Genomic DNA, 57,671 nt, shown 5'->3' on the forward strand with positions numbered 1-57,671 from the left:
CCGTGGTGCGTGTGTGGCAGGCCAATATCGGCAAGACCATCATCGCCCACGTGCCGATTACCGACGGCGCTGTGCAGGAAACCGGCGACTTCGAACTGGACGGCGTGACCTTTCCGGCCGCCGAAGTGCAGCTGGAATTCATGGACCCGGCGGCAGAAGAAGAGGGCGGCGGCGGCTCGATGTTTCCCACCGGCAACCTGGTCGATGACCTGGAAGTGCCCGGTGTCGGCACCTTCAAGGCCACGCTGATCAACGCCGGCATCCCGACGATTTTCATCAACGCCGAAGACCTCGGCTACACCGGCACCGAGCTGCAAGGCGCGATCAACGGCGACCCCAAGGCTTTGGCCATGTTCGAGACCGTGCGGGCCTATGGCGCGTTGCGCATGGGCCTGATCAAACACCTGGACGAAGCCGCCCAGCGCCAGCACACCCCGAAGGTCGCATTTGTGGCCAAGCCTGCGGATTACGTGGCGTCCAGCGGCAAGGCGATCAAGGCTGGCGATGTGGATTTGCTGGTGCGCGCCCTGTCCATGGGCAAGCTGCACCACGCCATGATGGGCACGGCTGCCGTGGCGATTGGCACGGCAGCGGCGATTTCCGGGACGTTGGTCAACCTCGCCGCAGGCGGCATTGAACGTAATGCGGTGCGCTTCGGGCATCCGTCCGGCACGTTGCGCGTGGGGGCTGAAGCCACCCAGGTGAACGGTGAGTGGGTGGTGAAGAAAGCCATCATGAGCCGCAGTGCACGGGTGTTGATGGAAGGTTTCGTCCGCGTACCCGGCGACTCTTTCTAAAGTCCAACACCAATCCCTTGTGGGAGGGGCGGTGCGACGATTCGACTTGCCCTTGATAGCGGTGCGTCAGTCGACACATTCATCACTGACCCATCGCCATCGGGGGCAAGTCGAATCGTCGCACCGCCCCCCCACAGTCATAAGCAGGCATTCAGACCTGCGAAACGATCAACCCTGACCCTGAGGATGCAACAACCCTAACTCACTTTGGAGATCTGCCATGAGCACCAACGTCGACCAGAACAACCGCCCCGACTACGACCAGGTTCTGCAGGACATCGCCGACTACGTCCTCACCTACCGGATCGACTCCCCAGCGGCCCTCGACACTGCCCGCAACTGCCTGATGGACACCCTCGGTTGCGGCCTCCTGGCGCTGCGTTTTCCCGAGTGCACCAAGCACCTGGGGCCGATCGTCGAGGGCACGGTGGTGCCGTTCGGTGCGCGGGTGCCGGGCACGTCGTTGCGCCTGGATCCGGTCAAGGCCGCCTGGGACATTGGCTGCATCGTGCGTTGGCTCGACTACAACGACACCTGGCTCGCCGCTGAATGGGGCCACCCTTCGGATAACCTCGGTGGCATTCTGGCCGTGGCCGATCACCTGTCGCAAAAACGTGTGGCCAATGGAGATGCGCCGCTGACCGTGCGTGCGGTGTTGGAAGCGATGATCATGGCCCACGAAATTCAGGGCGTTATTGCGCTGGAAAACTCGTTCAACCGTGTCGGCCTCGACCATGTGCTGCTGGTCAAAGTCGCCTCGACGGCGGTCACTGCCAAGCTGATGGGCGCCACCCGTGAGCAACTGCTGGCGGCCTTGTCCCACGCGTTTGTGGATGGGCAAGCGCTGCGCACTTACCGCCATGCGCCGAATGCCGGCTCGCGCAAATCCTGGGCGGCGGGTGATGCATCAAGCCGTGGCGTGCGCCTGGCGGATATCGCGCTGCGTGGCGAGATGGGCATTCCTGGTGTCTTGAGCGCGCCGCAGTGGGGCTTTTACGACGTGTTGTTCAGCCACACCAACAAGGACCTGGCGCTCAAGCCCGAGGACAAGCGCGCGTTCAGCCTTTCCCAGGCATACGGCACCTATGTGATGGAAAACGTGCTGTTCAAGATCAGCTTCCCCGCCGAGTTCCATGCGCAAACAGCCTGCGAAGCGGCGGTGACCTTGCATCCTCAGGTCAAACATCGACTGCATGAGATCGAGCGCATCGTTATCACTACCCATGAGTCGGCGATCCGCATCATTTCCAAGGTGGGTCAGTTGGCCAATGCCGCTGATCGCGACCACTGCCTGCAATACATGACCGCCGTGCCTCTGGCGTTCGGCAATCTGGTGGCCGAGCAGTACGAAGATGAATTCCATGCAGCCCACCCGATCATTGATGAGCTGCGCGACAAGATGGTCATTGTCGAAGACCCACGCTACAGCCGCGAATACCTGGAGGCCGACAAACGTTCCATCGCCAATGCAGTGCAGGTGTTCTTCAAGGATGGCTCCAGCACCCAGCAGATGGCGGTGGAATATCCCATCGGCCATCGTCGCCGTCGCGTGGATGGCATTCCGTTGCTGGAAGACAAGTTCAAGGCCAACCTGGCGACGCGGTTTACCGCGCAACGCAGCGCCGAGATCTTTGCGTTGTGCAAGGACCAGGCGAAGCTTGAGGCCACAGCTGTAAACCGCTTCATGGACCTGTTCGTGATCTAGCAGGCGACGCAAAACTAAAAATGTGGGAGGGCGGCGCGACGATTCGACTTGCCCCCTCCCACATTTGAATTGCGTTCATTCGAACCGCAGGATCACCCGGCGATTGTGCTTACTCTTCTTCTCGATCTTTTCGCAGAACACCCGGCCGATTTCCTCAGTGTTGATCACGTGGGTGCCGCCGCACGGCTGGATGTCGATCCCGGCAATTTCAATCACCCGTACCGAACCTTGGATCACAGGGGGGGCGACCGCCTGGGTGCGGGTGATCTGCAGCAGGGTGGAGTATTCCGTGGCAGCCATCGACAGGGTTTTCACCGGGTGAGCCTGTTCGATCAGCGCGTTGAGGTCGCGGGTGATGCTGTCTTTGTCGAGGGTCATTTCCGGCAGGTCGAAATCCAGGCGACCTTTGTCGGCACTGATGCTGCAGCCCGTTACCGGTGCATCGATGAGCGAGCACAACAAATGCAGGCAGGTGTGCATTTTCATGTGCTGGTAGCGCCGTGCCCAATCCAGCCCGGCATCCACCTGTACTCCGGCAACCAGTTGCTCGGGGCAGTGTTCAACCTGGTGCCAGATGATCGAGCGCAGTACTTGGTCGCGTACGGTGCCGATCACTTCGACCCGCGTACCATCGGGTAAGGTCAAGTGGCCGGTATCGCCCGGCTGTCCGCCGCCGGTGGGGTAGAACAGTGTGTGCTCCAGGGCAATGCCGTGTTCGCTTACGGCAATCACCCGGGCGCTGAATGCGTTCTGGTAGGGCGCGCTGTCATACAGCGCCAGGGTTTCCATGGAGTGCACGGACATGTTCAACCTCCGACGATCAGTGGGCTGGCTTGCAACAGGTGGCGCACCATTGCACTCAAGCCAGGGGGGGAAAGCAGGGTTATTTCAAATTCCGGGCCGCAGATTTTCAGGTTCAGCGGCAGGCGCGGCAGTTGATTGCCGGCTTCGACCCGGTGCAGACGAAATTGGAGGTGATGACGCTCCTTCACTGTCGGCTCCAGCATCAGCCCAGGCAAAGGGTGGAAGTCGGCGTCCAGCACCGTCACCTTGTGGCTGGCGTTGACCTCGCCGACCACGTGCAAGCGCTCCTCCAGGGCGAAGGCGCCAAGGTAGCTGCTGTGGTCCGATTCATCGTTTTTCTGCAGTTGGATCTGGTTGACCACCTTGACCTTGGTCCCGGCGGGCACGTCCTGGGTGATCACGCAGGACGGGCTGATAAACACGTTATCGCCAATTAACACATACCCCAGCACCCGGGCACCGGAGCCGACTTCGACGTTGTTGCCCAGGCGTGGATGGCGCTTGCCGTCCGGGTTGTTGGCAATGCCCCGAGCGCCGAGGGTCACGCCGCAGAGGATGTAGCAGTCGTTGCCGATCTCGCAGGTTTCACCGATGACCGTGCCGTAGCCGTGGTCCAGCACAAAGCGCCGGCCGATGCGCGCCGCCGGGTGTATCTCGGCGCCGGACAGCACTTTGCCCTGGTTGCTGAGCTTGAGGGCGATGCGCGAGAACACGCCGTTGGTCTGGTCGGGGAAATTCCACACAAGGTGCGCAAGCCGGTAATACAGCACCGCCTTGAACGAGGCATAGGATTCCAGAATCAGCTCGCCGCGACCGCGTGAAGCCGGGTCGCGGTAGGCATAGGCGATCAGGTCTTCGGCCACCGATTGGGCGGCGCTCTGGATCAGCGGCGCCAGGTGCGGTTCCAACTGTTTCATTTGCGCAGGCGTCAGGGTCTTGATGAGTTGGGTGAGCAACTCATCATGCAGGTGTTGCATGTCGATAAAGCCGCCCATGGAGGAACCCCCGCATTCTGGCTGGTTGGAAAACCGGTTATTCGAAGCTGGGCAGGTAGCTGTCGGCATTGTCGTAGACCATGGTCAACACCACCGTTTCGGGCGGCAGTTCGAGGGCAAGCCTGGCGACGGCCACCATGTTGGCGGCGGAGGAGAGGCCCAGGCTGATGGCGTCGGTGCGCATGATGCGTTTCATCATGTCGATGCAGTCTTGGCGCGAAACCTTGAGCATGCCGTCAATCACATCGAGGTTGAGGATGCTCGGGATCAGCCCAATCGACAGGCCCTGGATATGGTGCGGCGCGTGTTGGTTTTTCAGCAGGTCACATTCTTCCGGTTCCACGCCCATTACGCGTAGTGCCGGCCAGGCGGCTTTGAGGGTTTCGCCGATACCGGTGATATGGCCACCGGTGCCGATGCCGCTGACGAAGTAGTCCACGCGGCGATCACCAAAGGCGCGGAGGATTTCCGGCGCGGTGGTGTCGCGGTGAGTCTGCGGGTTGGCGCCGTTACGTTGCTGGTTGAGCATCACGTAGTTGGGGTTTTCCAGCTGCAACTCCATGCATTTTTCACCGTGGGAATTGTTGCCCAGGCGGCTGTCCGACAGCACCACCTTGGCGCCGTACAGGCGCAGCAGCTTCTGTTTTTCAGGGCTGTAGTTGTCGGGAATCACCAGCACCACCTTGTAGCCCAGCACGTTACCGGCCATCACCAGGCCGATGCCGGTGTTGCCGCCACTGGGCTCGATGATGGTTTGCCCGGAATCGCGCATCAGCACGCCCCGGCGCTCGGCGTCGAGGATCATGCCGAGGGCGATGCGCGCCTTGTGGCTGCCGCCGGGGTTGAGGGATTCGAGCTTGGCGTAGACCTCGATGCCGAGGTCTTCGGAAAACTGCGCCAGACGCACGATGGGCGTGTGGCCGATGGCATCGAGGATCGAGTTATGCAACATCAGTCAGTCCTCAACTCAGTACAAGGGCATGTCGGGTTCGACGTCGCGAACCCAGTGCTTCATGCCGCCTTGCAGGACTTTGGTGTTGGCAAAACCTGCCGCGAGCAGCGTACTGGCCGCTTGCTCGGCGCGGGTGCCGGCGTAGCAGATAAGGTAATGAGTGTTGTCGCGGCTGAGGCGGTCGAGTTGACCGTCCAGCTCGGCGAGGGGGATGTGCACCACCCCCGGTAACTTGCACACCTCCAGTTCGCTTGCGTCGCGCACGTCCAGCAGCACGTCGGCGCTGCGCGGGTGTTCGAGCAATTGCTTGAGAACGCGCGGCTTGATGTAGCGCTCTTCGGCGAGTGACGGTGCGCTGGGCATGGTGTCGGCGCATACGGCTGGCGCGACCGTTTCACTGTGGCGCAGTTCGGAGCAGCACGGGCAGTCGGCGCGGCGTTTGAAACGGATTTCACTGAATTTCATCGCCAGCGCATCGAAGCGCATCAAGCGCCCGGACAGCGGTTCGCCAATGCCGATCAACAGCTTGATGGCCTCGGTGGCCTGGATCATCCCAACCACGCCGGGCAGTACGCCAATCACGCCACCGGCGCTGCAATTGGGTGCCAGCTCTGCGGGCGGTGCGCTGGGGAACAGGCAGCGGTAGCACGGCCCGCCCTTGTAGTTGAGGACGCTGATCTGCCCGTCGAAACGGTAGATGGCGCCATACACCAAGGGTTTTCCAAGCTGTACGCAGGCGTCATTGACCAGGTAGCGGGTGTCGAAATTGTCGGTGCCGTCGATCACCAGGTCATAGGCGCTCACCAACTCCAGGGCGTTGTCGGCATTCAGGGCGGTGTCGTGGGCGTTGATCTGGATATGACTGTTGAGGTCTTGCAGGCGTTGCTTGGCGGATTCGACCTTGGGCATGCCGAGGGTGCTGTTGCCGTGGACGATTTGGCGTTGCAGGTTGCTGCTTTCCACCACATCGAAATCCACCAGGCCCAGAGTGCCGACACCGGCCGCCGCCAGGTACAGGCTGATGGGGGAGCCCAGGCCACCGGTGCCGATGATCAAGACCTTGGCTTTTTTCAGGTTCAACTGGCCTTCGCGGCCGACGCCCGGCAGGGTGATGTGGCGCACGTAGCGCTGTACTTCCTCGTTGCTCAGAGTGTCGAGGTCTATGCCGCCGGACGTGGCGAGCAGCACTTCGATTTTGGCTTGTTCCGGCAAGGGTTCGTCGGCACCGATCAGCTCTTCTTCGGCGGTAAACAGGAAGTGTTCCTTGAGCTGGTTGTTCTTCTCGTGAAACAGGTGCGCACGCAACTGCGGGTGGCTGGTGCAGAGGTTTTCAATGACTTCGCGCAATGTCGATCCGGTGCTCTCAAGGGTCGATTCCGGCAGCTTGGCCACGCGAACCAGAATATCGGGGAAAGAGACAGCGTTCATGGACAACTCCGTGTGCAGGTCGTTGAAGGGTTGAAGGGCGAAATGTTTGCCATCCCAGGCAAATAGCTTGGAACCGAGGGCCTGGCCCTGGCGAACATCCACCACCAGATAGCTCACGGGGTAGATCGGCTCGCCCAGGAACAGCGCCTTGTCCTGGTCCTCGTCGCTGAAATACGCGCCGACGTCCGGGTGGGAGTGGTAGATCACCACCACGGGGTTGTCGCTGCGAAATGCCTTGTTCAGCAGCAGGGTGTCGGCCACCGAGAAGGTGTAGCCGCTGGCCGCGCTGCGCGGGTACATCTCGGGGTTCTTGTGGTGCAATTCATTTTGGATATTGCTGCCCAGGTACACGCTGCCGTCGGCAAAGACGTAGCCACAGCATTCCTCGGGATAGCTGCGGCTGGCGTGGGCGTAGATCTGTTCCAGGGCGGTGGGGCGGAGGACTTCCATGTTTCTCTCGCGTTGGTTGTGGGTCAATTTTTCTTGGCCATGAGTTTTTCAATCGGCAACTTGGTGATCGCAAAGCCAGCCAGCAGGATGGCCGAATACAGCATCAGGTCGCGTGAAATCGCCACGCCTTCGTACCAGGCGCCGATGATCACCGCGAACACCGGGAAGATGATGAACACGAACGACAGGATGATCGGGCTCAAGCGCTTGAGCAGCATGAAGTACACGATGAACCCGCCCACCGAGGCCACCAGTCCGAGGTAGAACAGGGCACTCCAGGAGCGCAGGGTGATGTCTTCAAAGGTGGGTGTTTCAAACCACAGCCCGGCGACGAACAGCATCAGCCCGGCGATGCCGATGGGCAGGGTGTTGTAGGTGATCACGCTGATGGCGCTGCCTTTCTGCTTGGTAATCACGTAGCACAAGGCATGCATGATCGCGGCGGTCAGAATCGCCAGCACGCCGAAGAACTCGGCGTGGTCCAGATGCAATCCCTGGCTCCTGATGATCATGTAGAGGCTGCCGAAGCCGATGCCGATGCCGACCACTTGGGAAAAGTAGATGCGCTCGCGCAGAAATAGCGCGGAGAAAATCAGGATGAATACCGGCATGCAACTGAAGAGCAGGGCGGTCAGGCCGGACGAGACATGCATCTCGCCATAGTTGAGCAAGTAGTAGGGAACGCTGAAGTAGGAAAGGGTCACGAACACGAAGAACCAGCGGCTTTCGCGGGGAAACAGGATCGGCTCGCGCCGCACCATGGCAAAACACAGGAACAGCGGGAACGCGATCAGGAAACGCAGGCCGGCAGAGGTCAGTGGCGGCACGCTTTCCACGGCAATTTTGATGCCCAGCCAGGTCGTGCCCCAACTCAGGCACACGATCAGGAACATCACACTGGTGATCAGCCCGGCCAACCACTGTTTTTGGGTGTTGGTTTTGGCGGTGTTTTCTATAGCGGCGGACATTGGCATCGTTTATTGCTTCCCTGAGCCGGAATTGAACTCTATATTGAACTTGTAATGAGTTATTAAATTCGGCGATTGAACCCGTAAAAGCACACTATTAGGGCGAAAGATGGCTGTCAAAACAAATATTGACATGGTGTCAATTATGCGTGAGGGCTTGTCCAACGGTCAGGGCGTGAAGTACAAGCGCCTGTCCGATGTCATGGAACGGGGCATCCTCGAAGGCTTGATTGAGCCGGGACGAAAACTGCCGCCCCATCGGGTGCTTTCCGACAATCTGGGTGTGACCATCGGCACCATCAGCCGGGCCTACGGTGAGTTGGAGCGCCTTGGCTTGGTGGTTGCGCGAGTCGGTGACGGAACATTCGTGCGCAAGCGTGGGATGGAGCGCCAGCGCGATGAAGGCTTTCGCAACGTCAGCGAGGAGCCGCGCCAGTACTTCGATATGAGCCGCAACATGCATATTCCCGGGCAGGAGACGGCGTTCCTGGCCCAGAGCTTCCAAACCTTATCGACCAACGCCAAGTTCCTTCAGGACATCAGCGCCTATACCCCGGACGCTGGCCTTCCGCGCTACCGCGAAGCGGGTGCGCAATGGCTGGTGCAGAGGGATTTTCATCCGATTCCCGAGCAGGTCATCTGCGTCAATGGCGGCCAGCACGGCCTGCTCTGCGCGATGATGGCTTTGCTGCGGGCCGGCGATACGGTGGTGACCGAGCAACTGACGTATCCAGGCTTGATCACCGCGGCGCGCATGCTTGGCATCCGCCTGATCGGCCTGGAGATGGATGACGAGGGCGTGTTGCCGAATGCGCTGGACGAAGTCTGTCGAAACCACCGGATTTCGGCGCTGTACTGCACGCCGACGATCCAGAACCCCACCACCGCCGTGTTATCGGTGGCGCGCCGCGAAGCGCTGGTTAAGGTGTGTCGCGAGCACAATCTGCTGATCCTTGAAGACGAAGCTCATGGAGTATTAGTAGAAGACCGGCCACCGCCCCTCAGCCATTTCGCTCCCGAGCGCACGATTTTGATCAGCAGCCTGAGCAAAGCCGTTTCCGCCGGGCTGCGCGTGGGCTATGTGCATGCGCCGCCGGCGTTGGTCAGCCGTATTTCCGCGGCCTTACGTTCTACGTGCTGGATGGCTACGCCGGTGACCTTGGAACTGGCCACGCAATGGATCGAAAATGGCACGGCCGAGTACCTGCTGCGCCAACAGATCAACGAGATCAGCCGGCGTAAAGCCTTGGTGAGTGACCTGCTGGAAGGCCTGGCATACCGCACCCATCTCAATAGCCCGCACTTCTGGATTGAAGTGCCGGAGCCGTGGCGTGCGTCGGAAATCGAGGCGGAGCTCAAGCAGAACAATTACTTGATCGCCACCGCCGAAGCATTTGCCGTAGGGCAGACGGCGGTCCCGCAGTTTATTCGGGCGAGTATCTGCAATACCTCGGGAGATGATCAGTTGTTGCGAGCGGGGTTTGATGCGTTGGCGACGGCGTTGGGGCAGGGTGGGGGCAGGTTCCATCTGTAGAGTTGAATGTACGCCGACCCAAATGTGGAAGGGGGCCTGCCCCCGATGGCGGTGGATCAGTCAATTAATCTGTCAACTGACACGTCGCCATCGGGAGCAAGCCCCCTCCCACAGGTTATTTGAACCTGCGCTCCACACCTTTCTCCACCAGAATCTTCGCCGAAATCTCCTCCACCGAAAAATGCGTGGAATTGATGTGCGCAATATTTTCGCGACGGAACAGATTTTCCACTTCGCGCACTTCGAACTCGCACTGGGCATAGCTTGAATAGCGGCTATTGGGCTTGCGCTCGTTGCGGATGGCGGTGAGTCGGTCCGGGTCGATGGTCAGGCCGAACAGCTTGTGGGAATGAGCGCGCAGGGCGGCCGGAAGTGTCAGGTGCTCCATGTCGTCTTCGGTCAGCGGGTAGTTGGCCGCGCGGATGCCGAATTGCATGGCCATGTACAGACAGGTGGGCGTTTTGCCGCAGCGCGACACGCCCACCAGGATCAGGTCGGCTTTGTCGTAGTAATGCGTGCGGGCGCCATCGTCGTTGTCGAGGGCGAAGTTCACCGCCTCGATACGCTCCATATAGTTGGAGTTATGCCCAATGGAATGGGACTTTCCTACGGAGTAGGAGGAGTGTTCGCTCAGCTCCTGCTCCAACGGCGCCAGGAAGGTCGAGAAGATGTCGATCATGAAACCATTCGACGTTGCGAGAATCTCACGGATGTCTTGATTGACGATGGTGTCGAAAATGATCGGCCGAAAGCCGTCTTTTTCAGCCGCAAGATTGATTTGTTGTACCATGGCCCGCGCTTTATCCACGCTGTCGATATAGGGCCGCGTGAATTTGGCGAAGGTATTGTTTTCGAACTGCGCGAGCAGGCTCTGACCCAATGTTTCGGCTGTAATGCCGGTGCCGTCGGAGATAAAGAAAGCAGATCGTTTCATTTGAGCCCTGGGCCTTAAGCTGATGGCGAATCTTGGATATGATAGGCGCGATTTTGCCGTCCCGCAGTGGGCCGCATTCTCACTTATTTTCCAGGTCCAGGCCACAAGCGCGGGCGTTAGCTCCTACTGAGCCGCCGGCGTCCTGAGCTTTTCCAACACAGAAAGTGGAGAGATCACCTTGGTAGAGTACGTAGTTTCCCTCGATAAGCTCGGCGTCCATGATGTAGAGCACGTGGGGGGCAAGAACGCATCCCTCGGCGAGATGATCAGTAATCTTGCAGGCGCTGGTGTCTCGGTGCCCGGTGGTTTCGCCACCACGGCCCAGGCTTACCGCGATTTCCTCGAACTGAGCGGCCTGAACGCTCAGATCCACGCCGCGCTGGACGCCCTGGACGTCGATGACGTCAATGCCCTGGCCAAGACCGGCAGCCAGATCCGCCAATGGATCATGGACGCCGAGTTCCCCGAGAAGCTCAACGAAGAAATCCGCACCGCCTTCGCCACATTGTCGGCCGGCAACCCGGACATGGCTGTCGCCGTGCGCTCCTCGGCCACCGCCGAAGACTTGCCCGACGCCTCCTTCGCCGGTCAGCAAGAAACCTTCCTTAATATTCGTGGCGTGGAAAACGTGATCCGCGCCGCCAAGGAAGTGTTTGCCTCTCTCTTTAACGATCGCGCCATTTCCTACCGCGTACACCAAGGTTTCGACCACAAGCTGGTGGCTTTGTCTGCCGGTGTGCAGCGCATGGTGCGTTCGGAAACCGGCACCGCCGGCGTGATGTTCACCCTGGATACCGAGTCGGGCTTCCGTGACGTGGTGTTTATCACCGGCGCCTACGGCCTGGGCGAAACCGTCGTTCAGGGCGCGGTCAACCCGGATGAATTCTACGTACACAAGCACACCCTTGAAGCTGGCCGTCCCGCCATCCTGCGCCGCAACCTGGGCAGCAAAGCCATCAAGATGATCTACGGCGACGAGGCCAAGGCCGGTCGTTCGGTGAAAACCGTTGATGTGGACAAGGCCGAGCGTGCACGTTTCTGCCTGTCCGACGCGGAAGTCAGCGAGTTGGCCAAGCAAGCGATGATCATCGAAAAGCACTACAAGTGCCCGATGGACATCGAATGGGCCAAAGACGGCGACGATGGCAAGCTGTACATCGTGCAGGCCCGTCCGGAAACCGTGAAGAGCCGCACTTCGGCCAACGTCATGGAGCGCTACCTGCTCAAGGAAACCGGCACCGTGCTGGTGGAAGGCCGTGCCATCGGCCAGCGCATCGGCGCCGGCAAGGTGCGGATCATCAAGGACGTGTCCGAGATGGACAAGGTCCAGCCAGGCGACGTACTGGTCTCCGACATGACCGACCCGGACTGGGAACCGGTGATGAAGCGTGCCAGCGCTATCGTCACCAACCGTGGCGGGCGTACCTGCCACGCGGCGATCATCGCTCGTGAGCTGGGCATTCCGGCAGTTGTAGGTTGCGGCAACGCCACCCAGCTGCTGAAGGATGGCCAAGGCGTGACCGTGTCCTGTGCTGAAGGCGACACCGGTTTCATCTTCGAAGGCGAGCTGGGCTTTGACATCAAGCAAAACTCCATCGACGCCATGCCGGACCTGCCGTTCAAGATCATGATGAACGTCGGCAACCCGGACCGTGCCTTCGACTTCGCGCAGTTGCCGAACGCCGGTGTGGGCTTGGCCCGCCTGGAGTTCATCATCAACCGTATGATTGGCGTGCACCCCAAGGCGCTGTTGAACTACGACGGCCTGCCGCTGGATATCAAGGAAAGCGTCGACAAGCGCATCGCCGGTTACAACGACCCGGTGGGCTTCTACGTCGAGAAGCTGGTGGAAGGCATCAGCACCCTGGCGGCGGCGTTCTACCCGAAAAAGGTCATCGTGCGCCTGTCGGACTTCAAGTCCAACGAATACGCGAACCTGATCGGCGGCAAGCTCTACGAGCCGGAAGAAGAAAACCCAATGCTGGGTTTCCGTGGCGCCTCGCGTTACATCAGCGAAGCGTTCCGTGATTGCTTCGAGCTGGAATGCCGCGCGCTGAAACGTGTACGTAATGAGATGGGGCTGACCAACGTCGAGATCATGGTGCCGTTCGTCCGAACCCTGGGCGAAGCGAGCCAGGTCGTGGACCTGCTGGCTGAAAACGGTTTGTCCCGTGGTGAAAACGGTCTGCGCGTCATCATGATGTGCGAACTGCCGTCCAACGCCATCCTGGCCGAAGAGTTCCTGGAGTTCTTCGACGGTTTCTCCATCGGTTCCAACGACCTGACCCAACTGACCTTGGGCCTGGACCGCGATTCCGGGATCATCGCTCACCTGTTCGACGAGCGTAACCCTGCGGTTAAGAAGCTGCTGTCCAATGCTATCCAGGCCTGTAACAAGGCCGGCAAGTACATCGGCATCTGCGGCCAAGGCCCTTCCGACCACCCTGACCTGGCCCGCTGGCTGATGGAACAGGGCATCGAAAGTGTCTCGCTGAACCCCGACTCAGTGCTGGAAACCTGGTTCTTCCTGGCGGAAGGCCAAGCGTCCGCCTAAAGTCGCTACGTCAAAAGTGCCGGTCACTCGTTGTGGGTGACCGGCATTCTTATCTGTGCAGGGCGGATCTCCTTCCGGACGCCGCCCTTTTTTGTGCAAGAGCATTATGCAAAGCAGCAGCAATCTGTTTCCCGTCGCCCTGATCAGCGCTGAGCGTCGTGGCGACCTGAGTGAAGATGTATATCGCCTCAAGCCCGGTAATAGCCCCGACGGCACCGTTGAGCTGGCAGTTACCCGTTTGGGCCTTGCCGATGTCCCGGAAAACCGGGGCATCCCGGTTATTTTGTTGCACGGCAGTTTTTCTAATCGGCGTTTCTGGTATTCGCCTAAAGGCATCGGCTTGGGTGCTTTCCTGGCGCGCCAGGGCTTCGATGTGTGGATACCGGAAATGCGCGGCCATGGTTTGTCCAAGCGCAATCATGACTACGCCAAAAATCGGGTCGCCGACTACGCGCGCTATGATTTGCCGGCTATCGGCGCGTTTGTGAGAGAGCAAAGTGCGCAGATCCCCCATTGGATCGGGCACTCCCTGGGCGGCACGGCCTTGGCGGCGGCGCTGGGTGGTGAGCACCTTGGCGCGCCGGCAGTGGCTTCCGTGGCCTTGTTTGGTTGCCAGGTCAGTCGCACCCACTGGCCATTGAAGCTTCCTCCGGTGGAGTGGACCGGTCGATTGCTTCTGAAACGCTTCGGGGAATTGTCCGGCTCGCGCCTCAAGCGCGGTCCGGAGGATGAGCCCGCAGGCGTGCTGATCGAAGCCATGCGTTGGAATGGCCTGTTTGGACGCTTTGGCGAGGGTAAGCAGGACTGGTGGAAAGGCCTGGCAACCGTCGATGTGCCGCTGTTGGCCGTCAGTGCTGCCGGTGATCAACAGGACCCTGATTGGGCATGTCGCAAGTTGTTCGAGCAAATCGGTTCTGAGCATCGGCAATACCTTTGCCTGGGCCGCCAGCAAGGTTTTACCGAGGATTTCGGGCATGTGGAAATGCTGGTGAGCAAGGCCGCACAGGCCGAAGTGTGGCCGCTGGTGGCGCAATGGTTAAAAGATCCGCTCACACCGTTGCTTGGCGCCCCGGTCGATACAGTGGCGACGGTTTGACGCAGCGCTCTGCCAAGGGCGTTTCGCTTGTGCGAGGTTGCGGCTAAGATATGACGCGCTGAACGCTTCTGGTCATATTCAGTCGCGCAGTGGCTCTTGCGTTGCGGCGAGGCGAAAGGGATGTTCCCCGTCCGCTTCGGCCGGTACTTCTTTGAAAGACACTTCTCTGGCAGAAAGGAATTTTTCGATGAACCATTACGTGACCCCCGACCTGTGCGACGCCTACCCGGATCTGGTGCAGGTGGTCGAGCCGATGTTCAGTAATTTTGGCGGCCGAGATTCCTTTGGCGGCGAGATTGTCACCATCAAGTGCTTCGAAGATAACTCGCTGGTGAAGGAGCAAGCCGACCAGCCGGGCGCCGGCAAGGTGCTCGTGGTCGACGGGGGCGGTTCCCTGCGGCGCGCGTTGTTGGGCGACATGATTGCCGAGAAAGCTGCAAAAAACGGCTGGGAAGGGTTGGTGATCTACGGTTGCATCCGTGATGTCGATGTCATCGCGCAGACCGATCTTGGCGTCCAGGCCCTGGCCAGCCACCCGATGAAGACCGACAAGCGCGGCATCGGTGACTTGAATGTGGTGGTCACATTTGCCGGCGTGACCTTTCGTCCGGGTGAGTACATCTATGCGGATAATAATGGCGTGATTGTGTCGCCAAGCCCGCTGAAAATGCCTGAATAAACCGCAATAACCGACGGGGTGAGGATGTTCGAGGAAGAAAACGCGCAATGGGGGCTGGTGCATGCCCTGGTGCTGGACGGTAAAGGCGGTGCGCGTTCGATTGCCCGGACTGAGCTCGACGACTTGCAACTGCAGCCCCAGGAAAGCCTGTGGCTGCATTGGGATCGCAGCCATCCGCAGACCCAGACCTGGCTGCGTAAATCCAGTGGCCTGAGCGAATTTGCCTGCGACCTGCTGCTGGAGGAGAACACCCGCCCGCGCTTGTTGCCGCTGCCAGAGGGCGAGCTCCTCTTGTTCCTGCGCGGGGTTAACCTCAATCCGGGTGCAGAGCCCGAAGACATGGTGTCGGTGCGTATCTTCGCCGCCGCCAGCCGCGTGATTTCCTTGCGCCTGCGCCCGCTGCGCGCTACCGATGAATTGCTTGTGCAACTGGCGGAGGGAAAAGGGCCAAGAACTGCGTCTGAACTCATCCTTTATATGGCGCAGTACCTGACCAATAAAGTGCAGGATCTGGTCACGGACCTCTCTGAAGTCGTGGATTCCGAGGAAGAAAAACTCGATACCGACGAACGGTATACTCCGGAGCACGGCAGCGTGTTGCAGATCCGTCGACGAGCGGCAGGGCTCAAGCGATTCCTCGCGCCGCAGCGGGACATTTTTGCTCAACTGACGCGGATCAAATTGCCATGGTTTTGCGATGACGATGCCGACTATTGGAACGAATTGAACAACAGCCTGACCCGCTATCTGGAAGAGCTCGAATTGACCCGCGAGCGCGTGGGGCTTGTGCTGGAGGCCGAAGACCGGCGCTTGAGCGTGCGCATGAACCGCACGATGTATCGCTTTGGGATCATCACTGGAATCTTCCTGCCCATGAGCTTCTTGACCGGCTTACTGGGTATAAATGTGGGAGGCATACCTTTCTCTCAGAGCCCCTATGGCTTCATCATTGCGTGCCTGTTGATGGTGTCGGTGGCCCTCGGACAATGGTGGCTATTTCGGCGGTTACGCTGGGTTTGAGCTGAATATCACCTGAATGTAGGAAGGGTCCTATGTGACCCCAGGAATTTTCCCCTCGTCTTTAAAACACTTGCGAGAGGTCTTTATGCACGATCCGTTCGAACAGTCTTTACGTGACATGCTCAATGCCTCGCCGTCCAACCGTGACGACGATGCCTGCCTGGGCCGCGTGTTGAAAACCGCTAACCGCCAGGTGGGCGCGGGTGACCTGTTCGGTCTGCTCGGCCGCTGGGTGCCGGCGTTGATGATGGCCTTGAACAACGGTTCGGCCCATGTTTCACCGGTTTCCCGTCGTAAACCTCTTGCTCGCACTGCTGATAAGGCTGATTGAATATGGAACTTGATCTCTGGACCCAGAGCCTGGTCACTGCAATGACCGCATTGTGGACCAAGGTGGCGAACTTCATTCCCAACCTGTTTGGTGCTCTGGTCCTGGTATTGCTGGGCTTTGTCGTGGCCAAGCTGCTCGATACCCTGCTGTCCAAATTGCTCGCTAAACTCGGGCTTGATCGCCTGATGGCAGGCACTGGCCTGACCAAGCTGCTGGGGCGTGCCGGGCTGCAAGTGCCGATCTCCACGTTGATCGGTAAGATCGTCTATTGGTTCGTTTTGCTGATTTTTCTGGTTTCTGCGGCTCAATCCCTTGGACTTGAGCGAGTTTCAGCTACGCTCGACATGCTGGCGCTGTATTTACCGAAAGTTTTCGGCGGCGCGCTGGTACTGCTGGTAGGTGTTCTGCTGGCGCAACTGGCCAATGGGCTGGTGCGCGGCGCTGCCGAAGGCGTGGGGCTGGACTATGCTGCTGGCCTTGGGCGAATTGCCCAAGGACTTGTGATCATCATCAGTATTTCGGTCGCGATCAGCCAGTTGGAGGTCAAGACTGACCTTCTCAACCACGTAATTGTGATCGTTTTGATTACCGTTGGTCTGGCCGTTGCGCTGGCCATGGGTTTGGGAAGCCGGGAAATTGCGGGTCAGATTCTTGCGGGAATCTATGTGCGCGAGCTGTATCAAGTTGGGCAACAGGTGCGTGTAGGCGAGGTCGAAGGGCAAATCGAGGAGATCGGCACGGTCAAGACGACGGTGCTGACCGATGACGGTGACCTGGTGTCGTTGTCCAATCGGATTCTCCTGGAGCAGCAGGTCAGTAGCCGCTAATCCGGTAAACCCTGCTAATGTACGCCGCCGCAAGCTCGGCTGACCGGGCTGTAGCGGACATTGACCTGACTGTCGGCACGACTTGTTTTGAATAAAGCCCAAACGCTGTCCACGCGCTATGACCCCCGTGAGCTCTCTGATGAGGAGTTGGTCGCGCGCTCGCACACGGAGCTGTTTCACGTCACTCGCGCGTACGAAGAATTGATGCGCAGATATCAACGCACTCTGTTCAACGTTTGTTCAAGGTATTTAGGGAACGATAGAGATGCGGACGATGTCTGTCAGGAAGTGATGCTCAAGGTGTTGTACGGCCTGAAGAACTTTGAGGGTAAATCGAAGTTCAAGACCTGGCTCTACAGCATCACGTACAACGAGTGCATCACGCAGTATCGGAAGGAACGGCGAAAGCGTCGCTTGATGGACGCTTTGAGTCTGGACCCCCTTGAGGAGGCGACTGAAGAGAAGTCGCCGGCACCCGAGGAAAAGGGCGGACTCGATCGCTGGCTGGTGTATGTGAACCCGATTGACCGGGAAATTCTGGTGCTGCGATTTGTCGCAGAGCTCGAGTTCCAGGAAATCGCTGACATCATGCACATGGGTTTGAGTGCTACAAAAATGCGTTACAAACGTGCTCTAGATAAATTACGTGAGAAATTTGCGGGCGAGACTGAAACTTAGTGCGTGGCAAATATCTCTTACGTGTAGGCAAGTTCTGTTAGACTTGTCGCCGAGTTGTCCCCCGGTTTGTGGGACTGCTTTACAATCACCAGATGGGGATTTAACGGATGAAACTGAAAAACACCTTGGGCTTGGCCATTGGTTCTCTTATTGCCGCAACTTCTTTCGGCGTTCTGGCACAAGGCCAAGGCGCAGTTGAAGGCGAGCTGTTCTACAAGAAGCAGTACAACGATAGCGTCAAGCACATCGAAGACGGCTTCAATCCTGGCGCTCGCATCGGTTACTTCCTGACCGACGACCTGTCCTTGAACTTGTCCTACGACAAAACCAACCACACCCGTTCGAACGACGGTACTGGTAGCCAGAAGATCAAAGGCGATACCGGCAGCCTGGTTGCCCAGTATCACTTCGGTCAAGCTGGTGTTGACAGCCTGCGTCCATACGTTGAAGGCGGTTTCGGCCACCAGAGCCGTGGCAACGTACAAGCTGACGGCCACAGCGGTCGCGATCAGACCACTTTCGCTACCGTCGGTACTGGCGTGAAGTACTACTTCACCAACAACCTGTACGCTCGTGCCGGTGTTGAAGCTGACTACGGTCTGGACAACGGCAAGTGGGACTACTCCGCACTGGTCGGCCTGGGCGTAAACTTCGGCGGTAACGCTGGCGCAGCTGCTCCAGCTCCTACTCCAGCACCAGCTCCAGAGCCAACTCCAGAGCCAGAAGCTCCAGTTGCTCAGGTTGTTCGTGTTGAGCTGGACGTTAAGTTCGACTTCGACAAATCCGTTGTTAAGCCTAACAGCTACGGCGACGTGAAAAACCTGGCCGACTTCATGGCTCAGTACCCAGCTACCAACGTAGAAGTTGCTGGTCACACTGACTCCGTAGGTCCAGACGCTTACAACCAGAAGCTGTCCCAGCGTCGTGCTGACGCTGTTAAGCAAGTCCTGGTTAAAGACGGCGTTGCTCCTAGCCGTGTAACTGCTGTTGGTTACGGCGAATCCCGCCCAGTTGCTGACAACGCAACTGAAGCAGGTCGTGCTGTTAACCGTCGCGTAGAAGCGTCGGTTGAAGCTCAAGCTCAGTAATTACTGAGTAGAAAAAAGCCCGGCTCAGGCCGGGCTTTTTTTCGCCTGGAATTTGCCTCAGGCACTGGCCGCTGCCGTGGTGTAGGCCACTTGGTCGGTGGCGGCAACACTGCCAATCACCAGGATTGCAGGGCTCTTCAAGGCAAAGGAATGAGCATCCTCGTGCATGCGTGACAGCTCACTACGGCATTCGCGCTGCTGGGGCAGTGATGCATTTTCGATCATCGCCACTGGCATATCAGCTGCCATCCCGCCGCCGAGCAATTGCTGGCGAATCTCCTCCAGCTTGGCCACCCCCATGTACACCACCAATGTCGTTCCACCTTCTGCCAGCGCGCGCCAATTAACGCTGCTGTCGTCTTGAGTGTGGGCCGTGACCAACGTCACGCCGCGGCTGACACCGCGCAATGTCAGAGGAATCGCGCAGTTCGTCGCACCCGCCAGCCCTGCGGTGATCCCGTTGACCAACTCCACCTCGACGCCACGCTCGCGCAGCCACATGGCCTCTTCACCACCGCGTCCGAAAATGCACGGATCGCCACCTTTGAGCCGCACCACGCACTTGCCTTGGCGGGCGTAACGCAGCATCAGGCGATGGATAAAATCCTGCGGGGTTGAGCGGCAGCCACCGCGTTTACCCACGGTAATCACACGAGCCTCGGCGCAGTGCTCCAGTACGGCCGGGTTGACCAAATCATCGATCAACACTACATCGGCTTCGTTCATTGCCCGTACGGCTTTGAGGGTCAACAGTTCTGGGTCGCCGGGGCCTGCGCCCACCAGCCAGACTTTTGCGTTCATGTGTTTTTCCTCGTCTAGAGCTGACGTCAGCTATGAAAGAGTGAATACAGAAGAATCAGATTGATCAGCATCGAGACCAGGCCCAAGGTGCGCCAAACCTTCAAAGGTTCGCGCTCAAGGAGGGGCCTCGGACGGATGCTCAGCTCTTGGCGGTCAGCCTGCTCCAGCACCAGCAGCCATTCCTCGGCAGTCTCGTAGCGATGCGTCGGCTGCGCTGCCACAGCGCGTTCCAGGCTCAGAGGGAGCCAGTCCGGGAGGTCCGGACGATAGCGGCTGGCGGTGATGGATTGGGCAAATCTAGGTCGTTGGAAAGCTTCGATTTCACCGTATGGGTAGTGCCCGGTCAGCAGGAAATACAGCGTCACACCAACGCTATATAAATCCTGTTGTGCTGTAGGACGGTCGCCATTGAACGCCTCAGGCGCGATAAAGCTCGGAGTGCCGGGCAGCACATGGGCGCGATCCTCTGACAGGCCCGAGCAATACGCCAGACCGAAATCCAATACTCGCAATTCTCCGTCGTCCCCCAGCAGCAGGTTTTCCGGCTTGATATCGCGGTGCAGGATCTGCCGTCGATGCAGCATGCCCACCGCGCGCAGCAAACGCTCGGCGACGGACTGCCATTGCGCCAGGGGCAGTGGGCCCTGGCGCTGAAAGAGCTCGGCGAGGGTCATACCGGGATATTCACGCATCACGTAGTACAAATGCTGACGCCCGCTGGCCGTATGGACTTCCGGAAACGCCCGCCCGGCAACCCGTCGCAGAAACCATTCTTCCGACAACAATGCCTGACCGCCGTCGCTGTCATTATCGCGGCTCAGGGGCAGCGTTTTCAGCAGCCAGGGTTGCTGCTGGGCATCGCGTACCCGGTACAACAATGACTGCCTGCTGTGTGCCAAGACGGCGTCGACCTGCCAACCTTCAAAGTGTTGCCCGGCTTTGAGCGGCGGTGGCAAGGGCCATTGCTGCAGCTGCACCAAGGCGTCACCGAGCGTGGCCTCGCCGACCGTGTCGACACGCACCAGCAGGGCGCTGGCATTGTCCTGGCTACCCGCCAGGTGCGCGGCGTTGATCAGGGTGCTTACCGCCAGGTCGAGGTCGGTTTGTTCACGCAGGATCGCGCTGATACTGTGATCGGCCAGGGTTGCCCACACGCCATCGCTGAGCAGCAGAAAACACTCACCCTCGCGCAATTGACCGTCGAGAAAATCCAGGACCAGATGTTGATCCAGGCCAAGGGCACGCTTGAGAACATGCTGCATGCCCGGCTGTTCCCACACATGGTCTTCGCTGATGCGCTGCAACTCGCCGTCCAGCCAGCGATATGCCCGGCAATCGCCGACATGGGCCAGGGTGAAGCGCTGGCCGCGAAAGACCAAGGCGCTGAGGGTGGTCAGCAACGGTTGACCTCCCCCATTGGCCTGCAGCCAGCGGTTCTGTGCGAGTAGCAACCGCTCCAGTGCCTGTGCCACGCCCCAGGTTTGCGGCGTGGCGTAGTAATCCAGGGCCAGGGCCTGCAGAGTTGAGCGGGCGGCCAGGCCACCGTCTGCACACTGGCTCACGCCGTCGGCCATGGCGCACAGATAGCCTTTGCTCGCCGCCAGTTCCGCAGCGGGGGTAACCACCCGCAGCGCATCCTGGTTTTCCGCCCGTGGGCCGATGGCACTGGCGTGGGCGATGCTCAGTTGCAGGCTCATCAGACGCGCGCGGCGGTCACAGCGGCCGAACCCCAAGTAGTTCTCCAGCGGCGCTTGACGCCATGCAGACCGAACCAGGCCAATACGCCCAGGCTCGCGAACAACCACAAGGCCAATTGATAGCTTCCGGTGCTCTGCTTGATCGCACCCATGCCCGCCGCCAGGGCGAAACCGCCGATGCCGCCGGCCATGCCAATCAGGCCGGTCATCACGCCGATCTCACGGCGAAAACGCTGTGGTACCAGTTGGAACACAGCGCCATTGCCTGCGCCCAAACCGAGCATGGTGCAGACGAAAAGCGCCAGCGCCGCGTAGGAACTGGGCAGGTTGAAACCGACTGCCGCGATGCAAATTGCTGCGACGCTGTACATGCCGAGCAGTGTGCGGATCCCGCCGAAACGGTCGGCCAAGGCGCCGCCCAGTGGGCGCATCAGGCTGCCACCGAACACGCAGGCGGCGGTGTAGTAGCCGGCGGTCATGGGGCTCAGGCCGTATTGATCGTTGAAATAGCCGGGCAGGGCGCTGGCCAGGCCGATAAAACCACCGAAGGTCACGCTGTAGAAAAACATGAACCACCAACTGTCGCGGTCGCCCAGAGCCTTGAAGTAATCAGCCATGGACTTGGCTTTAGGGCGTTCAGGCGCATTTTTCGCGAGCCAGGCGAACACGATCAGGGTCAGGATCAGCGGAATCAGTGCGAAGCCGAACACGTTGCTCCAGCCAAAGGCCGCCGCCAGTACCGGGGCCAACAATGCAGCGAACACTGTGCCCGAATTACCGGCGCCGGCGATGCCCATGGCCTTGCCCTGGTGTTCGGCTGGATACCACTGGGACGCTAACGGCAGCGCCACTGCAAAGGATGCGCCGGCCATACCGAGGAACAGCCCTAGCAACAAGGCTTGTTCGTAGCTGTGAACCCCCAGTTTCCAGGCGCCGAACAACGCGACGATCACAATCACCTGGCCAATCAGCCCGGCTGTCTTTGGCGATAGCTTGTCCGCCAGCATGCCCATCAGGAAGCGCAACACAGCGCCCGCAAGGATCGGTGTCGCCACCATCAAGCCGCGTTGTTGAGTGGTCAGGTGCAAGTCGGCGGAAATCTGTACCGCCAGCGGGCCCAACAAATACCAGACCATGAAGCTCAGATCGAAATACAGGAACGCGGCAAACAGGGTCGGGGTGTGCCCGGATTTCCAGAAGCTTGATTTCATCACGCACCTCAACGGTTGGGAGTCTTGTAAGAAGGCCTGGTGATGGAGCTGCCGGCTGAGGCCGCCCCACCGGCCCCGTGCTGCTGGGGCCAAAACGAAAAAACGCCGCCATCGGGTTCGCGAGGGCAAACCGGATGTGCGACGTCTTTGTCGTGGAGGGGCAACCGCCGTTGGTTACCTGTGATGATTGTTTAGCAAGTCCCGCGCCACATCAGCCGAGCAGTTCACTCATGGCGATGATTTGCTCTGCCACTTGGATCAGTTTCTGTTGGCGGCTCATGGCTTGGCGGCGCATCAGTGTGTAGGCCTCTTCCTCATTACAGGCCTTCATTTTCATCAGCATGCCCTTGGCCAGTTCGATGCGCTTGCGCTCGGCCAACTGCTGGTCCCGCGCCTGAAGCTGGGCGCGCAAGGCCTGGTCGCTTTCAAAGCGGGCCATGGCCACGTCAAGGATCGGTTGCAGGCGCTGGGCCTGGATGCCCTCGACGATATAGGCACTGACACCGGACTTGATGGCCTGGCGCATCACGTTCGGGTCGTGCTCGTCGGTAAACATCACGATAGGCCGGGGCTGGTCGCGGGTGACGAGCACCACTTGCTCCATCACATCGCGGCCCGGTGACTCGGTATCGATCAGAATCACATCCGGGCGCACTGTTTCGACGCGTGCCGGCAAGTCGATGGTCAGGCCGGACTCATCGATCACCTCGAAGCCAGCTTCGATCAGCGCCGTACGCAGGCGCCCGACCTTGCGCGGGGTGTCATTGATCAACAGGATTCGCAGCATAGAAGTGCTCCTGTCAGCGCAAGGCTTGGCGGTTGGCGTGGTCGGCGATGGCATGCAATCGGAAACTGCGGGCGTAGCCGACGGGGTCCGAGCCGTCCCACACCTTGCCGTCGATCAGTTGGCTGCTGCGCATGTCCTGGCGTTGCGCATTGATGCCCAGCGCGTCTGCCGCCTGGCGATAAAGCGCCAGTTGCTGGACCTGGCGCGCAACGCCCAGGTAATCAGGGTCTTCGCGCAGCAGGCCCCAGCGTCGAAACTGGGTCATGAACCACATGCCATCGCAGAGATATGGCAGGTTCACTTCGCCATCGGCGAAAAAGCGCAGGGCATGGGGATCCTGCCAGTGGTTGCCCAGGCCATCGTCATAAATGCCCAGCAGGCGGGGTTCGATGCAGTCGAGAGGCGCGTCAAGGTACTCGCGGCCGCTGAGCAACTGCGCGGTGGAACGTCGGTTTTCGATACTTTCTTCAATAAAGCGGCTGGCTTCGAGGATAGCCATGACCAATACGCGGGCGGTGTTGGGGTATTGGTCGACGAAGGCCTGTGTGCAGCCGAGCACCTTTTCTGGATGGTTCGGCCAGATCGCTTGGGTGGTTGCCAGTGTAAAGCCCTGGTTTTGCGCGACTGCGCTGGCACTCCAGGGTTCTCCGACGCAAAAGCCATCAATCCGACCAGCTTGCAGGTGCGCAACCATTTGCGGGGGCGGTACCACGACGCTGTCCACATCCTGTAACGGATGAATGCCCTGACTTGCGAGCCAGTAGTACAACCACATGGCGTGGGTACCTGTGGGAAAGGTCTGGGCGAAGGTCAGTTTTGTTCGGCTTTGGTGCACGTGACGATCCAATGCCTCAGGAGTGACCACCCCTTGTCGTTGCAGGGCGTGGGACAGGTTGATGCTTTGACCGTTCTGGTTCAATCCCATCAGCACGGCCATGTCGGTGGGTGCGACGCCGCCGATGCCCAGGTGAACGGCATAGATCAACCCGTACAGGCTGTGGGCGGCGTCCAGTTCACCGCTGACCAGTTTGTCCCGCAGGTTGGCCCACGAGGATTGGCGCTTGAGGTTTAGCGTCAGGCCATAAGGTTGAGCGAAGCCCTGGGTTGCCGCCACCACCAGGGAGGCGCAGTCGCTCAAAGCCATGAAGCCCAGGTCGAGGCTGCTCTTTTCCGGAGCATCACTGCCGTTGACCCAGGCCAGTGGGTCTCTTGTCGGGCTGCTGCCAACCGAATCGTTCATCAACACCTACCTTTTCTTTCAAAAAAAAGCGCCGTTCCCTCAGATGGCGATGCAAGGCCATTGCGGGTAACGACGCCTTTGTCCGTAAGCTCGCTCCGCCGTTGGAGTGCGCTCTGATACCGAGTGCAAAGCAAGGCACATGCCACGGGCCTGGAAGCGCTGTCGGCCGTCACCTTTCCATCAAGATTGAAAATGGACGGCCTCTCAGTATGGCCGCCTCTCAGTGCCAGGCCGCCCAGGAAACCTACGGTGTACGCTGACTTCCCCTTAACGACTCCCTGCCTCTGGCTACTGCTTGCCGCGCTGATGCTGGGAGGTGCCGATGCCCATGGCGAAACCTATCAGGCGCAGGACGAGAGCCTGCATACCGTCTTTACTGCCTTGTCCGTGCCTATGGGCCTGCCCATTGTCGTGAGCAGTGAAGTAGCGCGCACACGCATCAGTGAAGTCATTGACCTCGATACCCCTCAACACGCCCTGGAGACGCTTGCATTGCAATACGGCTTGATCTGGTACGGCGACGGGCAGGCGCTCTACCTCTATGACGTCAGCGAAGCAAAAAGCTCGACCGTGACGTTGTTGCATATATCCGTCGACAGGTTTCGTGCCCTCATGCGCCGCTCTGGGGTTGATGAAACGCGCTACCCCCTTAGGATCAGCGGAGCTCGGACATTCTCCGTGTCGGGTCCGCCTAATTATGTCGATCAGGTGTTGCAACTGGCCCAATTGATGGACCTTGAACGTGCTGATTTGCGCGTGGGTACCCAGGCGTTTGCTGTCGTCCAGGTACTCAACACCCATGTTGCTGACCGGGTGTACTCCATGGGCCCGGAAAAGGTCTCGGTGCCGGGGATCGCGTCGCTGATCGACACCCTTCTGGCGTCTGAGGAGGACGGACCGCTGGCCGACAAGAGTCTGGCGGTGATCCCCTATTTGGATACCAACAGCCTGCTGATCAAGGGCGAACCTGAGCAATTGGGATTCATCGAGCGATTGATCGCCGAGTTGGACACACCCAAGCGGTCTGTCGAAGTCTCGCTCTGGATGGTGGACGTAGAGCGTGACGACCTGAAAAAACTGGAGCCTGCCTGGGATAAGGAGGCGAAGGGTCAGGCCACGCGAATCCTGGAACCGATTGACGATAACCGCTTGATGGCGCAAATCGCCACGCTGGAGCATCGGCGGCGAGCGAAAGTGATGACGTTACCGGTGATTCTCACCCAAGAGAACGTGCCAGCGGTATTTCAGGATAACCACACCTTCTACCTGCCCGCTCCCGGACAGGATCATGCTGATTGGAAGCCTGTGCATTACGGCTCCCAAGTCAGCGTGTTGCCGCGTTTTGCCGAAGCGAATCAGATCGAGATGCTTCTCCACGTTGAGGATGGTCGCCAGATGAGCCAGGCCGGTCGGCGCGGCAAACCGAGCGCGGTCGGGCGGGTTAGTATCAGTAGCGTGGTGCAAGTGCCGCAGGGCAAGCGCCTGTGGTTGGGGCCGTTTAGCCGTGAGGCCAATGAGCAGGGACGAAACGCCGTATCAAATGGCTCGGCCAAGGTTCGTCTGTTTGTGATTCAGTCCCGGGCCGTGGGTAGCGAGAAGGCCTTACCGGCAGGCGTTGGTGCGCCACCGTTGACTGCGGCGCAATACGAACGTGTGCAACGTGCGTTTGTGCACCCGGGTCGCGATATCTCTCCGTGAAAAAGGTGCTAACCCGTGCATATGGAAATTCTTCTACAGGAACAACTGGTCAGTTTCAGGCGCCTTTCAGCCTTTGCGCCTGGGAAGGTGCTGCCATTGGCGCCTGGAATCAACCACTGCGTGGAGGTTCGGGTTAACGGCCGGCTATTGGCGTTGGGGGAGTTGGTGCAGTTGGAGGATCGCCTGGGGATTGAATTGCACGAGGTCTATCGAAAAGGGGCATCTGACAGTTGTAAATGAACGGTCTTACAGGGTGATGCTGAAAAGCGGCGGCTGTATGGGTTTTTTCCTAGCGTGGGCTGCAAGGCGGTTTTTTATAGTCATGACGTGGGCACAAGAGCCAGTACTGGAAATAAGGAATGAGTCGGATGCCGAGGTGGATATGGCCGTCGTGAATGATGGGTTGACTGCGACTTCCCTGTATTTCTCCCAGTGGATACTGCATGGCGATGGTCGTCTAAGCGGTAAAGTCAGCGATGTTCAGTTGCCGCCCAAGGAGCTGCATGTTTTGCGGTTGCTGCTTGCCTCTGGCGGTGTCCTGATGACCAAGGATCATTTGCTTGAACTGGCCTGGCCACAAGGGGAGGTCGCGGAGGAGTCACTGACCCGTTGCATTTACTCGCTGCGCAAGCATCTTGGAGCCGACAAGGGGTTTATCAAGACCATCTACGGTCGTGGGTATCGCTTCACCTGTCCCGTGAACGTTGAGCGGCATGGGGCTGGGCATACGGATGCCGCGCAGCACCTGTGTTCGGCCTGTGGCCAGCTCAGGCGTGGCTAAGCTGTGGCGCAGGCTGCTGTTGCTCGGCCTATTGATCAGTGCAAACCAGGCGTTTGCCTACTGCTGGGAGGAAACCGCCAGTCGCTACGGTATCGAGCCTGAATTGCTGCAGGCTATCGCTGCCGTGGAGTCGGGGTTTCGTGCAGATGCGATCAACCACGCAAACCAGAATGGTACGCGTGACATCGGCCTGATGCAGATCAACAGTATCCATTTGCCCCGCTTGCTCAAGCTGGGCATTACCGAGGAACGGCTGTTGAGTGAGCCGTGCCTCTCAGTGGAAGTAGGCGCTTCCATACTGGCCGATTTCATTCAGCGCTTTGGCTACAACTGGACGGCGGTAGGTTCCTACAATGTTGGCGCCGGCTCAGGCCCTCAGCGCGACGCATTGCGCATGCGCTATGCAGAGAAAATTTGGGCACGCTATGAGTTGCTCGTACAGCAGCGCTATTGATGTTTGGGTAGCACGCCTCGCGTGCACCCCGTCACCCCGGCTATAATCGCCGCCACCTTTCGCCGCCATCCGAGTCTAGCCCGCCCATGTATACCCTGGCCCGCCAGCTGTTGTTCAAACTCTCCCCGGAAACCTCCCACGATCTGTCCCTGGACCTGATCGGCGCCGGTGGCCGCCTGGGGCTCAACGGCCTGGTATGCAAGGCACCCGCAAAAATGCCGGTATCAGTGATGGGGCTCGACTTCCCCAACCCGGTCGGACTGGCCGCTGGCCTGGACAAGAACGGCGCGGCCATCGATGGCTTCGCGCAACTGGGTTTCGGTTTTGTCGAGATCGGCACCGTGACGCCACGGCCGCAGCCCGGTAACCCCAAGCCGCGGATCTTCCGCCTGCCTGAAGCCGAGGCGATCATCAACCGCATGGGTTTCAACAACCTCGGCGTCGATCACCTGCTGTCGCGGGTTGAGGCTGCGAAGTACAAGGGCATCCTCGGCATCAATATCGGCAAGAATTTTGATACACCGGTTGAGCGAGCGGTGGACGATTACCTGATCTGCTTGGACAAGGTCTACGCCCACGCCAGCTATGTCACCGTCAACGTCAGCTCGCCGAACACACCGGGCTTGCGCAGCCTGCAGTTCGGTGACTCCCTCAAGCAATTGCTCGAAGCCCTACGCCAGCGCCAGGAAGATTTGGCAGTGCGCCATGGCAAGCGCGTGCCGCTGGCCATCAAGATCGCCCCGGACATGAGTGACGAGGAAACCGTGCTGGTGGCCCAAGCCCTGGTGGATTCGGGTATGGACGCAGTGATCGCTACCAACACCACCCTAAGCCGTGTCGGCGTCGAAGGGTTGGCCCATGGCGACGAAGCCGGTGGCCTGTCAGGTGCGCCGGTGCGGGACAAGAGCACCCATATCGTCAAGGTGTTGGCTGCTGAGTTGGCCGGGCGTTTGCCGATCATTGCAGTGGGCGGTATCACCGAAGGCAAGCACGCTGCCGAGAAGATCGCTGCCGGCGCGAGCCTGGTGCAGTTGTACTCCGGGTTTATCTACAAAGGCCCGGCACTTATTCGTCAATCGGTGGATGCGATCGCAGCATTGCGTTGAAGGATCGCCCAATAAAAAGGGCTCCTTAAAAGGAGCCCCTGGGCCGAAGCCCGCCGCCTTGAGAGGGCGTGCGTGGTTAAGTCGTCATCTATTCGTGGTGGTGTCGGAATTAAGTGCCCTTGATTAGCCGACGGCGTGAAGTTCGTTGAGTCTGTGGATTCCCGCAGTGCCAGTCATACCGTCCCAGTTGTCGCCTCGTCCTTCTCGCCAGCCGTTGATCCAGGCTTGGCGTACCGACGGTAGAGTAAATGGGCAAAGCTCACGGGATTTGCCATGAACGCCATATTGATATCCGCGTAAAAAAGCTCTTTCCAACGGATCACGCTTAAGTCTTCTCATAGGGTGTTTCCCTCACTTGTTGACTGTCTTGATATCCTTCGGCCTCGTCTGAGGCCGGGCAGAGTTTTTCTGCCGTTGGTGGGCTCGCTGCCGGCGTGGCGAGCCTAGGTGTTGGCGTCGTTACGGCGCCAACCTGTGTTGAGTTCTAACCAATAGGTCACACGGATTCAATGATCGTTTTGTCATAAGCACGTAACGATTACGATGCTATAGCCATAAGCTGGGATGGCTTTTCGCCCCTTTTTTGAGGCAAAGCCAGCTATGATGCACCCTGCAAAGAGGACGGGTTTAATCCTTTAGTGAGAATGCTGGCCCGTTGCGGTCGGTTACTATTCGACGAAGGGTCGGAATATTTCTTTTTGTTGCTTAAAAAAATCACTCTGCCCCGTCAATAAAGGCTCAAGGGCCCGTCAGACGGGGTGGGACGGCACATTCGTGCCACGCGAGCACTCTTCGAGAAAAGTGCTTGATTGAAAACCGAACCGGCGATGCGTCGCCCGTTCATTTATTGCTGAAAAGCCTGGAATGCCCCATGTCGGACCGTTTTGAACTCTTCCTCACTTGCCCCAAGGGCCTCGAAGGCCTGCTGATCGAGGAAGCCGTCGGGCTTGGCCTTGAGGAAGCCCGCGAGCACACCTCGGCCGTGCGCGGCATGGCCGACATGGAAACCGCCTATCGCCTGTGCCTCTGGTCGCGCCTGGCCAACCGCGTGTTGCTGGTGCTCAAGCGCTTCCCGATGAAGGATGCCGAAGATCTCTACCACGGCGTGCTGGACATCGAATGGGCCGACCACATGGTCTCCGACGGCACCCTGGCGGTGGAGTTCAGCGGTCACGGTTCGGGCATCGACAACACCCACTTCGGCGCGCTGAAGGTCAAGGACGCGATCGTCGACAAGCTGCGTACCCCGACCGGCGAACGCCCGTCCATCGACAAGATCAACCCTGACCTGCGCATTCACCTGCGCCTGGACCGTGGCGAAGCAATCCTGTCCCTCGATCTTTCCGGCCACAGCCTGCACCAGCGCGGCTACCGCCTGCAGCAGGGCGCGGCGCCGTTGAAGGAAAACCTGGCGGCGGCGATCCTGATTCGTGCCGGCTGGCCGCGTATTGCTGCCGAAGGCGGCGCGCTGACTGACCCGATGTGCGGTGTGGGGACCTTCCTGGTCGAAGGCGCGATGATTGCCGCCGACATGGCCCCCAACCTCAACCGCGAACTGTGGGGCTTCACCACCTGGCTTGGCCACGTGCCGGCGCTGTGGAAGAAACTTCATACAGAAGCCACTGAACGTGCCGCCATCGGCATGAACAAAACCCCGCTGTGGGTGCGTGGCTACGAGGCTGACCCCCGTCTGATCCAGCCCGCGCGCAACAACATCGAGCGTGCTGGTCTGAGCCATTGGATCAAGGTGTACCAGGGCGAAGTCGGCACCTTCGAGCCGCGCCCGGACCAGAACCAGAAAGGCCTGGTGATCTGCAACCCGCCCTACGGCGAACGTCTGGGTGACGAAGCCAGCCTCTTGTACCTCTACCAGAACCTCGGCGAGCGTCTGCGCCAGGCCTGCATGGGCTGGGAAGCCGCGGTGTTCACCGGCGCACCGGACCTGGGCAAGCGCATGGGCATTCGCAGCCACAAGCAGTATTCGTTCTGGAACGGCGCGTTGCCGTGCAAATTGCTGCTGATCAAGGTCAACCCGGATCAGTTCGTTACCGGCGAGCGTCGTACCCCGGAACAGCGCCAGGCTGAACGTGAGCAGGCTGTTTACGACCAAGCCCCGGTCGAGCCACAAGAGCGCCAGTACAACAAGAACGGCAACCCGATCAAGCCAGCCCCGGCCCCTGTGGTCGAGCAGGCGCGCCTGAGCGAAGGCGGGCAGATGTTCGCCAACCGCCTGCAGAAGAACCTCAAGCTGCTGGGCAAGTGGGCCAAGCGTGAAGGGGTGGATTGCTATCGCGTGTACGACGCCGATATGCCCGAATACTCCATGGCCATCGACCTGTACCACGATTGGGTGCATGTGCAGGAATATGCCGCGCCGAAGTCCATTGACCCGGAAAAAGCTTCCGCACGTATGTTCGATGCGCTGGCGGCGATCCCTCAGGCGCTGAACATCGACAAGAGCCGCGTGGTGGTCAAGCGTCGTGAGCGCCAGAGCGGCACCAAGCAGTACGAGCGCCAGAGCGCCCAAGGCAAGTTCACCGAAGTCAGTGAAGGCGGCGTGAAGCTGCTGGTCAACCTCACCGATTATCTCGACACCGGCCTGTTCCTAGACCATCGCCCGATGCGCATGCGTATCCAGAAGGAAGCGGCCGGCAAGCGTTTCCTTAACCTGTATTGCTACACCGCCACCGCCAGTGTGCATGCAGCCAAGGGTGGCGCGCGCAGCACCACCAGCGTTGACCTGTCCAAGACCTATCTGGACTGGGCGCGTCGCAACTTCTCCCTCAACGGGTTCTCCGACAAGAACCGCCTGGAGCAGGGTGACGTGATGGCCTGGCTGGAGGCCAGCCGCGATGAGTTCGACATGATCTTCATCGACCCGCCGACCTTCTCCAACTCCAAGCGCATGGAAGGCATTTTCGACGTGCAGCGTGACCACGTGCAGTTGCTGGACCTGGCGATGGCACGCCTGGCACCGGGTGGTGTGCTGTATTTCTCGAACAACTTCCGCAAGTTCGCGCTGGAGGAAAACCTCAGCGAGCGCTACACGGTCGAGGAAATCAGCGACAAGACCATCGATCCGGATTTTGCGCGCAACGCCAAGATCCATCGGGCCTGGAAAATCACCGCTCGCGGTTAACCAACAGCCTGAAGCCGCAAGCCTGGTTTAATCCGGTCTTGCGGCTTTTTTACGCTGGTCAAACTCTGGGCCGATAGCTATAACTTAAGGCCTAGCCAAAGTGACACCCCCGCACGCTGGCGTTGTGAGTGTTGCTTATGCCGATGCAAGCCGTTCGCCCGAAAATCCTAGGCTTTATCAGTGAGCAGGCGTCGGCTTGGCTGGTGGCATTGGTGGTGTTTCTGGCGGGCTGTACCCTGACGCTCATCGTCGCCTGGGCGTCCTTCGATCTCTATCAACAACAGGTGCGCCAGCGTTTCCAGTTGCTGGTCAACGAGCGGTATACCCGCCTGCAGGAACGCTTCGAAGATCAGGAACAGCGCTTGAACAGCCTGCGGCGGTTCTTCGTCAATTCCGACGACGTGTCCCGTGAAGAATTCGATGGTTTCGCCCAGCCTTTGCTATTGCGCACCCGGGCCTACGCCTGGGCGCCGCGCGTGTCTCGCGATCAACGCAGCCAGTTCGAACAAGAGGTGTCCCGCCAGCGTGGTACGCCCTTTGTCATCCGTGAGTTAAATAGCGCCGGAGAACTGGCCCCGGCGCCCGAGCGTGATGAATACGTGCCGGTGCTCTACAGCCAGACTCAAAGTTTGCTGGGCTCGCCATTGGGTTTTGATCTGCTGGCCCAGCCCCTGCGGCGCTCAGCCCTTGAACGCGCACAAAAAAGCGGCAAGCTGGCGGTTTCCCAGCCCATGCAACTGGTAGGCGTTGAGCCTGCTTATGCCACTGGGGTATTGCTGGTGGCGCCGGTCAGTCACCTGTCCACTTCCGAGCAGTCCCAGCATGAGCCCTTTGGCTACGTGATGGCCGTGATCAGCATGCGCCAGTTAGTAGCTGACGGCTTGCCCAAGCCGGAACGTGACAACCTGGTGATGCAGATCGTCGATACCTCCGACCTACAGAAACGTGTGCTCTACGAATCGAGCAATAGCGTGGCAAACGGCGACCTGATCGGTGCGCGCCGTCTTACCTTGGGGGACCACGTTTATGCCCTGACCCTGCGTCCGAGCCAGGTGTTCGACCAGACTAACCATTCTTCGTTGATCACGATCCTGACGATGGGCGGGTTGCTCAGCCTGTTGCTCAGCGCCTTGCTCTATGTGCTGGTGAGCCAACGCCAGCGCGCCGTGAAGCTGGTGGAACAGCGTACCGTGCAGTTGCGCCTGCGTGAGCAGGAGTTACGCGGTGCCCATGGCCAACTGCGCAGCGTGCTGAATGCGGCGACCCAGGTCGCCATCATTGCCACCGACTTACGCGGCGTCATCAACACCTTCAATGCCGGTGCCGAACAAATGCTCGGGTTCTCAGCCGAGCAGGTGGTGGGTAAGTTGACCCTGGAAAGCTTGCACTTGGCGTCGGAACTGGAAGCCCGTGCAGCTAGCCTGAGCGTGGCCTTGGGCAAGCGAATCCCTGCCAGTCAGGCGATGCTGGTCGAGAGCCCGGATAACCTGCACGAAGCCCGGGAATGGACCTTGGTGCGCGAGGATCGCAGCCAGTTGACTGTGAACATGCTGGCCACTGTGTTGCTGGATGATCACGGTTTGTGGATCGGGCACTTGGCGATTTACCTGGACATTACCGAGCAAAAACGCGCTTACGAAGCATTGGCGGCCCGTGACCGCCTGCTCAAGAAACTCAGCGCCCATGTGCCCGGCGGTATCTTCCAGTTCACCCTGGAACCCCGCGAAAACTGGCGGTTCATCTATGCCAGCGATGGTATGCGCGACATTTATGAAATCGAAACCGGTGTGTTGCAGCAGGACGCGAAGAAAGTTTTCGAGCGTATCCACCCGCTGGACGTGGAGCGGGTACGAGCCTCGATTCGCCTGTCGGCGTTGCAGTTGAGCCATTGGCGCGAAGAGTACCGGGTGCAGTTGCCACAACGGGGTCTGCGCTGGATTCGCGGCGAAGCCACACCGGAAGAGTTACCGGGTGGCGGTACGCTGTGGCATGGCTACGTGTCGGACATTTCCGATTTGAAGCGGGTTGAAGAGGAGCTACGCGCACTGTCCATCACTGATTCCCTGACCGGAATTCACAATCGACGCTATTTTCAGGACCGACTCAGGGCCGAGATGGTGAGGCTCAATCGGACCAGCGGGGCATTGTCGGTGATCATGCTCGATATCGATCACTTCAAGCGCATCAACGACAAGCATGGTCACGCGGTCGGCGACGCGGTGTTACAGGAGTTGTGCAAACGCATCGGCCAACGCTTGCGTCGTTCCGATGTCTTCTGTCGGCTGGGTGGCGAGGAATTCATGGTGCTCTGCCCCAACACCGGTGGCGAACAGGCCTACAGCCTGGCGATGGAATTGTGGCAGTCGCTGCGCAACGAGCCTATGGACGCGGTGGGCATCGTCACTGCCAGCTTTGGTGTGGCCAGTTGGCGGATCGACGAAGGTATTGATGGGTTGTTGCTGCGCGCCGACTCGGCCGTTTATGTAGCCAAGCAGGCGGGCAGGGATCGGGTAGAGGCGACGCCGCTGTGTTGAGTGACCTTTGTGGTGAGCGGGCAAGCCGCTCACCACAGGCTCCAGTTCAGCGTCAGAGTACTGGGGCTGAAGCCGCCAATTTAGGTTGGCGATACAGGTCCAGCAGCACCTGATCCAGCACCGACGAAGCGCCCCATGGCTTCGGATCGTTGAGAATCGCCACCACCGCCCAGGTATTGCCGTTGTTGTCGCGGCTGAACCCGGCAATGGCGCGTACGGTGTTCAAGGTGCCGGTCTTGACGTGGGCTTCGCCGCGCATCGCAGTGGTCTTCAGGCGTTTGCGCATGGTGCCGTCGGTGCCGGCAATCGGCATCGAACTGATGTATTCGGCAGCGTAGGGGCTTTTCCAGGCGGCTTGCAGCATCGCGGCCATCTCGCGGGCGCTGACCCGTTCGGCACGGGACAGCCCGGAGCCGTTCTCCATCACCAGATGGGGTGCAGTGATACCTTTTTTCGCCAGCCACTGACGCACTACACGTTGCGCGGCCTTGGCGTCGTCGCCGTCGGCATCGTTGCGAAACTGCGCGCCCAGGCTCAGGAACAACTGCTGCGCCATGGTGTTGTTACTGTATTTGTTGATGTCGCGGATGATTTCCGCCAGGTCCGGCGAGAATGCGCGGGCCAACACCTTGGCATCCTTGGGCACGGGCGCCTGGATATCACGGCCCTGGATGCTGCCGCCCAACTCCTGCCAGATTGCCCGCACGGCGCCGGCGGTATAGGTGGCATGGTCGAGCAGCGACAGGTACGTCTGGGAGCTGCAGCCGTCGCCCAGTTGGCCACTGACGGTGACCGTCACGCTGCCATCGGCGGCAGTGACCGGGTTGTAGCGCACGTCGCCGGTGCATTGCTTGGCGTTGGAAACCTTGACCTGATTGTCGATGCGAATACTGGCGATCGGCGGCTCCACCGATACGATCACACGGCCTGAGTCGTTGCGGGTCACAAAGCGCAGGGCCTTGAGGTTGACCAGCAGGGCGTCGGGCTTAACCAAGAAGGGCTTGTTCTCGTCGTTGCCGTCGTCATTGAATTCCGGCAGTTGTGGCGGGATAAAGAAGCCACGGTCCAACACTAGGTCGCCAGTGACTTGCTGTACGCCATTGGCGCGCAGGTCGCGCATCAACAGCCAGAGTTTTTCCATATTCAGCTTGGGATCACCGCCGCCCTTGAGGTAAAGGTTGCCATGCAACACGCCGCCGCTGAGGGTGCCGTCGGTGTAGAACTCGGTTTTCCACTGGTGGTTGGGGCCGAGCATTTCCAAGGCGGCGTAGGTGGTAACCAGCTTCATGGTGGACGCGGGGTTTACCGAGACGTCAGCGTTGAAGACGGTGGGGGTGCCAGGGCCGTTCAGGGGGATCATCACCAGTGACAGCGCGGTGTTTTGCAGCTTGGCTTTGGCCAGGGCCTGCTGAACATTCGGGGGGAGGGTGTTATTGACTGGGGCAGCTGTGGCGCTGAGGGCCAGTGGCAAGAGGAGACCGGCTAGCAAGAGTGAACGTAAAGATTTGATCATAAGAAATGAAACCCTACTGCTGAGGAGGGTGAAAAAGGCGAGGGGTAAATAGGAAAAATCCCTCATTGGTCATGAAAGTGTCGGCATTATGCCCCAAGGTGGGCGCGCTTGTGGCTGAACCATAGCTGGAAATCAGCGTTTTTTTTACAGGCAAAGTGCCGCCTGTCCCAGAGAGTCGGGCAATCGTCGCCTTAAACTGCTAAAGTGCCGCCCGTTATTACTTATGAGGATTGTTCCAATGGCGACTAACCGTTCCCAGCGTCTGCGCAAAAAACTGTGCGTTGATGAATTTCAAGAGCTGGGTTTCGAACTGAACCTGGACTTCAACGAAGGCCTGAGTGAAGAAGCTATCGACGCTTTCCTCGAAGCATTCATCAAAGAAGCCATGGAAGCCAACGGTCTGGGCTATGTCGGCGGCGATGACTTCGGTCTGGTTTGCCTGCAGAAGCGTGGCTCGGTCTCCGAAGAGCAGCGCGCTGCTGTTGAAGCCTGGCTGAAAACCCGTTCCGAGCTGACCAAGGCTGAAGTCAGCCCGTTGCTGGACGTGTGGTATCCGGAAAAGCCGATCAACGCGGCTAAGTGATACTGAAAAAAACGGCGACCTGAGGGTCGCCGTTTTTTTATGCCTTGCGCCAGTTCAGAATCAGCAGCGTCAATACCCCCGCCACAATCCCCCAGAACGCCGACCCGATGGAAAACAACGTCAAGCCTGACGCGGTGACCATAAAGGTGATCAGCGCCGCTTCCCGTTCCTTCGGCTCATTCATGGCGATACTCAAGCCGTTGATGATCGAGCCAAACAACGCCAATGCCGCAATCGACAGCACCAGCTCCTTGGGCAATGCTGCGAACAATGCCGCCAACGTGGCGCCGAACACGCCAGCAATCCCGTAGAAAACCCCGCACCACACGGCCGCGGTGTAGCGTTTGTTGCGGTCTTCGTGGGCATGGGGCCCGGTGCAGATGGCTGCGCTGATCGCCGCCAGGTTGATGCCATGGGAGCCAAAAGGTGCCAGTACCAGCGAGGCCAGGCCGGTGGCTGTGATCAGTGGTGATGCCGGCACGTTATAGCCGTCGGCGCGCAACACGGCGACGCCGGGCATGTTTTGCGAAGTCATTGCCACCACAAACAGCGGAATGCCGATGCTGATCGTCGCGGCCAGTGAGAAGTGCGGCGTGGTCCAGACCGGCGTCGCGACTTCCAGGTGAAAGCCGCTGAAATCCAACAGCCCCATGACCCCGGACAGCGCGGTGCCGATCACCAGCGCGGCCAGAACCGCATAACGTGGCGACAGACGCTTAATGATCAGATACGTGAAGAACATCCCCAGCACCAGGCCGGTGCGATGCTGCGCGGCAACGAAAATCTCGCTGCCGATCTTGAACAGGATCCCTGCCAATAAGGCCGCCGCCAGTGAGGCAGGAATGCGTTTGACCAGTTTTTCAAAGCTGCCGGTCAGCCCGCAGATCGTCACCAGCACCGCACAGGTGATATAGGCACCGATGGCTTCGCCATAACTCACGCCGCCCAGGCTGGTGATCAACAGCGCCGCGCCAGGCGTGGACCAGGCAATGGTGATCGGTGTGCGATAGCGCAGGGACAGGCCGATGCTGCACACCGCCATGCCGATGGAAATTGCCCAGATCCATGAGGAAATCTGCGCGGTGGTCAAGCCGGCGGCTTGCCCGGCTTGGAACATCAGCACCAGGGAACTGGTGTAGCCGGTCATCATCGCAATGAAACCCGCGACGATGGCCGATGGAGAAGTGTCGGCCAGCGGGCGCAAAGGCGCTTGAGTGGCTTCGGTCATGGAGAGGTGTTCCTTTTACCTGGGTATTTGCCGGTGACGGCGCAGATTCAAGCCTAAACTCAAACGTAACTACTCATTGCAATACAGCCGCCGGCGCAATCAGCCGTACAGTGTGTTGGCGCATTGGGTTGTGTACAATGTGCCGTGTTTTTAGGTGATACTTGCCAGCGACCCTCGCTTGCCGTATTACCGTTAATTCGCCGCCGTTCTCCAAACCCGAGTGCCCATGAACGAACAGTTGCAACCTCTCAAGAAACAACCGCGAGCCGGCAAGGCCGGTCGCAGCGGAACCCAGGACGATATCGTCTATGCGCATATCTTCGAGGCCATCCTCGAACAACGCCTGGCGCCCGGCACCAAATTGAGCGAAGAAGCACTGGGCGAAATCTTCGGCGTAAGCCGCACCATCATTCGTCGCGCACTGTCGCGCCTGGCCCATGAAGGCGTCGTGCTGCTGCGGCCCAATCGCGGCGCGGTGGTGGCGAGTCCAAGCGTGGAAGAGGCGCGCCAAGTGTTCCTGGCACGGCGTCTGGTGGAGCGGGCGATCACCGAGTTGGCGGTGCAGCATGCTACCGCCGAACAACTGGCCGAGCTGCGCCAGATGGTCAACGACGAGCGCGACAGTTTCTCCCGTGGTGATCGCGGTGCGGGTATCCGCCTCTCCGGCGAATTCCACCTCAAGCTGGCCGAAGCGGCAAAGAACGCGCCGCTGATCAGCTTCCAGCGCAGCCTGGTGTCCCAGACCTCACTGATCATCGCCCAGTACGAAAGCGGCAACCGCTCGCACTGTTCGTATGATGAGCACACCCAGTTGATCGACGCGATTGAAGCGCGGGACGCGACACTGGCGGTGAATTTGATGATGCATCACATGGATCACATCGACAGCAAGCTCAACCTCGATGAGGAAAGTGCGTCGGATGATTTGCATGCGGTGTTTTCGCATTTGCTGCAGACCAAAAAGCCGGGGCGTTCTTCGGTCAAACTGTAATTTCCCCGGTTCACCCGGAAACAAATGTGGGAGGGGGCTTGCTCCCGATAGCGCTGGATCAGTTAACACATGACTAACTGAACCACTGCCATCGGGAGCAAGCCCCCTCCCACGTTTGGTTTTGTGTAGCGGTTGAGATCAGCGTTGGTGCACGAGTTGGCCGGCAGCGTAGGTCTGCAACACCGTCCGATCATCCCCCAGCGTCATCAACACAAACAACGTCTCGGCAATGTTGTTCGCCTGTTTCAAGCGATAGCTGAGCAGCGGCGTGGCGTTGTAATCCAGTACCAAAAAGTCCGCATCCGTGCCCGGCTGCAACGTGCCGATCTTGTCCTCCAGGCGCAGTGCACGCGCTCCGCCGAGGGTCGCCAGGTACAGCGATTTGAACGGGCTCAACCGCGCCCCTTGTAGTTGCATGACCTTGTACGCTTCGTTCAACGTTTGCAGCAGCGAGAAACTGGTGCCGCCGCCCACATCAGTGCCCAGGCCCACATTCAACTTGTGCTTCTCGGCCATTGGCAGGTTGAACAACCCACTGCCGAGGAAAAAGTTCGACGTCGGGCAGAACGCTACCGCCGAGCCCGTCTCTGCCAGCCGCGCGCACTCGTCATCACACAGGTGCACGCCGTGGGCAAATACCGAACGCTCGCCCAGCAGGTTGTAGTGGTCGTAAACATCCAGATAGCCTTTGCGCTCCGGGAACAACTCCTTCACCCATTCGACTTCCTGCTTGTTCTCACTGATGTGCGTCTGCATGTACAGGTCCGGGTACTCGCCCAGCAGTTGCCCGGCCAATGCCAGTTGTTCCGGCGTGCTGGTCGGTGCGAATCGCGGCGTGACGGCATAGTGCAGACGGCCCTTACCGTGCCAGCGCTCGATGAGCGTCTTGCTTTCCTGGTAGCCGGTTTCGGCAGTGTCGGTGAGGTAGTCCGGCGCGTTGCGGTCCATCATCACTTTGCCAGCGATCATGCGCAGGTCGAGTTTCTCGGCCGCTTCGAAGAATGAGTTCACGGACTGCGGATGCACGCTGCCGAACACCAGCGCCGTGGTGGTGCCGTTGCGCAGCAGTTCCTTGATGAAAATATCCGAGACTTCGTCGGCGTGGGCCTTGTCGGCAAATTGGCTTTCACACGGGAAGGTGTAGGTGTTGAGCCAGTCCAGCAACTGCTCGCCATAAGCACCGACCATGCCGGTCTGCGGCAGGTGGATATGGGTGTCGATCAGGCCTGGGGTGATCAGCGCGTCCTGGTAATGGGTGACTTCGATGTCGGCCGGCAGGGTCGGCAGCAGGTCGCCAGCATGGCCGACAGCGCTGATCTGGCCGTTGTCGATCACCAGCAGGCCGTCTTCGAAATACTCATAGGACGCTTCGATCCCAACGATGGCGGGGTCGGCGATGCTGTGCAGGATGGCGGCACGGTAGGCTTTGCGAGTCAAAGGCATGGTTATCTCAATTCGTGGCTTGGCTGCGGCGTGACACCGGCAGCAATTTGGCAATGGGTTCGGCGCTCGCGGTGTGCTGGCCGAAATTAGCGTTATAGGTGGCGATGATTTCGCCGGCGATGGAGATGGCGATTTCTACCGGTAATTTGCCCTTCACCTCGGTCAGGCCCATGGGGCAGCGCATGCGTTGCAACTGCGCGGCGTCGAAGCCACGGTCACGCAGGCGGTGTTCAAACTTGACGCGCTTAGTCTTGGAGCCAATCAGGCCGAAGTAGGCGAAGTCATTGCGCTTGAGCAGGGCGGCGGTGAGTTCCAGGTCCAGCGCGTGATTGTGGGTCATGACGATGCAATAACTGCCCGCCGGCAAGTCAGCAATTTCGTCGACCGGTTCTTCGCTGACGATTTTACGCACGCCCTGGGGGATATGTTCCGGGAACTCCTGATCGCGGGAATCGATCCAGCGTACCCGGCACGGCAGGCTCGCCAACAAGGGCACCAGCGCGCGGCCGACGTGGCCTGCGCCAAATACCGCAATCTGCGCCTGCACCTGGCCCATGGGTTCAAACAGCAACACGGTGACGCCACCGCAGCACTGGCCCAGGCTGGCGCCGAGGCTGAAGCGCTCCAAATGAGTGTTTTGCTGGCCGCGCGCGAGCATCTCGCGGGCGATCTGCATGGCCTTGTATTCCAGGTGCCCGCCACCGATGGTGTCGAAGGTCTGCGCGGCGCTGATTACCATCTTCGAACCAGCATTGCGCGGCGTGGAGCCGAGCTCTTCGATGATGGTCACCAGTACGCAGGGTTCGCCTCTGTTTTGCAGGTCGGCGAGGGCGCTGATCCAGTTGTTCATGTTTACCTCAACATTACTGTTGTCAGTCAGGCCGCTATCGGGGGCAAGCCCCCTCCCACATTTGAAGGTATTCACAGATCAAAATGTGGGAGTGGGGCTTGCCCCCGATGGCAGCGCCTCGTTCTAGAGCGAAGCCATCTCGGTATCAGCCTCAACTACCTTCGCAGCAGCCAACTTGCGCATCTGCTCACACCCCCACAACACTCGCTCCGGCGTCGCTGGCGCATCGATTTTCGGCTGATGGCGATAGTCACCCAGACTCGCCACCGCATCCTTGATCGCGCACCACGAGGCAATCCCGAGCATGAACGGCGGTTCGCCCACGGCCTTGGAATGGAACACCGTGTCTTCCGGATTTTTGCGGTTTTCTACCAGCTTCACCCGCAGATCCAACGGCATGTCCGCCACCGCCGGGATCTTGTAGCTGGCTGGGCCGTTGGTCATCAGCTTGCCCTTGTTGTTCCACACCAGCTCTTCCATGGTCAGCCAACCCATGCCCTGGATAAAGCCGCCCTCCACCTGGCCGATGTCGATGGCCGGGTTCAGCGAGGCGCCTACGTCATGCAGGATGTCGGTGCGCAGCATTTTGTATTCGCCGGTCAGGGTGTCGACGATCACTTCGCAGCAGGCTGCGCCGAAGGCGAAGTAATAGAACGGCCGCCCGCGTGACTGGCTGCGGTCGTAGAAGATTTTCGGGGTCTTGTAGAAGCCGGTGCTCGACAGCGACACCTGAGCGAAGTAGGCCTGCTGGATCAGTGCCTCAAAGGTCAGGATCTGGTCACGCACGCGCACATGGCCGTTGTGGAATTCAACGTCCGCCTCGCTCACGTCGTATTTGCGCGCCGCAAATTCCACCAACCGTTGCTTGATGGTTTCGGCGGCATTCTGCGCGGCTTTGCCGTTCAGGTCCGCGCCGCTGGAAGCGGCGGTCGGCGAGGTGTTGGGCACCTTGTCGGTGTTGGTGGCGGTGATTTGCACGCGGTCGATTTCCACCTGGAACACTTCGGCCACTACTTGCGCCACCTTAATGTTCAAACCCTGGCCCATCTCGGTGCCGCCGTGGTTCAGGTGGATACTGCCGTCGGTGTAAATATGGATCAGCGCACCGGCCTGGTTCAGAAAGCTGGCGGTGAACGAGATGCCGAACTTCACCGGTGTCAGCGCCAGGCCTTTCTTCAGGATTGGGCTGTGGGCGTTGTACAGGCGAATCGCTTCGCGGCGCTCGGCGTATTGGCTGCTGGCCTCCAGTTCGGCGGTCATCTCTTCGAGCATGTTGTGCTCGACGGTCTGGTAGTAGTGGGTGACGTTGCGCTCGGTCTTGCCGTAGTAGTTGGCCTTGCGCACCGCCAGCGGGTCCAGCGCCAGATGGCGGGCGATGGCGTCCATCACTTCTTCGATAGCGACCATACCTTGGGGCCCGCCAAAACCACGGTAAGCCGTGTTGGACGCGGTATTGGTCTTGCAGCGATGGCCGTTGACCGTGGCATCGCCCAGGTAATACGAGTTGTCGGAGTGGAACATGGCACGGTCGACAATCGAGTTGGACAGGTCCGGCGAGCAGCCGCAGTTGCCGGCCAGCTCCAGGTTGATCCCGTGCAGGCGGCCGCTGTCGTCGAAGCCCACGTCGTATTCGATATAGAAGGGGTGGCGCTTGCCGGTCATCAGCATGTCTTCCACGCGCGGCAGGCGCATTTTGGTCGGCTGGCCGGTGAGGCGCGCCACCACTGCGCACAGGCAGGCGGGGCTGGCGGCCTGGGTTTCCTTGCCACCGAAACCACCGCCCATGCGGCGCATGTCGACGACGATTTTGTTCATCGACACATCGAGTACTTCGGCCACCAGTTTCTGCACTTCGGTGGGGTTTTGTGTGGAGCAGTAGACGATCATGCCACCGTCTTCGGTGGGCATCACCGACGAGATCTGGGTTTCCAGGTAGAAGTGTTCCTGGCCGCCGATGTGCAGAGTGCCCTGGATACGGTTTTTCGCCGTTGCCAGTGCGCCTGCCGAATCGCCGCGTTGATGGGTATGACTGTCGAGCACAAAGTGTTTTTTGCGGTAGGCCTCGACCACGTCCAGCACCGGTTCCAGGTCTTCGTATTCGATCACGGCGGCCATGGCGGCTTTGCGTGCGGTGTCCAGGTCACGGGCGGCAACCGCCAGTACCACTTGGCCAACGAACTGCACGGTGTCGATGGCCAGCAGCGGGTCGCCGGGCATCAGCGGGCCGATGTCTTTCAGGCCCGGTACGTCTTCGTGAGTGATAGCGATGCGCACACCTTCGAAGGCGTAGCAGGGCGCGGTGTCGATGCTGATGATTCGAGCGTGGGCGCGGTCAGACATGCGCGCATACAGGTGCAACTGGTTGGGGAATTCCAGGCGGTCATCGATGTACTGCGCCTCACCGCTGACGTGCTTGGCGGCGCTGTCATGCTTGACGCTGCGACCGACTCCGGAGGTCAGGTCCTGGGCGAACAGCTCGGCGAGTTCGGCCTGGGTTTTTTCCACGGCGTGATGGTTAGACATAAGCGGTCACCCGAGTCTCGATGTGCGGCGTTTGCAGTTCGATGAAGTATTTACGCAGCAGGTTCTGCGCGCTGAGCAGGCGATATTCCTTGCTGGCGCGGAAGTCCGACAGCGGCGTGAAATCCTGGGCCAGGGCGGCGCAGGCTTTCTCCACGGTGGCGGCGTTCCAAGTGGCGCCGACCAATGCGGCTTCGCAGTTTTTCGCGCGTTTTGGTGTCGCGGCCATGCCGCCGAACGCGACGCGTGCCTCACGAATTACGCCGTTGTCGATCTTCAGATTGAAGGCTGCGCAGACGGCGGAAATGTCATCGTCCAGGCGCTTGGAAACCTTATACGCACGGAACAGCGTATGGCCCTTGGGTACGATGATTTTCTCGATGAATTCACTGTCCTGGCGGGCGGTCACGCGGTAGTCGATGAAGTAGTCTTCCAGGGCCAGAGTGCGGCGTACGTCGCCCTTGCACAGCACGATCTGCGCGCCCAGGGCGATCAGCAGTGGCGGTGAGTCGCCGATGGGTGAGGCGTTACCGATATTGCCGCCCAACGTGCCCTGGTTGCGGATTTGCAGAGAGGCGAAGCGGTGCAGCAGCTCACCGAAGTCCGGGTATTCGTGATGCAGTGCGGTGTAGCAGTCGGAGAGGGCGGTGGCGGCGCCTATTTCCAGGCGGTCGTCGAACGATTCGACGCGCTTCATTTCTTCAATATTGCCGACGTAAATCATCACTGGCAGTGTGCGGTGAAACTGGGTGACTTCCAGCGCCAGGTCGGTGCCGCCGGCCAGCAGGCGGGCTTGGGGGTAGGCGTCATAGAGGTCGGCCAGGTCGGCCACGGTCAGTGGCACCAGGCAGCGTTTGTCGCCGCTGTTGAGCTCGCCCGTTTGGGTCGGCGCGATGGCTTTGAGGCGTGCAATGGTCTCGGCCTGGCGGCTGTCGAACTGATCCTGGGGCTTGTTGCAGCAGGCCTGTTCGGCGGCTGCAAGAATCGGGCGGTAGCCGGTGCAGCGGCACAGGTTGCCGGCCAGGGCTTCATGGGCTTTCTGGCTGTCGGGAGCGTCGCTGTTCTTTTGCAGGGCGAACAGCGACATCACAAACCCTGGGGTGCAAAAGCCGCATTGCGAACCGTGGCACTCAACCATGGCTTGCTGCACGCTGTGCAGTTGGCCTTGGTGCTTGAGGTCTTCGACGCTGATCAGTTGTTTGCCGTGCAGCGACGACACAAAGGTCAGGCACGAGTTAAGGCTGCGATAACGAATCTGCTCGACGCCTTGATCGTCGCGATGCAGCTCGCCGACCACCACGGTGCACGCACCGCAGTCGCCGCTGGCGCAGCCTTCCTTGGTACCGGATTTGCCCACGTGCTCACGCAGATAGTTGAGCACGGTCAGGTTGGGGTCCAGGGCGTGCTCGCTACGGAGTTCCTGGTTGAGTAAAAACTGGATCACGGAAGGCCTCGCAGACTCATTATTGTTGTTAACCGCTTTTCGCCGAATCTAGTCATGTCTGACTTTTCGGTCAATGATTTTCTGACCAGCAGGTCAAGAAAATGCGATCGCAACACTCTCAATTATGGTCCAGTCTTTTGGAACCGGCGTTTTTGCGGGCTTACGCTGCTCAGCCGCTGCTTATTTCATGCCAAATTCGCCACGGTGGGCGTAGCGCCATCAGCCAGCCAATGCGCTACACTGCCGCGCTTGTACCGATAGAAGATTTTGAAGGGAAAACATGACGTTCAAGGCGCCGGACAGTCTCGCCGAGCAAATCGCTCACCACCTCGCCGAACGCATTATTCGCGGCGATCTCAAGCCTGGTGAGCGCATCCAGGAACAGAAAGTCACGCTGGCACTCAATGTCAGCCGTGGTTCCGTGCGCGAAGCCTTGCTGATCCTCGAACGGCGCCACCTCATCGCGATCCTGCCGCGCCGTGGTGCCCACGTGACCGAGCTCACCGCGCACAAGGTGCAGAGCCTGTGCACGCTGATGAGCGAGCTGTACATCCTGCTCGGCAATGCCGTCGCCGAAGGCTGGCAGACCCAGGCCGACATGGCGCCGTTCGTGCAGATCCAGCAGCGCCTGGTGACCAATTTCGAGCGTGAGGACATCCGCGCCTTCGTCGAAGAATGCTTTAACGTGATGCGCGCCGCGTACCCCTTTGCCAACAACCCGTACCTGCAGGAAACCGTCGAGAACCTGCAGCCGGCAATGAACCGCGCTTATTACCTGGCCCTGGATCAGCGCAAGGCCTCCATGAGCGAGTACCTGGCGCTGTTCGAGCAACTGCTCGCCGCCGTACTGGCCCGTGACGTGCCGCAGATTCGCCTGGTGCTGTCGGCCTACTGCCAGCGCAGCAGCTCGTTGGTCATCGCAGCGTTGGCGGACGGCTAAGCGTGCGGCTCAAGTGCATCAAGCTGGCGGGGTTCAAATCCTTCGTCGACCCAACCACGGTGAACTTCCCCAGTAACATGGCGGCGGTGGTCGGGCCCAATGGTTGCGGCAAGTCGAACATCATCGACGCCGTCCGTTGGGTGATGGGCGAGAGCTCGGCAAAAAACCTGCGCGGCGAGTCGATGACCGACGTCATCTTCAACGGCTCCACCAGCCGCAAGCCGGTGAGCCAGGCCAGTATCGAGTTGGTATTCGACAACTCCGATGGCACCCTGATCGGCGAGTACGCGGCTTACGCGGAAATTTCCATCCGCCGCAAAGTCACGCGCGACAGCCAGAACAGCTACTTCCTCAACGGCACCAAGTGCCGTCGACGTGACATCACCGATATTTTCCTTGGCACCGGCCTGGGCCCGCGCAGCTACTCGATCATTGAGCAGGGCATGATCTCCAAGCTGATCGAAGCCAAGCCCGAAGACCTGCGTAACTTTATTGAAGAAGCGGCCGGCATCTCCAAGTACAAAGAGCGCCGCCGCGAAACCGAAAACCGCATCCGCCGTACCCACGAAAACCTTGCCCGCCTCACCGACCTGCGCGACGAGCTGGAGCGCCAGTTGGAGCGCCTGCACCGCCAGGCCCAGGCGGCCGAGAAATACCAGGAATACAAGGGCGAAGAACGCCAGCTCAAGGCACAACTCTCGGCCCTGCGCTGGCAGGCGCTGAATGAGCAAGTGGGGCAGCGCGAAGCGATCATCGGTACCCAGGAAATCAGTTTTGAAGCCTTAGTGGCGGAGCAGCGTAACGCCGACGCCAGCATCGAGCGTCTGCGCGACGGGCACCATGATCTGTCCGAACGCTTCAATCTGGTGCAAGGCCGCTTCTATTCGGTAGGCGGCGACATCGCCCGTGTCGAGCAGAGCATCCAGCACGGCCAGCAGCGCCTGCGCCAATTGCAGGACGATCTGAAGGAAGCCGAACGCGCGCGTCTGGAGACCGAATCTCACCTGGGCCATGACCGCACTTTGCTGCTGACCCTGGGGGAAGAGCTGGACATGCTCACCCCAGAGCAGGAAATCACCAGCGCCGCCGCCGAAGAAGCCGCCGCCGCCCTGGAAGAATCTGAAACCACCATGCATGGCTGGCAGGAACAGTGGGACGCTTTCAACCTGCAATCGGCCGAGCCGCGTCGCCAGGCCGAGGTGCAGCAGTCGCGCATCCAGCAACTGGAAACCAGCATGGAGCGCCTGGCCGAGCGCCAGCGCCGCTTGCAGGAAGAGCGCGTATTGCTCGCCGCTGATCCGGAAGACGCCGCGATCATGGACCTCAGCGAGCAACTGGCCGAAAGCGAAATGACGCTGGAAGAGCTGGAAGCCAGCGAAGAACAGCAAGTAGAGCGCCTTGAACAATTGCGTCAGCAGTTGCAACAGGCGACCCAGGCCCAGCAGCAGGCACAGGGCGATTTGCAGCGGCTCAATGGTCGGCTGGCATCCCTTGAAGCCTTGCAGCAAGCTGCGTTGGACCCAGGTACCGGCACCGCCGAATGGTTGCGCGACCAGCATTTGGCCGAGCGGCCACGCCTGGCGGAAGGCCTGAAGGTCGAAGCCGGCTGGGAGTTGGCAGTGGAAACCGTGCTCGGTGCCGATCTTCAAGCAGTGCTGGTGGATGACTTTGGCGGTTTCGACTTGGCCGGGTTTGCCCAAGGCGATCTGCGTTTGCTCAGCCCCGCCGCCGATGGTGCGCGGGTGCCGGGCAGCCTGCTGGATAAGGTCGAGGCCGCCATTGACCTGTCGCCGTGGTTGGGCCAAGTCAAACCGGTGGATTCCCTGGAGCAGGCCCTGGCCCAGCGCGGTCAATTGGCAGCCGGCGAAAGCCTGATCAGCCGCGATGGCTATTGGGTCGGCCGGCACTTTTTGCGGGTTCGCCGCGCCAGTGAAGCAGAAAGTGGCGTTCTGGCCCGTGGCCAGGAAATCGTCAACCTGATCGCTGAGCGCGAAGAGCGTGAAGCGACCCTCGAAAGCCTGGAAACCGAACTGCAAACCCTGCGCGCCACCCAGCGCCAGCAAGAGACCGGCCGCGAACACCTGCGCCGTCTGTTGCAGGACGAAGCGCGTCAGCAAGGCGAGTTGAAGGCGCAACTGTCGGCGAGCAAAGCCAAGGCCGAACAACTGACCCTGCGCCGTACCCGTCTTGATGAAGAAGTCGCCGAGATGGGCGAGCAACGCGCCCTGGAACATGAACAGATCGGCGAAGCGCGCCTGCACCTGCAGGAGGCGCTCGACAGCATGGCCCTCGATACCGAGCAGCGCGAACTGCTACTGGCCCAGCGCGACAGCTTGCGCGAACGCCTTGACCGCGTGCGCCAGGAAGCCCGGCAGCACAAGGATCACGCGCACCAATTGGCGGTACGCCTCGGCTCGCTGCGCGCCCAGCATGATTCCACACGCCAGGCCCTTGAACGCCTGGAGATGCAATCCGAACGCCTCACCGAAAAGCGCGAGCAACTGAGCCTCAATCTGGAGGAGGGCGAAGCGCCGTTGGAAGAGCTGCGCCTCAAGCTCGAAGAATTGCTCGACAAGCGCATGACCGTCGACGAAGAACTCAAGACCGCGCAGATCGCCCTGGAAGACGCCGACCGCGAATTGCGCGACGCGGAAAAACGCAGAACCCAGGCCGAGCAGCAATCCCAATTGATTCGCGGCCAACTCGAACAACAGCGTATGGAATGGCAAGCCTTGACCGTGCGCCGCAAAACCTTGCAAGACCAATTGCTGGAAGACGGCTACGACCTGCACGGCGTGCTCAACACCCTGACCTCCCAGGCCAACGAGAAAGAAGCCGAGGAAGAACTTGAGCGGATTGCTGCACGTATCCAACGCCTGGGCGCGATCAACCTCGCGGCCATCGATGAATATCAGCAGCAGTCCGAGCGTAAACGTTATTTGGATGCCCAGGACGCCGACCTGGTCGAAGCCCTGGATACGTTGGAAAACGTGATCCGCAAGATCGACAAGGAAACCCGTAATCGCTTCAAAGATACCTTTGATCAGATTAATAGCGGTTTACAGGCGTTATTCCCGAAAGTTTTCGGCGGTGGCAGCGCTTACTTGGAACTGACGGGCGAAGATCTACTCGATACAGGGGTAACGATCATGGCGCGGCCTCCAGGCAAGAAGAACAGCACCATTCATTTGTTGTCCGGCGGCGAAAAAGCCCTGACCGCATTGGCCCTGGTATTTGCCATCTTCAAATTGAACCCGGCGCCGTTCTGTATGCTCGACGAAGTTGACGCCCCATTGGATGACGCTAACGTTGGACGCTATGCACGACTGGTCAAAGAGATGTCCCAGACCGTGCAGTTCATCTATATCACCCACAACAAGATCGCCATGGAAATGGCTGATCAGTTGATGGGGGTGACGATGCATGAACCGGGCTGTTCGCGTTTGGTCGCAGTGGATGTCGAAGAAGCGATGGCGATGGTGGAATCCTGAGCTGCACCATGAGAGATAGTTTTCATGCGATGTCAGGTGATTTACCGGTCAAGTGAAAGTGGCAAATGGACATATTTGTTCAAGGCATTTTGACAGACGGTGTAAAGTTATCTTTGGTCGTGCTAGTTTAATGTCAATTTTTCGTGTGCGTGGGCAAAACGTCAGTCAGAACATAGAGTTGGCGCCACGTTTTAAAGCGGTTTGCACGGTGCTAAACCCCTTATTTTTCAGCATTTTTTATTAGAGGCACGGGATTACATGGAAATCGGTCTGCGCGAGTGGCTGATCGTCATCGGCATTATTGTCATTGCCGGTATTCTTTTTGATGGCTGGCGCCGCATGCGCGGTGGCAAGGGCAAGCTCAAATTCCGTCTGGACCGCAACCTGTCCAACTTGCCTGACGACGACGGCAGCGCCGAGCTGCTGGGGCCGCCCCGTGTGCTGGACACGCATAAAGAGCCGCAACTGGACGAGCACGACTTGCCGTCGATGAGCGCGCCGTTGCGTGAAGCCCGTGAACCGTCTTCCAAACGTGGCAAGCGCGCCAATGCCGCCGTGGCCGAACCCCATCAGGGCGACCTGAACCTCGACGTCGACGAAGGCCCGAGTTTCAGCAGCCGTGACGATGACTTCCCGGACGAAAACGTTGGCAAGAACGCGCCGCGCCAATCGGTTAACGATCAGCCTGCTGCTGAAGAAGTGCTGGTGATCAGCGTGATCTGCCGCGACGCCGCCGGCTTCAAAGGCCCGGCCCTGTTGCAGAACATCCTCGAAAGCGGCCTGCGCTTTGGCGAGATGGATATTTTCCATCGCCACGAAAGCATGGCAGGCAACGGCGAAGTGCTGTTCTCCATGGCCAACGCAGTCAAGCCCGGCACCTTCGACCTGGACGACATCGACCTGTTCAGCACTCCAGCGGTGAGCTTCTTCCTTGGCCTGCCAGGCCCGCGTCACCCGAAACAAGCGTTCGATGTGATGGTGGCTGCAGCACGCAAGCTGTCCCAGGAGTTGAACGGCGAACTGAAGGACGACCAACGTAGCGTCCTGACCGCCCAGACCATCGAACACTACCGTCAGCGCATCGTCGAATTCGAGCGTCGCGCCCTGACACAGAAACGCTGAGGTTTGGCTTCAAGCGTTGTCGATAGAATTAAGCGCACCAACATTTGAGCAGCTTCGGCTGCTCTTTTGCTTTATGAGAGAACACCCATGACCGCCGCCCACACCCGCATCCTCGAACTGCGCGCTGAACTGGATCAGCACAACTACCGTTACCACGTCCTCGACGAGCCGAGTATTCCGGACGCCGAGTACGATCGGCTGTTCCACGAGCTCAAGGCTCTGGAAGCTGAGCATCCGGAACTGGTCACAAGGGATTCGCCGACGCAGCGGGTCGGCAGCGCGGCGTTGTCGGCGTTCACTCAGGTCAAGCACGAGATCCCGATGCTCAGCCTGGGCAACGCCTTTGATGAAACCACGATGTTGGAGTTTGATCGCCGGGTGACTGAAGGCCTCGACCTGCCGGTGGGCGACCTTTTTGGCGCTGGTGCCGAGGTGGAGTACAGCTGCGAACCCAAACTGGACGGCCTGGCGGTCAGCCTGCTGTATCAGGACGGTGAGTTGGTGCGCGGTGCCACCCGAGGTGACGGCACCACTGGCGAAGACATCAGCGTCAACGTGCGCACCGTGCGCAATATCCCTTTGAAACTGCACGGCAGCGGCTGGCCGGCGACCTTGGAGGTGCGTGGCGAAGTCTTTATGTCCAAGGCCGGCTTCGAACGGCTCAATGCCTCGCAACTGGAAGTCGGCGGCAAGACCTTCGCCAACCCGCGCAATGCCGCCGCCGGCAGTCTGCGTCAGTTGGATTCGAAAATCACCGCCAGCCGCCCGCTGGAATTCTGCTGCTATGGCATTGGCCAGGTAACGGCTGACATCAGCGATACCCACATCGGGAACCTGCAGCAGTTGCAAAAATGGGGCATGCCCATCAGTCATGAGCTGAAGCTGGCCAAGGGTATTCAGGATTGCCTCGACTACTACCGCGATATCGGCGAGCGGCGTAACAGCCTGCCCTATGAGATCGACGGTGTTGTCTTCAAGGTCAACAGCATTGCTGCTCAGCGTGAATTGGGCTTCCGCGCCCGTGAGCCGCGCTGGGCCATCGCCCATAAATTCCCGGCGATGGAAGAACTCACTGAGCTGCTCGACGTGGAATTCCAGGTCGGCCGCACCGGCGCCGTCACCCCGGTAGCGCGTCTGAAGCCCGTCAAGGTCGCGGGTGTGACTGTGTCCAACGCCACCTTGCACAACATGGATGAAGTGGCGCGTCTGGGCGTCATGATTGGCGACACTGTGATCATCCGACGCGCTGGAGATGTGATCCCTCAAGTGGTGTCCGTAGTGCTTGAGCGACGTCCGGCCGATGCCCGCGCGGTACCGGTTCCCGAGAGCTGCCCGGTGTGCGGCTCGCACGTGGAGCGCACTCAACTGGTCAAGCGCAGCAAGGGCAAGGAAACCGTCAGCGAAGGCGCCGTGTACCGCTGCGTCGGGCGCCTGGCCTGTGGCGCTCAGCTCAAGCAGGCGATCATTCATTTTGTCTCGCGCCGGGCCATGGACATTGATGGGCTGGGTGACAAGACCATCGAGCAACTGGTGGATGAAAAACTCATCGGTTCGCCAGCCGACCTCTACACGCTCAAGTACGAGCAGATCATCGACCTGGAAGGCTTCGCCGACATCTCCAGCAAGAAGCTGATCGCCGCCATCGAGAACAGCAAGACGCCGACCCTCGCGCGTTTTATCTACGCGCTCGGCATCCCCGACGTGGGCGAGGAGACTGCCAAAGTGCTGGCACGCTCGCTGGGGTCCCTTGAGCGCGTGCAGCAGGCGTTGCCGCCGGTGCTGACGTACTTGCCCGACGTGGGCCTTGAAGTGGCGCACGAGATCCACAGCTTCTTTGAAGACAGTCATAACCAGGAAGTGATTGGCGCACTGCTGTCGCCGGAGAAGTGCGGCCTGCAATTGCAGGATCAGGGCGACCTCAGCGCCGAGTTCGCCGCTAGCACCACCTTGGGCGGCTTGCTCGACAAGCTGCACGTACCGTCCGTGGGCCCAGGCGCTGCGCAGAAGCTGGCGGACAAGTTCGGCAGCCTGGAAGGCGTGATCAAGGCCGACTGGCTGGACATGCGCCAGGCGCTGCCCGAAAAGCAGGCCAAGGCCGTGCGCGACTTCTTCGACAACCCGGACAACGCCCAGCACGCCTTGGCCATTGAGCAGCAGCTCAAGGACTTCGGCATGCACTGGCAAAGCGAGAAAAAGGTCGTAGAAGGCTTGCCTGAAGCCGGACACACGTGGGTGCTCACTGGCTCCCTGGAGCTTATGAGTCGCGACGTGGCCAAGGAAAAGCTCGAAAGCCTCGGCGCCAAGGTGGCCGGTTCCGTCTCGGCGAAAACCCACTGCGTGGTGGCCGGGCCGGGTGCTGGTTCGAAACTGGCAAAGGCCAGCGAGTTAGGCTTGAAGGTGCTGGACGAAGAGGCTTTCGTGGCCTTTCTCGCCACGCACAACATTCCAGTCAGTTGACCCTCACCTGTAGGCGTCTGGCTTGCCGGCGATCGCGCGCCAAGGAGTGCCATCGTCGGCACGCCTGACGCCTATAGGGATGTCATCCCATTTTTGGAACGATCTTCGAAGGGAATTGATCTAGTCTTGGTCACCCCAGGAAGAGATCGCCATGTTCCGCTACTTCGAGCAACTCAGTTCGCGCATTGCCGCACCGTTCATGGCCGAATCCTCGCGCAACAGCAAGGTTTGGCAATGTCGTTGCGGCCAGTCCCTATTCTTTCGCAACAGCCAATGCCTGGCATGCGCAGCGCTGCTGGGCTATCAACCCCGGCAAAGTCGCTTGTCCTCGCTGCAACCCGGCCCCGTCGAAGGCACCTGGCTGCAGGACGATAACCTCGACGCCGGCGCCTTTCGCCGCTGCGCCAACCTTGACACGCCTGCCGCCTGCAACTGGCTGATTCCGGCCCACAGCACCGCACCGCTGTGCGTGGCCTGTAGTCTCAACCGCACGATCCCCGACCTGTCGATCCCGGAAAACCATGAGCGCTGGCGCAAGGTAGAAACCGCCAAGCGCCGGTTGGTGGCGCAACTGATCAGCCTGGGCCTTAGCGTCGTGCCCAAGAGCGTTGACGAAGACACCGGCCTGGCCTTCGATTTCGTTGGCATCGACCTGGAAGGCAACGCCCCGATGACGGGTCATTCGAACGGCTTGATCACCCTCGACATCAAAGAAGCCGACGACGCCCACCGCGAAAAAATCCGGGTGCAGATGCGCGAGCCTTACCGCACCTTGCTCGGTCACTTTCGCCATGAGGTCGGCCACTATTATTGGGATCGCCTGATCGCCAATACCCACTGGCAGGAGTCCTTTCGCACCCTGTTCGGCGACGAACGCGCCAGTTACGCCGACGCCCTTGACCAGCATTACCAAAACGGCCCGCGTCCTGACTGGCAGCAAACCTGTGTCAGCGCCTACGCCACCATGCACCCTTGGGAAGACTGGGCCGAAACCTGGGCTCATTACTTGCACATGATGGACGCCGTCGACACTGCCCTGGGCTTTGGCATGAGCGCCCGCGAGATGGACCTGGATTACCAGCCGTTCCCCCTTACTACGCTTTATGACCCCCAACATCCCAGCGGTCCTGCGTTCCTGTCGTTCGTTAACGCCTGGATTGAACTGGCGGGCATGCTCAATGAGCTGTCGCGCGCCATGGGCCAGCCGGATTTCTACCCGTTCGTGCTACCACCGGCGGTGATCGCCAAGCTGCACTTCATCCACCTGGTGATCCAGGAGGAGGGCGGCCGGGCGGATGAGGTGTTGCAGGCACAATGATCAGCCAATGTGGGAGGGGGCTTGCCCCCGATAGCGTTGGGTCAGTCACTGATTTATTGGCTGGCAGTCCGCTATCGGGGCAAGCCCCCTCCCACAGGGGATGACGGGGAAGCTGATGGCCATGGCAAGTGCTTGAACCCCTTCATATTTTTAATCCGTCACCAACGGTTGTAACTTCCGATGAGATCGGTACAATGGCCCCGCTTGCCGAGAGGCAGGCGTCGTTATGGTGACCCCATCGGTCCCCCCGCAACGATTACCCGTGAACCTGGTCAGAGCCGGAAGGCAGCAGCCACAGCGGGAACATTGTGTGCCGGGGTGTGGCTGGTGGGGTTGCCTCCATAACGTTCCTCCTTGCAATACCCCTTCGATTCAAATCCAAATGTCTTATTTTCAGCCAACTGCCGATATTTATTGCGCAGTCGATGACGGCTGTTTCACAACTTTCCAAACCCCCGCTGGACAACCCTAAACCGCCTTGTTAGTTTGCGCCGGCCACTTGTTTCAGAATATGACAATGGCGCTGAATTGATATTGAAGTGCTATCACTTCTTTAACTAACAAGGATGTCTGTGATGAAAAGCCTGCAAGGTTTACCTCGTCTTATCAGTGCTTCGGTAGGCGCTCCGGGTAAAGCCCGCAACTTGCCCGCCGATGTGCAGTGCATCCAATATTTATTCAATCTGATCATTCCCAAGATGGGTTTCCCGTTGGCCGAAAACGGCAAATGCGATGGTCAGTTGGTGCAGTGCATCAGCCAGTACCAGTTTCGCCATCTCAAATACGCCCATCCCGATGGTGTGGTCGACCCCACCGGTCGTACGTTCAACAGCCTGATCGAAGAGGCGGTGAAGGTGCCGGTGAAGTCCTTCCCGACGATGCGTATACCGAGTTTTCTCAACGCATTTGGCAACAACCAGGGCGACGCGGTGCAGGCCACGGTCAATGTGTACCTGGACCGCATGCGCGCGATGATTGAGGCCGAGCGGCGTAACCGGCAATTGATGCTCCAGGCCACGTGCGACGGGGGCATGACCCTTAGCGAAACGGACTTCCAGAACGCCGCTACGCAACTGGGTAGCGGTATTTCGGTGAATATCATCAAGGCCTTCGCCACCGTGGAATCTGGCGGGCGCTCCGGCTTCGGGCCGGCCAAACTGCCGGTGATCGCCTTTGAAGGTCACCTGTTTCGCAAATACACCAAGCACATCTATGACCAGGCGCACCCGCTGCTGTCCTACCCCTACAAGAAAAAAGCAGGGCCGCAGTGGCAGGCGAACAACAAGGACCAGACAAAGGCCTGGGAAACCATGGCTACCGCATTCGCCCTGGATCAGGAAGCCGCATTGATGTCGGCATCGTGGGGCATGTTCCAGATCATGGGTTTCAACTTTGCGTCGTGCGGGTACAAGACGGTATTTGAGTTTTCGGCGGCATTAAAGGTGAATGCCGGTAATCAACTAAAGGCGTTCCTCGGCTTTTGCAGTAAGAGCCCTGCGTTGATGAAGGCCATGAAGGCCAAAGACTTTACTGGAATGGCGCGTAACTATAACGGTGAGGACTACGGCAACTACGACGTCCTTATGCAAAAAGCCTACGAAAAACTTGAAGGGAAAAAATAGGATGATCCGTTTACTCGCGATAGGTGTGTTGTCGTTGTGCGCCGTGGCACCTGCCATGGCTGGTTCGGCCGCGCTGCATTCGGGCAAGTACGAAGGGCTGATGCTGGCAGTGACGCCGGAGCATCAGGTCGAAGGTTTTTACACGGAATCAATGGGTGAGGGCGTGACGCGCAGCTGTGCGTTCTACCTGCAAGGTAAGCCCGAAGCGCTCACCACTTGGCTCGACGACGCCTACCCTGGCAGCGTGGCGCCGTCGTCCGACGGTGTGACCCTGACCGTGGAAGAAGGCCGTCAGCACCCCGGCTGCATCAACGTACTGATGCCGGAAATCGCCACCGGCCTTGATCTGACCCAGACCGCCAGTAAGAAGTGGATCGGCCTGGTCACAGTGTCTGCCGACAAGGCTTACCTGCAGAAAACCCCCGGCGCCAAGGCGGCCAAGCGTCCGTATATCGTCAAGAACGATGTGGTAGGGGTGCTGGCGTTTAAGGATGGCTGGGCTCAGGTTGAGTTCATCAATGCTGAAGACCGCTCGTTTAAGGGTTGGATCACCCAGGATCAATACAGTCGTCTGGCCGCGCCCACTGCAAAAAACTGAGCAGAACCGCGCACACAAAAACGCCGCAACGTGTCCAGCACGCTGCGGCGTTTTTGTGTGCGGCGGTCAGGCCTTGTTGCGGTTGAACAGCTTGCGGATCACCGCGAACAACGCCACGACACCCACCACCAGAAACTTCTTCGCGGCCAGCAGGAAGATCCCGATCTTGGCGAATAACCCGGCCTTGGCGGCAATCCCGCCGGCAACCAACGCGGCTAGGCCGTAAGTGGCGAGCTTGTCGGTTTTCGGGTTGAAGTCGGTGTAGAGGTTGCCGTCGGTGAAGTTGGTAAACGCCAGGACCTTGGGCAGTTCCTGCTTGATGGTCGGCAGGTCGGCCATCGCCGCGACGGCGTTGAGTTCCAGTACGCCCTCACGGCCCAGCACGCGGATGCTGTAGTTGAGGGTGTTCTGGTCGGCGTCGTCGGCCTTCAGTTCACGGGCCCAGTACATCTTGTGGGTGGTGTCGTCGTAGCGCGGCGGCTCGGCCCAGCCCACCAGATGCAGGCCGGCGTAGCCTTGTTTCTGGCGTTCCTTGTTGTCTGTTTCGTCTTCTTCCTGCATTTGCTTGAGCAGGTCGGAGTAGTCGATTTTTGCGGCATCTTCATCGGAAATATGCCCGTCGGCCTTATAGCTAACGATGACGCCCCAACCGCGCTCCGACAGTGGGCTGACGGCTTTAGGCACGATCATGCCCAGGGTCTTGAAGCCCGGCGGGTTGCCCCAGCCATCGGTGAGCAAGCGCTCAGTGTCGGCGGGGTCGAGGTAATAAAATTCGTCGTTGAGCTTGAGGGTGGCAATGCCACTTGGCAGCGTGACGGTGCCGGTCTTTTGCTTAAGTGACGCCAGAAAGTGCTCGGCCGTTTCGGCGGGGGCATTGGCTTCAACGGGGGCAGGCGAGGCAGCAGCAACGGCAGGTGCGGTAGGCAGGCTCAGAGCAGCCGCCGCCAACAACAGGCGGAAGTAATTCATGGTAGTCCCTTACATTTTGAATTAATTTCGTAAGAGGATAACCGAAACAACATGTTGCGAGTTAGCCGAAAGTTTCCCGCAACAGCCCCGCGAATGCATCCCGTGCCAGGTGGCGTTGGGTGTCCTTGTGCCAGAACAGCAGGTTATCCACGGCCGCCAGCTCTTCAAATCGATAAGACGCCAGCTGATTGGCCTGCTCATAGCGCGCCAGGATGCCTTCCGGCGCCAATGCCACGCCAATCCCGGCGCTGACGCAACCGATGATCGTGCCCCAACTGGCATAGCTGGCAATGG

General features: G+C 59.6%; 47 protein-coding genes and 1 other RNA gene (2 of these 48 running past the window's edge). 28 read left to right on the plus strand and 20 right to left on the minus strand.

Features of this window, described 5'->3' with window-relative positions; genetic code table 11:
- Positions 1-797, plus strand: the 3' portion of a protein-coding gene (gene prpF / locus CKW32_RS15520) for a 2-methylaconitate cis-trans isomerase PrpF (protein ID WP_095185342.1). The gene continues 394 nt to the left of window position 1, outside the view; only the last 797 of its 1,191 coding nucleotides appear in the window; its start codon lies off the left edge, out of view; its stop codon occupies positions 795-797.
- Positions 798-1,017: 220 nt separating this feature from the next.
- Positions 1,018-2,502 (plus strand): 2-methylcitrate dehydratase, encoded by a 1,485-nt coding sequence (prpD, locus tag CKW32_RS15525; RefSeq protein WP_095185343.1) that lies wholly within the window; start codon positions 1,018-1,020, stop codon positions 2,500-2,502.
- A gap of 75 nt (positions 2,503-2,577) precedes the next feature.
- On the opposite strand, the gene CKW32_RS15530 is transcribed toward prpD, so the two are convergent.
- From CKW32_RS15530 to CKW32_RS15550, 5 genes are read right to left on the minus strand one after another with little or no spacing between them, the layout of a single operon-like run.
- Positions 2,578-3,306, minus strand: coding sequence for an alanyl-tRNA editing protein (locus CKW32_RS15530; RefSeq protein ID WP_032887578.1), 729 nt, complete (start codon positions 3,304-3,306; stop codon positions 2,578-2,580).
- 2 nt (positions 3,307-3,308) lie between these two features.
- A complete protein-coding gene (locus CKW32_RS15535; protein WP_032887580.1) occupies positions 3,309-4,301 on the minus strand; it encodes a serine O-acetyltransferase in 993 nt (330 codons plus the stop codon).
- Positions 4,302-4,338: 37 nt separating this feature from the next.
- Positions 4,339-5,253, minus strand: a complete 915-nt coding sequence (locus CKW32_RS15540) for a PLP-dependent cysteine synthase family protein (protein WP_095185344.1) — start codon at positions 5,251-5,253, stop codon at positions 4,339-4,341.
- Positions 5,254-5,268: 15 nt separating this feature from the next.
- Entirely contained in the window at positions 5,269-7,131 is a 1,863-nt protein-coding gene (gene moeB / locus CKW32_RS15545; RefSeq protein WP_095185345.1) for a molybdopterin-synthase adenylyltransferase MoeB, read from the minus strand.
- Positions 7,132-7,154: 23 nt separating this feature from the next.
- Positions 7,155-8,048 (minus strand): DMT family transporter, encoded by an 894-nt coding sequence (locus CKW32_RS15550; protein WP_160385034.1) that lies wholly within the window; start codon positions 8,046-8,048, stop codon positions 7,155-7,157.
- Between the two features lie 160 nt (positions 8,049-8,208).
- Between CKW32_RS15550 and CKW32_RS15555 the strand changes: the two genes are divergently transcribed.
- The gene (locus CKW32_RS15555; RefSeq protein ID WP_032887586.1) at positions 8,209-9,633 is read left to right on the plus strand and encodes a PLP-dependent aminotransferase family protein; all 1,425 of its coding nucleotides are present in this window, start codon (positions 8,209-8,211) and stop codon (positions 9,631-9,633) included.
- 115 nt (positions 9,634-9,748) lie between these two features.
- Here the strand turns inward: CKW32_RS15555 and CKW32_RS15560 are convergent, their stop codons facing one another.
- Positions 9,749-10,567 (minus strand): pyruvate, water dikinase regulatory protein, encoded by an 819-nt coding sequence (locus CKW32_RS15560; RefSeq protein WP_027603681.1) that lies wholly within the window; start codon positions 10,565-10,567, stop codon positions 9,749-9,751.
- Between the two features lie 178 nt (positions 10,568-10,745).
- Here CKW32_RS15560 and ppsA point away from each other — a divergent pair, with 178 nt between their 5' ends.
- The 8 genes from ppsA to CKW32_RS15600 all read left to right on the plus strand — a co-directional run bounded on the left by ppsA (position 10,746) and on the right by CKW32_RS15600 (position 18,840).
- The gene (ppsA, locus tag CKW32_RS15565; RefSeq protein ID WP_032887588.1) at positions 10,746-13,121 is read left to right on the plus strand and encodes a phosphoenolpyruvate synthase; all 2,376 of its coding nucleotides are present in this window, start codon (positions 10,746-10,748) and stop codon (positions 13,119-13,121) included.
- A gap of 106 nt (positions 13,122-13,227) precedes the next feature.
- Positions 13,228-14,217, plus strand: coding sequence for an alpha/beta fold hydrolase (locus CKW32_RS15570; protein ID WP_032887590.1), 990 nt, complete (start codon positions 13,228-13,230; stop codon positions 14,215-14,217).
- A 187-nt stretch (positions 14,218-14,404) separates the two neighbouring features.
- Entirely contained in the window at positions 14,405-14,896 is a 492-nt protein-coding gene (gene rraA / locus CKW32_RS15575) for a ribonuclease E activity regulator RraA (protein ID WP_032887592.1), read from the plus strand.
- A gap of 24 nt (positions 14,897-14,920) precedes the next feature.
- A complete protein-coding gene (locus tag CKW32_RS15580) occupies positions 14,921-15,916 on the plus strand; it encodes a zinc transporter ZntB (RefSeq protein WP_032887594.1) in 996 nt (331 codons plus the stop codon).
- A gap of 85 nt (positions 15,917-16,001) precedes the next feature.
- Entirely contained in the window at positions 16,002-16,247 is a 246-nt protein-coding gene (locus CKW32_RS15585; RefSeq protein WP_025854229.1) for a hypothetical protein, read from the plus strand.
- A 2-nt stretch (positions 16,248-16,249) separates the two neighbouring features.
- Positions 16,250-17,074, plus strand: coding sequence for a mechanosensitive ion channel domain-containing protein (locus CKW32_RS15590; protein WP_003175519.1), 825 nt, complete (start codon positions 16,250-16,252; stop codon positions 17,072-17,074).
- An 87-nt stretch (positions 17,075-17,161) separates the two neighbouring features.
- Complete coding sequence (gene sigX, locus CKW32_RS15595; protein WP_032887596.1) at positions 17,162-17,752, plus strand: RNA polymerase sigma factor SigX; 591 nt, start codon at positions 17,162-17,164, stop codon at positions 17,750-17,752.
- 107 nt (positions 17,753-17,859) lie between these two features.
- The gene (locus CKW32_RS15600; RefSeq protein ID WP_032887598.1) at positions 17,860-18,840 is read left to right on the plus strand and encodes an OmpA family protein; all 981 of its coding nucleotides are present in this window, start codon (positions 17,860-17,862) and stop codon (positions 18,838-18,840) included.
- Positions 18,841-18,897: 57 nt separating this feature from the next.
- Here CKW32_RS15600 and cobA read toward each other — a convergent pair whose 3' ends face one another.
- The 5 genes from cobA to CKW32_RS15625 all read right to left on the minus strand — a co-directional run bounded on the left by cobA (position 18,898) and on the right by CKW32_RS15625 (position 24,576).
- A complete protein-coding gene (gene cobA, locus CKW32_RS15605) occupies positions 18,898-19,641 on the minus strand; it encodes a uroporphyrinogen-III C-methyltransferase (protein ID WP_095185346.1) in 744 nt (247 codons plus the stop codon).
- A gap of 26 nt (positions 19,642-19,667) precedes the next feature.
- On the minus strand, positions 19,668-21,338 hold the full coding sequence (locus tag CKW32_RS15610) for a bifunctional protein-serine/threonine kinase/phosphatase (RefSeq protein ID WP_095185643.1): 1,671 nt from the start codon (positions 21,336-21,338) through the stop codon (positions 19,668-19,670).
- Positions 21,338-22,549 (minus strand): NarK/NasA family nitrate transporter, encoded by a 1,212-nt coding sequence (locus tag CKW32_RS15615; RefSeq protein ID WP_095185347.1) that lies wholly within the window; start codon positions 22,547-22,549, stop codon positions 21,338-21,340. Before CKW32_RS15615 ends, CKW32_RS15610 begins: the two co-directional genes overlap by 1 nt.
- A gap of 211 nt (positions 22,550-22,760) precedes the next feature.
- Entirely contained in the window at positions 22,761-23,336 is a 576-nt protein-coding gene (locus tag CKW32_RS15620; RefSeq protein ID WP_095185348.1) for an ANTAR domain-containing response regulator, read from the minus strand.
- 13 nt (positions 23,337-23,349) lie between these two features.
- The gene (locus CKW32_RS15625) at positions 23,350-24,576 is read right to left on the minus strand and encodes a CmpA/NrtA family ABC transporter substrate-binding protein (RefSeq protein ID WP_032887605.1); all 1,227 of its coding nucleotides are present in this window, start codon (positions 24,574-24,576) and stop codon (positions 23,350-23,352) included.
- A gap of 249 nt (positions 24,577-24,825) precedes the next feature.
- On the opposite strand from CKW32_RS15625, the gene sctC reads away from it, so the two are divergent.
- The 5 genes from sctC to CKW32_RS15650 all read left to right on the plus strand — a co-directional run bounded on the left by sctC (position 24,826) and on the right by CKW32_RS15650 (position 28,615).
- The gene (gene sctC, locus CKW32_RS15630; RefSeq protein ID WP_371854008.1) at positions 24,826-26,274 is read left to right on the plus strand and encodes a type III secretion system outer membrane ring subunit SctC; all 1,449 of its coding nucleotides are present in this window, start codon (positions 24,826-24,828) and stop codon (positions 26,272-26,274) included.
- A gap of 15 nt (positions 26,275-26,289) precedes the next feature.
- Positions 26,290-26,514 carry a FliM/FliN family flagellar motor switch protein gene (locus CKW32_RS15635; RefSeq protein WP_032887609.1) on the plus strand — a complete coding sequence of 75 codons (225 nt, stop codon included), beginning with the start codon at positions 26,290-26,292 and terminating at the stop codon, positions 26,512-26,514.
- 142 nt (positions 26,515-26,656) lie between these two features.
- Positions 26,657-27,055 carry a winged helix-turn-helix domain-containing protein gene (locus CKW32_RS15640; RefSeq protein WP_032888085.1) on the plus strand — a complete coding sequence of 133 codons (399 nt, stop codon included), beginning with the start codon at positions 26,657-26,659 and terminating at the stop codon, positions 27,053-27,055.
- Positions 27,048-27,509: a transglycosylase SLT domain-containing protein gene (locus tag CKW32_RS15645; RefSeq protein WP_032888087.1), complete on the plus strand. Its 462-nt coding sequence runs from the start codon at positions 27,048-27,050 to the stop codon at positions 27,507-27,509. The genes CKW32_RS15640 and CKW32_RS15645 overlap by 8 nt, the downstream gene beginning before the upstream one ends.
- Before the next feature lie 86 nt (positions 27,510-27,595).
- Positions 27,596-28,615, plus strand: coding sequence for a quinone-dependent dihydroorotate dehydrogenase (locus CKW32_RS15650; RefSeq protein WP_095185350.1), 1,020 nt, complete (start codon positions 27,596-27,598; stop codon positions 28,613-28,615).
- Positions 28,616-28,738: 123 nt separating this feature from the next.
- Here the strand turns inward: CKW32_RS15650 and rmf are convergent, their stop codons facing one another.
- Entirely contained in the window at positions 28,739-28,954 is a 216-nt protein-coding gene (rmf, locus tag CKW32_RS15655; protein ID WP_002553055.1) for a ribosome modulation factor, read from the minus strand.
- Between the two features lie 532 nt (positions 28,955-29,486).
- On the opposite strand from rmf, the gene rlmKL reads away from it, so the two are divergent.
- The gene (gene rlmKL, locus CKW32_RS15660; RefSeq protein ID WP_032887613.1) at positions 29,487-31,754 is read left to right on the plus strand and encodes a bifunctional 23S rRNA (guanine(2069)-N(7))-methyltransferase RlmK/23S rRNA (guanine(2445)-N(2))-methyltransferase RlmL; all 2,268 of its coding nucleotides are present in this window, start codon (positions 29,487-29,489) and stop codon (positions 31,752-31,754) included.
- 137 nt (positions 31,755-31,891) lie between these two features.
- Positions 31,892-34,288 (plus strand): diguanylate cyclase, encoded by a 2,397-nt coding sequence (locus tag CKW32_RS15665; RefSeq protein WP_095185351.1) that lies wholly within the window; start codon positions 31,892-31,894, stop codon positions 34,286-34,288.
- A 52-nt stretch (positions 34,289-34,340) separates the two neighbouring features.
- Here CKW32_RS15665 and dacB read toward each other — a convergent pair whose 3' ends face one another.
- Positions 34,341-35,801, minus strand: a complete 1,461-nt coding sequence (dacB, locus tag CKW32_RS15670) for a D-alanyl-D-alanine carboxypeptidase/D-alanyl-D-alanine-endopeptidase (protein WP_095185352.1) — start codon at positions 35,799-35,801, stop codon at positions 34,341-34,343.
- Between the two features lie 238 nt (positions 35,802-36,039).
- Here dacB and CKW32_RS15675 point away from each other — a divergent pair, with 238 nt between their 5' ends.
- A complete protein-coding gene (locus tag CKW32_RS15675; protein ID WP_016979277.1) occupies positions 36,040-36,384 on the plus strand; it encodes a YggL family protein in 345 nt (114 codons plus the stop codon).
- 37 nt (positions 36,385-36,421) lie between these two features.
- On the opposite strand, the gene CKW32_RS15680 is transcribed toward CKW32_RS15675, so the two are convergent.
- The gene (locus tag CKW32_RS15680) at positions 36,422-37,612 is read right to left on the minus strand and encodes a benzoate/H(+) symporter BenE family transporter (RefSeq protein ID WP_095185353.1); all 1,191 of its coding nucleotides are present in this window, start codon (positions 37,610-37,612) and stop codon (positions 36,422-36,424) included.
- A gap of 226 nt (positions 37,613-37,838) precedes the next feature.
- On the opposite strand from CKW32_RS15680, the gene CKW32_RS15685 reads away from it, so the two are divergent.
- Positions 37,839-38,603, plus strand: coding sequence for a GntR family transcriptional regulator (locus tag CKW32_RS15685; protein WP_017134778.1), 765 nt, complete (start codon positions 37,839-37,841; stop codon positions 38,601-38,603).
- 138 nt (positions 38,604-38,741) lie between these two features.
- Here CKW32_RS15685 and guaD read toward each other — a convergent pair whose 3' ends face one another.
- From guaD to xdhA, 4 genes are all read right to left on the minus strand, one after another.
- Positions 38,742-40,046: a guanine deaminase gene (guaD, locus tag CKW32_RS15690; protein WP_095185354.1), complete on the minus strand. Its 1,305-nt coding sequence runs from the start codon at positions 40,044-40,046 to the stop codon at positions 38,742-38,744.
- Between the two features lie 7 nt (positions 40,047-40,053).
- On the minus strand, positions 40,054-40,896 hold the full coding sequence (gene xdhC / locus CKW32_RS15695; RefSeq protein ID WP_095185355.1) for a xanthine dehydrogenase accessory protein XdhC: 843 nt from the start codon (positions 40,894-40,896) through the stop codon (positions 40,054-40,056).
- A 123-nt stretch (positions 40,897-41,019) separates the two neighbouring features.
- Entirely contained in the window at positions 41,020-43,419 is a 2,400-nt protein-coding gene (xdhB, locus tag CKW32_RS15700; RefSeq protein WP_032887626.1) for a xanthine dehydrogenase molybdopterin binding subunit, read from the minus strand.
- On the minus strand, positions 43,412-44,860 hold the full coding sequence (gene xdhA / locus CKW32_RS15705) for a xanthine dehydrogenase small subunit (RefSeq protein WP_095185356.1): 1,449 nt from the start codon (positions 44,858-44,860) through the stop codon (positions 43,412-43,414). Before xdhA ends, xdhB begins: the two co-directional genes overlap by 8 nt.
- A gap of 280 nt (positions 44,861-45,140) precedes the next feature.
- Between xdhA and CKW32_RS15710 the strand changes: the two genes are divergently transcribed.
- The 8 genes from CKW32_RS15710 to CKW32_RS15745 all read left to right on the plus strand — a co-directional run bounded on the left by CKW32_RS15710 (position 45,141) and on the right by CKW32_RS15745 (position 56,408).
- Positions 45,141-45,800 (plus strand): GntR family transcriptional regulator, encoded by a 660-nt coding sequence (locus CKW32_RS15710; RefSeq protein WP_032887629.1) that lies wholly within the window; start codon positions 45,141-45,143, stop codon positions 45,798-45,800.
- 2 nt (positions 45,801-45,802) lie between these two features.
- Positions 45,803-49,291 (plus strand): chromosome segregation protein SMC, encoded by a 3,489-nt coding sequence (gene smc, locus CKW32_RS15715; RefSeq protein ID WP_032887631.1) that lies wholly within the window; start codon positions 45,803-45,805, stop codon positions 49,289-49,291.
- 258 nt (positions 49,292-49,549) lie between these two features.
- Entirely contained in the window at positions 49,550-50,413 is an 864-nt protein-coding gene (gene zipA / locus CKW32_RS15720) for a cell division protein ZipA (RefSeq protein WP_032887633.1), read from the plus strand.
- 87 nt (positions 50,414-50,500) lie between these two features.
- Positions 50,501-52,870: an NAD-dependent DNA ligase LigA gene (ligA, locus tag CKW32_RS15725; protein WP_095185357.1), complete on the plus strand. Its 2,370-nt coding sequence runs from the start codon at positions 50,501-50,503 to the stop codon at positions 52,868-52,870.
- A 151-nt stretch (positions 52,871-53,021) separates the two neighbouring features.
- Entirely contained in the window at positions 53,022-54,188 is a 1,167-nt protein-coding gene (locus tag CKW32_RS15730) for a putative zinc-binding metallopeptidase (RefSeq protein WP_095185358.1), read from the plus strand.
- Positions 54,189-54,424: 236 nt separating this feature from the next.
- Positions 54,425-54,521, plus strand: an RNA gene (gene ffs, locus CKW32_RS15735) — signal recognition particle sRNA small type.
- A gap of 242 nt (positions 54,522-54,763) precedes the next feature.
- Positions 54,764-55,810, plus strand: a complete 1,047-nt coding sequence (locus tag CKW32_RS15740; RefSeq protein ID WP_032887639.1) for an N-acetylmuramidase family protein — start codon at positions 54,764-54,766, stop codon at positions 55,808-55,810.
- 1 nt (position 55,811) lies between these two features.
- Complete coding sequence (locus CKW32_RS15745) at positions 55,812-56,408, plus strand: hypothetical protein (RefSeq protein WP_095185359.1); 597 nt, start codon at positions 55,812-55,814, stop codon at positions 56,406-56,408.
- 66 nt (positions 56,409-56,474) lie between these two features.
- On the opposite strand, the gene CKW32_RS15750 is transcribed toward CKW32_RS15745, so the two are convergent.
- The gene (locus CKW32_RS15750) at positions 56,475-57,377 is read right to left on the minus strand and encodes a DUF2167 domain-containing protein (protein WP_095185360.1); all 903 of its coding nucleotides are present in this window, start codon (positions 57,375-57,377) and stop codon (positions 56,475-56,477) included.
- A gap of 61 nt (positions 57,378-57,438) precedes the next feature.
- A protein-coding gene (locus CKW32_RS15755) for a LysR family transcriptional regulator (RefSeq protein ID WP_095185361.1) crosses the window boundary here: on the minus strand, positions 57,439-57,671 show its end. It continues 631 nt past the right edge of the window; the window shows 233 of its 864 coding nt (coding positions 632-864); the start codon falls outside the window, past its right edge; it ends in the stop codon at positions 57,439-57,441.

Source organism: Pseudomonas sp. Irchel 3H9 (assembly GCF_900187495.1).
GTDB classification, from domain to species: Bacteria; Pseudomonadota; Gammaproteobacteria; order Pseudomonadales; family Pseudomonadaceae; genus Aquipseudomonas; species Aquipseudomonas sivasensis.

Excerpts from the sequence above, each read along its gene's own strand:
- CKW32_RS15585 (WP_025854229.1), top strand. The coding sequence starts at position 16,002 with ATGCACGATCCGTTCGAACAGTCTTTACGTGACATGCTCAATGCCTCG.
- CKW32_RS15665 (WP_095185351.1), top strand. The coding sequence starts at position 31,892 with ATGCCGATGCAAGCCGTTCGCCCGAAAATCCTAGGCTTTATCAGTGAG.
- dacB (WP_095185352.1), bottom strand. The coding sequence starts at position 35,801 with ATGATCAAATCTTTACGTTCACTCTTGCTAGCCGGTCTCCTCTTGCCA.
- CKW32_RS15685 (WP_017134778.1), top strand. The coding sequence starts at position 37,839 with ATGAACGAACAGTTGCAACCTCTCAAGAAACAACCGCGAGCCGGCAAG.
- rlmKL (WP_032887613.1), top strand. The coding sequence starts at position 29,487 with ATGTCGGACCGTTTTGAACTCTTCCTCACTTGCCCCAAGGGCCTCGAA.
- CKW32_RS15710 (WP_032887629.1), top strand. The coding sequence starts at position 45,141 with ATGACGTTCAAGGCGCCGGACAGTCTCGCCGAGCAAATCGCTCACCAC.
- CKW32_RS15675 (WP_016979277.1), top strand. The coding sequence starts at position 36,040 with ATGGCGACTAACCGTTCCCAGCGTCTGCGCAAAAAACTGTGCGTTGAT.
- CKW32_RS15590 (WP_003175519.1), top strand. The coding sequence starts at position 16,250 with ATGGAACTTGATCTCTGGACCCAGAGCCTGGTCACTGCAATGACCGCA.
- zipA (WP_032887633.1), top strand. The coding sequence starts at position 49,550 with ATGGAAATCGGTCTGCGCGAGTGGCTGATCGTCATCGGCATTATTGTC.
- CKW32_RS15615 (WP_095185347.1), bottom strand. The coding sequence starts at position 22,549 with ATGAAATCAAGCTTCTGGAAATCCGGGCACACCCCGACCCTGTTTGCC.
- CKW32_RS15560 (WP_027603681.1), bottom strand. The coding sequence starts at position 10,567 with ATGAAACGATCTGCTTTCTTTATCTCCGACGGCACCGGCATTACAGCC.
- CKW32_RS15740 (WP_032887639.1), top strand. The coding sequence starts at position 54,764 with ATGAAAAGCCTGCAAGGTTTACCTCGTCTTATCAGTGCTTCGGTAGGC.
- ligA (WP_095185357.1), top strand. The coding sequence starts at position 50,501 with ATGACCGCCGCCCACACCCGCATCCTCGAACTGCGCGCTGAACTGGAT.
- CKW32_RS15555 (WP_032887586.1), top strand. The coding sequence starts at position 8,209 with ATGGCTGTCAAAACAAATATTGACATGGTGTCAATTATGCGTGAGGGC.
- CKW32_RS15745 (WP_095185359.1), top strand. The coding sequence starts at position 55,812 with ATGATCCGTTTACTCGCGATAGGTGTGTTGTCGTTGTGCGCCGTGGCA.
- prpD (WP_095185343.1), top strand. The coding sequence starts at position 1,018 with ATGAGCACCAACGTCGACCAGAACAACCGCCCCGACTACGACCAGGTT.
- CKW32_RS15540 (WP_095185344.1), bottom strand. The coding sequence starts at position 5,253 with ATGTTGCATAACTCGATCCTCGATGCCATCGGCCACACGCCCATCGTG.
- CKW32_RS15640 (WP_032888085.1), top strand. The coding sequence starts at position 26,657 with ATGGCCGTCGTGAATGATGGGTTGACTGCGACTTCCCTGTATTTCTCC.
- CKW32_RS15570 (WP_032887590.1), top strand. The coding sequence starts at position 13,228 with ATGCAAAGCAGCAGCAATCTGTTTCCCGTCGCCCTGATCAGCGCTGAG.
- guaD (WP_095185354.1), bottom strand. The coding sequence starts at position 40,046 with ATGCCTTTGACTCGCAAAGCCTACCGTGCCGCCATCCTGCACAGCATC.
- CKW32_RS15580 (WP_032887594.1), top strand. The coding sequence starts at position 14,921 with ATGTTCGAGGAAGAAAACGCGCAATGGGGGCTGGTGCATGCCCTGGTG.
- CKW32_RS15620 (WP_095185348.1), bottom strand. The coding sequence starts at position 23,336 with ATGCTGCGAATCCTGTTGATCAATGACACCCCGCGCAAGGTCGGGCGC.
- xdhB (WP_032887626.1), bottom strand. The coding sequence starts at position 43,419 with ATGTCTAACCATCACGCCGTGGAAAAAACCCAGGCCGAACTCGCCGAG.
- xdhC (WP_095185355.1), bottom strand. The coding sequence starts at position 40,896 with ATGAACAACTGGATCAGCGCCCTCGCCGACCTGCAAAACAGAGGCGAA.
- CKW32_RS15600 (WP_032887598.1), top strand. The coding sequence starts at position 17,860 with ATGAAACTGAAAAACACCTTGGGCTTGGCCATTGGTTCTCTTATTGCC.
- rraA (WP_032887592.1), top strand. The coding sequence starts at position 14,405 with ATGAACCATTACGTGACCCCCGACCTGTGCGACGCCTACCCGGATCTG.
- CKW32_RS15610 (WP_095185643.1), bottom strand. The coding sequence starts at position 21,338 with ATGAGCCTGCAACTGAGCATCGCCCACGCCAGTGCCATCGGCCCACGG.
- CKW32_RS15650 (WP_095185350.1), top strand. The coding sequence starts at position 27,596 with ATGTATACCCTGGCCCGCCAGCTGTTGTTCAAACTCTCCCCGGAAACC.
- CKW32_RS15625 (WP_032887605.1), bottom strand. The coding sequence starts at position 24,576 with ATGAACGATTCGGTTGGCAGCAGCCCGACAAGAGACCCACTGGCCTGG.
- rmf (WP_002553055.1), bottom strand. The coding sequence starts at position 28,954 with ATGAGAAGACTTAAGCGTGATCCGTTGGAAAGAGCTTTTTTACGCGGA.
- CKW32_RS15535 (WP_032887580.1), bottom strand. The coding sequence starts at position 4,301 with ATGGGCGGCTTTATCGACATGCAACACCTGCATGATGAGTTGCTCACC.
- CKW32_RS15530 (WP_032887578.1), bottom strand. The coding sequence starts at position 3,306 with ATGTCCGTGCACTCCATGGAAACCCTGGCGCTGTATGACAGCGCGCCC.
- cobA (WP_095185346.1), bottom strand. The coding sequence starts at position 19,641 with ATGAACGCAAAAGTCTGGCTGGTGGGCGCAGGCCCCGGCGACCCAGAA.
- moeB (WP_095185345.1), bottom strand. The coding sequence starts at position 7,131 with ATGGAAGTCCTCCGCCCCACCGCCCTGGAACAGATCTACGCCCACGCC.
- CKW32_RS15750 (WP_095185360.1), bottom strand. The coding sequence starts at position 57,377 with ATGAATTACTTCCGCCTGTTGTTGGCGGCGGCTGCTCTGAGCCTGCCT.
- CKW32_RS15730 (WP_095185358.1), top strand. The coding sequence starts at position 53,022 with ATGTTCCGCTACTTCGAGCAACTCAGTTCGCGCATTGCCGCACCGTTC.
- CKW32_RS15680 (WP_095185353.1), bottom strand. The coding sequence starts at position 37,612 with ATGACCGAAGCCACTCAAGCGCCTTTGCGCCCGCTGGCCGACACTTCT.